Source organism: Kitasatospora sp. NPDC096077, from assembly GCF_040303245.1.
Classification (GTDB): domain Bacteria; phylum Actinomycetota; class Actinomycetes; order Streptomycetales; family Streptomycetaceae; genus Kitasatospora.
Genome location: NZ_JBEOSV010000063.1, coordinates 1 through 44,822, shown reverse-complemented (window position 1 = coordinate 44,822; position 44,822 = coordinate 1). Strand labels below are relative to the sequence as shown.

Below are 44,822 nucleotides of genomic sequence, written 5' to 3'. Positions count from 1 at the left end.
GTCCGACGACCCCACCACCATCGTCACCACCACCCGCGCCAAGCTCAACGCCCTGCTCACCGCCGCCAAGGCCGGCGAGTTCGACCACCTCACCGCCTAACCACCTGCGCCCAGCCCGCGGGGCAGTCAACGCTGCCCCGCGGGCCTCTCCGTGATCGCGCCCTAACCCTCACAAGCCGGGAGAGTGAACATGGATCAGCTCAACTGGCAGAAGTCGAGCTTCAGCGGCACCAAAACCAACTGCCTTGAAATCGCTTCTGACGGCGCCCGCGTCTACCTCCGCGAGTCCGACGACCCCACCACCATCGTCACCACCACCCGCGCCAAGCTCAACGCCCTGCTCACCGCCGCCAAGGCCGGCGAGTTCGACCACCTCACCGCCTGACCGCGGCACCGCAGCGGACCGCCCACCGGGGAACCCCGGTGGGCGGTCCGGGCGTCGGTTAGGGAAGCGGAACCGATCCCAGCGTCAGCATCGGGCCGATCGCGGGCGCGGCGACGTTCGAGTTCCCGAGTTCGATGTCGGTGTGGTTCCGGTAGATCCGACCGTCGACGGTGACGGGGGCGCCGGTCCGGCCTGCGGCGTTCAGGCGGAGCAGGACGGAGAGGGTACTCCAGTTGTTCTCCAGTTCGGCCCCGAACGGGCCGAGCGTGGTCTGCAGGCCGTTCGTGTCATAGTCCCCGCCATTGCCGATGGTGTTCGCGATCCGGCGCTGGATCCACGGGAACCGGGCTGCCTCCGAGGTCGCGGCGACCAGCTGGGTGAGCGCCTGGGCGACGCTGTTTCCCTGCGCGTTCCCCGACCGGGGGGACGATTGCATGTCGATGAGCGTGTTCACCTGCGAGCGGAGCGCGGTGAACGGGGTGTTCCGGCGCCAGCTGTCGCTGGAGAACGAGTTGTAGTTCTCGTTCCACGGAAGTTCGGGGAAGGTGATCGGGGTGGGGGTGTTCGGGTACCTGCTCAGCAGCGCGGTCGCCAGGGGCGCGGTGTTGGTGCCCCTGAAGACGAAGCGGCCGTAGGCGTTGATGAAGCCGTCCATGTACAGGTTGTCGGCCCGCAGGAGGATCGACAGTCGGTTCGCACCGTGATCCATCAGACGGACCTCGATGTAGCGGCCGTGCTCGGTGGTGGTGACGCTGTCGGACATTCCGTTGCCGATGGGTTGGCCCGAGACGTTCCGGACGGTGCTGATCATGTCGTTGTAGGCCAGACTTGCCGACCAACTGCACGTGTCCGAGGTCAGGTTGCTGATGTCCCAGTCAACCAACGTCCACAGGCCGGTGGGGAGGGCCTGGGCGGGCTGTGCGGAGAGGCCTTGCGACACGCCGACGGCGGCCACGAGGGCCACGGTGCCGGCGACGATTCGGCGGAGGAGTCGACGTACGGGTGAGAGGACTGCCATGTGTCAGTTGTTCCTGTTGAGCTACCAGTCGGCGGTGGTGGCGCAGCAGGATCCCGAGGCCGGGCGGGCGTGACCACCCGTCGAGCGGAATCCGCTGCCGGTGCGACTGTCGTTGACCGGCGGTCGACCGCTGAAGTCCGGCGCGGGCGACCTCCGTGAGCCGATTGGCTCATTCATGCCAACGGGGAGTCGGGAACGACAGGTTCACGGCAGCTGTTCCGGCATCACGGCGAGCGCAGGAAGTCGACGGGGTCGACTTCCTGCGCGTAGGCAGTGAGCGCCCGGTCCGCCCTAGCGAACCGGCGCCCGCATGCCGAGCCACTGCTCGGCGTCCCAGGCCTCGAAGCGCTCGACCTCCACGAACCCCAACTTCTCGGCCAGCCGCATCGATCCGAGATTGGCGCTCTGGGTGGTGAGCACCACCGGCTCCCCCGGCAGGGCGCCCGCCAACCAGTCGAGCGCCGCCGTGCACGCCTCGGTGGCGTACCCGCGCCCCCACGCCTGCGGCAGGAACAGGTAGCCGAGGTCGGCCTTCCCGTCGGCCGCCGGGCGCTGGTGGCCCGTCGCCCTCCTCAGCAGCACCTGTCCGATCATCGTCCCGTCGAGCTCGACGACGAAGTTCCCGGGCCACCCCTCGGGCTCCTCGGGCACCAGCCGCTCCAGCTCGTCCCGCGCCCGGGCGCCACCGAGGTAGGTGTGCACCTCCGGCGAGGCGTGCAGGTCGATGAACGTCGCCCGGTCCCGGGCCTCGGGCACACGGAGCACGAGCCGCTCGGTCCTGATCGGTTCGGGCGGCCAGACCACACCTTCAAGATCGTCCATGCGTCCACGCTAACAGGCGCACGCCGGACAGGAATTGAAGAATCCCCGGCCACCGATCGAACGGTGCCCGGGGATTCGTCGGAGCAGGTCAGTCCTCGGTGGAGCGGCGGCGGGAGGCGACCACCAGCGCCGCACCTGCGGCCAGGGCGGCGGCCGCGCCGCCGGCCTCCCAGCCGAGACCCTCGCTGCCGGTGGCGGCCAGCTGACCGGCATGACCGGCCGACACCACGGCGCCGGAGGTGTCACCGGCACCGGCACCAGCGGTCACTGCGACGGGCTTGACCCCCTGGCCCGGCTGCGGCTGCGGGTCCGCCTGCGTCTGCCCGGCCGGGTCCGGGGTGCGGTCCGTACCGCCCTTGCGGGCGGCCGCGGCCTCGTCCTCGGCGCGGGCCTTGAACTGTCCCTCCTTGAGGAACTTCTCCAGCTCAGCGGCCGTGCCGTGCCGCAGGACCGCCTTGGCGGCCTCCCTCAGCACCGGTCCGGCATTGTTGATCAGCTGGGAGACCCGCACCTGGTTGTCGACGAAGCGCTGCTCGGCCAACTCGACCTCCAGGAAGTGCCGCACCGCGGCGGCATCCCCGGCGAGCGCCTTCTCCCCGGCCTCCCGCACACCCGGCCCGGACTCCTTGTCCGCCAGGATCCGCGCCACCTCAGCCCGATCCCCATCCTCCGCCCGAGCCTTGAACTGTCCCTCCTTGAGGAACTTCTCCAGCTCAGCGGCCGTGCCGTGCCGCAGGACCGCCTTGGCGGCCTCCCTCAGCACCGGCCCGGCATTGTTGATGACCTGGGAAACCCGCACCCGGTTGTCGATGAACCGCTGCTCGGCCAACTCGACCTCCAGGAAGTGCCGCACCGCAGCAGCATCCCCGGCGAGCGCCTTCTCCCCGGCCTCCCGCACACCCGGCCCGGACTCCTTGTCAGCCAGAATCCGCGCCACCTCAGCCCGGTCCTCATCCTCCGCCCGAGCCTTGAACTGTCCCTCCTTGAGGAACTTCTCCAGCTCAGCGGCCGTGCCGTGCCGCAGAACCGCCTTGGCGGCCTCCCTCAGCACCGGCCCGGCATTGTTGATGACCTGGGAAACCCGCACCCGGTTGTCGACGAACCGCTGCTCGGCCAACTCCTTCTCCAGGAAGTGCCGCACTGCGGCGGCATCCCCGGCGAGCGCCTTCTCCCCGGCCTCCCGTACACCCGGCCCGGACTCCTTGTCAGCCAGAATCCGCGCCACCTCAGCCCGGTCGCGCTTCTCCTGCTCGCTCGTACCATGGTCCCCGGCCTCGTCGGGCTGGTCGGAGGCGGTGTCGGGGCTGGAGAGCCCGGTGGGCCGCGGGCCGCCGGCAGCCGCGGCTGCGGACGGGAAGAGGACGGCGGGGGCCAGCACGGCGGCCGCGATGACGGCGGAGGCCTTGGGCAGCTTCATCGAGCGAAACCTGATTCATGCGAAGAAAATGTGTGAGCGCCCACAGCCTAGATTGCTTTTTACGTTTGTCATACCAACTTTTTGCTGAATCCAGGCCCCAACACATTCCCCCCTCCCCGTTACATCACACTCAACCTCAGAAAACCGCCTTGATCAGCCGGTCCAGCGCCGCCGGAAAGGTCTGCGCCGGATCCGAGTCCGCGTCGCCCGTGGTCAGTCCTGCGGTCAGGATCCGCTCTCCCTCCGGGGTCGCGATCATCAGTGCGCCGTAGCCGCCCGGGGCGCCGCCGTTGTGGTGGACGATGGTGGCGTTCCCGCTCTCCGGGCCCAACTCCTGGACGAACAGGCCCAGTCCGTACCCGAGCGGTCCGTGCGGCGTCCGCATCTGCGCCAGCAGTGCGTCCGGCAGGAGCCGGCCGCCGAGCAGGGCGCCGAAGAACACCTGGAGGTCGCGGGTGGTCGAGATCATGTCCCCGGCGCCGCACAGCAGCGAGAGGTTCTGCCGCGACACGTCCACCACCGTCCACTCCCGGCCGTCCTGGTAGCGGTAGTAGCCGTGGGCGTGCGGGCCGGGCAGCTCGCTCAGGTCGCCCGGGACCAGGGTGTCCCGCAGGCCGAGCGGCTGCAGGACGCGCCGCCGCATCTCCTCGGCGTAGGACCGCCCGCTCAGCGCCTCGACCAGCAGCACGGCCAGCGTGTAGTTGGTGTTGGAGTAGCTCTGGTCCGCCCCCGGCTCGAACCGGGCCGGCCTGGCCAGCGCGAACTCGACCAGCTGGTCCGGCCGGTAGCTGTGGAACCGGTTCTCCACCCACGGCTTGCCGATCGAGGGCAGCCCGGGCACGAACTCCCCGTGCTCGTCGAGCTCGCCGGTGCAGTTGTAGACGCCGCTGGTGTGCTGGAGCAGCATCCGTACGGTGATCCGCCCGTCCAACCCGAACCGGGGCAGGTGCTCGGCAACTGTGGAGTCCAGCCCGATCACGCCGTCGGCCACCAGGTGCAGCACCAGGGCGGCGACGAAGGTCTTCGTCGTGCTGCCGATCCAGAACAGCCCTTCGGTGGACGGCGGTTCGCTTGCGCCGAGCTCGCGCATCCCGGCGCTGCCGGCCCACTCACCGGCCTCCCCGCGCACCCGCAGCTGTATACCGGCGAACCCGGCGGCGATGAACTCCTGTGCGGCCTGCTGGAGTTCGGGACCGCCTTGCTCGAATTCGGGACGGCCCTGCTCGATCACGCTCATCGTCGTTCCTTCTTCCGCGAATGCCGGCGTGGGGTGGCGTGCCGGTCAGAGGCTGCGGGCGGTGATGTCGCCGTGGGCGGTGGTGGCGTGGACGGTCAGGCCGGGGGTGCCGTCGGCGTTGCGCAGCGCGTTCTCGATCCGGCCGTAGCCGGTGCCGGCGTCGAGGGCGGCGGAGACCCCACGGGCCGCGCCGAGGTCGATGCTCCCGTACTCGGTGCGCAGGGTGACGGCGCCCTGGACGGCCTCGGCGATCCGCAGGTCGCCCTTCAGGGTGCGGATCTCGGCGGAGCCGCCGAGCCGGCCGACGGTGACGTCCCCGGCCTGGAGGTCGATCCGGGCGCCGACGGTCTCGTCGAGCTTGACGGTGCCCTGGTCGGCCTTGAGGGTGACGTCGCCGAGCCGGCCGACGCCCCGGAACTCGCCCAGTGCGACCGTGGCCTCCACCCGGGAGCCGGCGGGCAGTTGGACGGTGACCTCGACCGAGCCGGAGTTGCCGATCAGCCGGTTCTCCGCCTCCGGGGTCCGGACCCGCAGCACGCCGTCGGCGTACCCGACCTCGACCCGCTCGGCCGCCTTGACGTCGCGGCTCTTCCCGGCGGCTGCCGGCCGGACCTCGACGACGGTGTCCGCCCGGTCCGAGGCGATGAGCCGGATCAGGCCCGCGGGGATGTCCAGGACGACCGAGACCGGGGTGGGGGTGGCGAACTTCTGCATCGTGCGCTCCTTCGTTTCCGCGTCGCGGACCACTCGGCCCGCCGCTTTCCAGCAACAGAAACGCTACGTTGCGTTCGAAGTCTGGGCAACGCTGAAGTTGCAATAACTCCCAATCTCTGCAGCTCAGAGGCGCCAAATCATTGCAACGATTCTGCCGGGAATGCAACGCGGCCCGCCCCATTCATTGCAATGGAATGAGAGTGAACGCTACTCCCCCCGCAGATCCCGCAGGGTGTCCTCGGCCTTGGGGGTCAGCACGAGCGGCCCCTGCCCGGTCGTCCACACCGCCCGCACGTCCAGACTGCGCAGCCGCCAGCCCTCGGGGGTGCGCACCGCCTCGCCGGTGAAGGTGCCGCCGACGTCGAAGTGGCCGCCGGGCTGCCCGCCCCGAGCCTCCTGCGTCGAGGCGAGGTGCACGTGCGTCATGATCGCGTTCCAGCGCACCCCGGCCCGGTCGCCGTCGAGGTCGATCATGTAGTTGGCGCCGACGTGCTGGGTCCGCTCGAACTTCCCCATGGTGGCCTGCTCCGACGCGGCCAGCCCGTCGATGCCCTGGTGCTGCCCCACCGGCGAGGTGATCCGCACGTCGGGGGTGAAGTAGCGCCGGGCCCACGCGTCGTCGAACCGGCCGCCGCCGAAGGGCTCGGTGTCGAGGCTCATCAGGTACCCGTCGATGAGACCGGTGATGTCGGCCCGGTCGACGAGGATCCGGACCCGCTCCTCCAGAACGGCGAACTCCGCGGTGGTGATGCCCATGACTCTGCTCCCCGGGATCGTTGCACGTGATGCGCGCCTGCTGCGCGTGTGGTGCGCGGCCTGACCGGCCGCGCACCACGGACACTAGAACTTGAAGTCAACTTGAACTCAAGACCCGGGCCACCGACGCCCCGCAACAGCTCACCAGCGCCTCAGCAGCACCGAGACGGTGTCGTCCTGCGCGTTGGTGACCGCCAGGTCCAGCGCCCAGCCGCCGGTGAACCGCCCGGCCACCACCCGGTCCGGCGTGGAGTAGTGGCCGGACCCGGTGGGGTAGAACTCCGGCGCCCGGAAGCCGCCGTCCCCGCGCCCGCGCAGCAGCGCCACCGAGTTGTCACCGGTCGCCAGCGCCAGGTCGTCCCGACCGCGCCCGGTGAAGTCCCCCACCGTCACCGAGACCGGCCCGCTGCCCGCCGGGTAGGCGTGGACCGGGCCGAAGGTGCCGTCCCCGTTGCCCAGCAGCACCTTGGCGGACTGCTCCGCGTCGGCGAGCACCAGGTCCAACCGGCCGTCCCGGCGCAGGTCGCCGACCGCCACCGAGACCGGGACGCCGCCGACCCAGTAGTCCGTCGGGGTGCCCAGCGTGCCGTCCCCGTTGCCGGGGAAGACGGCCACCTCACTGACCCCGTCCAGGGCCACCGCGAGGTCCAGGTGGCCGCTGCCGCCGAAGTCGGCCAACACGATCGAGGCCGGGTTGGAGTTGGCGCCGGTCGGGAAGGTGCGGGCCGGCTGGAAGCTGCCGTCCCCGTTGCCCAGCAGCAGCGAGACGCTGCCGTCCCCGAAGTCGCCGAGGTTCGCCACCGCCAGATCCAGCGTGCCGGTGCCCCGGAAGTCGCCGAGGGCGACCGCGTCCGGATGCGAGCCGGTCGGGAAGGTGCGGGCGACTGGAAGGTGCCGTCCCCGTTGCCGAGCAGCACCGAGACCACGCTGTCGTCCTGGTCAGCGACCACCAGGTCCCGCACCCCGATCCCGCGCAGGTCGCCCACCGCGACCGAGGTCGGGCCCGCCCCGGCCGGGAAGGTCCGCTGCGGGGCGAAGCCGCCGGCGCCGTCGTTCAGCAGGACCGACACCGTCCCGTCCCCGGCGTTCGCCACCACCAGGTCCGTCCGGCCGCCGCCGGTGAAGTCACCGGTCGCCACCCCGCGCGGATTGTGTCCCACCGGGTAGTCGGTCTTCGGCGCGAACACCCCGGGCCGGGCCGCCGCCGCACCGCTCGGCAGAGCCGCAACCGTGCCCATCGCCAACAGTCCGGCCACCACCAGTGCTTGACTGATCATCAGTTTCCGCATGCCGCACCGCTCCCGTCCGGGCGCCGCTCGGCGCCCACTCGGCGCGATGGTCGCCCGACGGGCGGCGCGACGGGGGCAACGACACCCCGGAGTCGCCGGTTCAGCCGGGAGCGCGCCAGGGCTCAGCGCTTGCCGCTCCGGGGATCAGCCCTTGCCGCGCAGGAGATTAGCCCCGGCCGCGCCGGGGATCAGCCCCGGCCGCGCAGGAACCCGTCCGCGAGGTCGACGGCCTCCCGGACCGGCACCAACCGGCACTCCGCCCCCCCGATCCGCCCGACCCCGACCCCCGCGGCCGCGCCCAGCACCCGCTCGCCCAGCCCGGCGAAGTGCAGGTCGTCCAGGTCCGGGGCCCGGAAGCCGACCCAGCCCTCCGGCCCCACGCAGCGGTAGTCCCGCAGCCGCACGTCCGGCTGCCGCAGGTCCGCGAGGTGGAACGGCGTGAACCGGGCCATCTCCACGCCGAGCATCAGCGTCCGGGCGTCCAGCTCGTACAGCTTCCCGAGCGGCGAGTCCGGCCCCAGGTGGGAGGTGAGCGGGTGCCGGGCGGTGATCTCGCCCGCCAGCGGGCCGACCGCCGCCCAGGAGGTCTGCGGGTGCCCGCTGCGCAGGGCGCCCAGCCGGGTGCGGACGGCCTCCGAGAGTGCGCCCATGGTGGGCGAGGCCGGGGTGGTGGCCGGGTCGAACCTCGGCATCCTCGCCCGGTACTCCGCCACCTCCTCGGCCGACATCCCGGCCACCGCGGCCTGGTAGATCCGCGAGGTGGAGGAGTTCTCGGGCGTGGCCGTGTAAGCCGCCAACGTCCCTTCCGGGCCCAGGAGTTCGAGCAGCACGTCGACCACCCCGGCCGCCCCGCCCTCGACCGGCCCGAGCGCCCGCAGCGACGCCTGGACGTGCAACACCATGCCCGCCCGGACACCCAACCGACGGAACCGGTCCGCGAGTACGGCCGCAGAGACCATCTCGAACCCTCCTGTTCAGGCCGTGGCCAGGCGCTCCTGCCGCGCCCGCCCGGCGTCCCGCTCCGCCGCCGCCGGCAGTGGAACGGCCAGCCAGGGGGCGACGCTCTCCCCCATACCCTCCACGAACCGTGCGCCAAGCCCGGTCAGCGCCCCCGACTCCGCCAGCCGCTCGACCGCCTCCGCCGTGTACTGCCGCCAGAGCGCGAACTGCGCCCGCGCCCGGTCCGCCGCCTCCCCCGCCAGACCGTCGTACGCGGCCGTCCGGGTGCCCCAGTACTCGGTCACCGCCAGGTGCGCGTACGTGCCCTGGAGCAGGCCCTCCAGCGGGCGCGGATCGGGCCGCCAGGGCGCGAAGTACAGCCGGTCGTCGGCCCGGTCGTACAGGTCGAACAGGTCCAGCACCGCGCCGAGCTTCACGTGCTGGAACTCGTGCGCCAGCAGCAGCGCCAGCGTCGGCGCCGTCGCGGGCCGGGCGATGGCCACCGCCCCGTACGCCTGCCGCGCGGCCGAACTGACGTCCCGCCCGGTAGGCCCGGGCCGCAACGGCGTGACCGTCCCCAGCCCGGCCCGCAGGCCCTCCGCGTACCGCGGCAGATCCCGTCCGAGCAGCTCCCAGGCCTCCCGCAACGCGCCCGTCCAGGCCAGCAGTTCGGCCTCCGGCAGCCGCCCGGCCACCGGGTGGTCGTGGCTGTCCCGCAGCGGGTCGAGGTCCTCCAGCGCGACCGTCCACCCCCCGGCCAGCCGGACCCGCCGCAACGGCCGGTCCAGCGCCGTGCGCACCGACCCGTCGGAGGCCCGCACCTCGAACCCGTCCGCCCGGCCGGTCACCACCGCCTCGCCGTCCGGGACCTCGACCCACCCCAGCGTCGGCAGGTGCAGCCCGCCGCCCCGGGCCGGCACCTGGACGGCGTCCCCCCGCCCGGCCCGCACCGCCGCCGCGGCCGCCAGCGCCGCCAGCGGGCCCAGCCCCACCGACAGGTCCCCGGCCAGCCGCCGCGCCGCCCACGCCCGCGCGTACGGATGGCCCAGCACCGCGTCCACCTCCGCGGGGGCGGCCACGTCCAGCTCCGACAGCAACTCCCACGCCTCGGCCCGCCCCTGCCCTGAGGCATCCCAGGCGGCGGCCAACATGGCCCGGGTGAGCGCAAGTTGGGCGCGGGACAGCGCGGCGACGGTGTCCGCGCCGCCGTATCCCCGGGCCAGCTCGTCGAGTTGGGCCGACGAGAGCCGCGTCGGGGCGACCGCGGCGACCGGGGCGGACAGCGGTGACCCGCCACCCTGGGCCGGCACCGGGCCCGACCCGGAAGCCGAGGCCGAAGGCGAAGCGGCGGCCGAAGCCGCGCCGCGAGCCGCGCCGGGAGCCGAACCGCCGCTGCCCGCAATGCCGTTGATGAGCGTCATGAGGTCCCCGCAGTAGACGGAGGGATTGTCGAAGGCGTTGTCCGCCCGGTAGCGGTGGGCGTACAGCCCACCCCCGCAGGCCCGGACCACCGGGCAGGCCCGGCAGGTCGCGCTCAGCCCGGCGAGTCCGGACTGCCGGGCGGCGATGCCCGGGTGCCGGGCGAGGTCGTCGATGCTGTGCGCGAAAACGTTCATGCCGGTGACGGGCGCACCGTCGTACGCGGTCTTCAGGCTGTCCGCCTGCTCGAAGGTCCCGTCCGTCTCCAGCACCGCGAGGTCCGAGGGCTCCAGTCCGAGCGACTCGGTGAGGCTGGAGAGCCCGCGCACGGTCCGGTGCACGGACTCGAAGGTGCGCACCGCGAACGGCCGCCGGTCCGTTTCCCACAGCCTGTGGACGGTGAGCAGCCAGTCCGCGTACGGCGTCTGCGCGGCATCACCCGGCAGCCGCTTCGGCGGCTCCTCCCAGGTGGCGTGCGGCAGCAGGAAGTCCACGGCAGGGGGCCTGAGTTCGACCAGCGCACGGTAGACGGCCACCGGGTCGTTCTCGATGTCGATGGTGCACAGCAGCCCGGCGAACAGGTGCCGGTACTCGGGGCGGTTCAGCAGCCCGACGGCCCGCAGCACCTGGGGGTGGCTGCTGCGCCCGTCGGCGAAGCGCCGGTGGCGGTCGTTGGCGGCCTTGTCGCCGTCCAGCGAGATGCCGACCTTGACGCCGACCTCCGCGAACAGCTCGCAGAAGGCCTCGCTGAGCAGGACGCCGTTGGTGTGGATGCGCAGGTCGAGGGCGCAGCCGGGCGGGAGGGCGGCCCGGAGCGCTTCGGCTGCGCGGCGCAACCGGTCCGGGCCGGCGAGCAGGGGTTCTCCCCCGTGCAGGACGACCCGGACGGCGGACAGCCGGTGGGCGATCGCATGCTCGCCGATCCGCTCGGCGGCCTTGGCCAGGATCCCGTCCCCGATGACCTTGGGGCGGGAGCGCCAGCTGCTGTCCGCGTGCTCGTAGACGTAGCAGTGGTCGCAGGCGAGATCGCACCGACTGTGCATCTTGACGACGAATTGCGTCAGGGGCACCGGAATTCGCGTCATCATGGGTGTGGCAGGTTCAGCTCGGCCTGGGTTCCGTTTCGGTCGTCCGGAGCTGTCAGATCGAGGAGTTGAAGGCCGCGACCGGCACGAGGCCGGATTCCGCACCGGGGAGGGCGCGCTGCAGCCGGGCGGCGAGTTCCTCCGCACCCAGGGCGGCGAGCTCGGCGAGGGAGGGGCGTTCCGGCGTCTCCTGAGTGTCAGTGAGGTTGCCGGCCGGCCTGATGCTGGTTACCGGAGTCATATTCGTTTCCTTAGGCGCGGTTAGGACCTGCCGAGTGCGGGTAGGCCACCCGGTTGCGACCAATGTAGTGCCCGCGAGGACTCCGCGCGGCACCTTGCCCCCTCAAGTTGGTCTGCCCAGCCACTCGACGCTGTACCACGGCGCGCGAAAGCCTGAGAATTCACCCGTTCAGCGGTCGCGCACTGAGCCGTTGCGCGCGCCGAAACGCGTTGACCGGAGCGAGCGTTCGACCCGGCCGTCCCCTCCCGCACGGATGCGCGCCGGCCGCGCTCCGACCACGCGCCGGGCGCCCGGGCCCACCGCCCGAACGCCGCCCCGAACCGCGGGCCCGGGCCGTCCGGCCTCCTCGCCTCAACCGCCCAGTGCCCGCCCGGCCCGAACCAGCTCCTCGGTGAACTCCCGTCCGTCGTCGGTGAGTTCGCCGCACTCCAGCAGGGTCTTGGCGGCCGCCAGGGTGTGCGCCCGCCAGCGGGCGAACTCCCGTTCCGCACGCGCCCGTTCACCCACCCCGGCGGCCGCCTCGGCACACCAGAAGGACGCCACGCCCAGGTGCGCGTACGTCCCCTGGAGCAGCGCCCCGGCCGGGCGCGGATCGGGGCGCCAGGGGGCGTGGTAGACCGCCGGGCCGTTGGGCCGGTGCAGCGGCACCAGGTCCAGCAGGGCGCCGAGTTGAACGTGCAGGAACTCGTGCACCAGGGCCAGCGCAAGCAGCACCGGATCGGCGGGCAGCGAGGTCGCCACCGCCCCGTAGGCCCGTCGGGCGGCGGCGCTGACCGCCTCCCCGCCGGGGGCCGGGCGCAGCGGCACCAGCACGGCGACGCAGGCCGCCACCGCCTCCGCGTGCTGCCGGTGACGGCGCACCAGGATCTCCCAAGCTTCCGCCAACCTCCGTTCCCACGCGCACAGTTCACCATCGGAAAGCGGTCCGACCGGGGGACGTCCGTAGTCCACCCGGCGCGGGCCGAGGTGGTCGACCAGCGGCGTCCAGCGCAGCCCGCCGCACTCCAGCTCCAGGACGGGCGAGGGCTCCGCCCGCAGGAACGCGCCCAGCCCGTCCGGCGGCACCTCCTCACCGAGCGACAGCGCCCGCAGCCGGTCCGCCGCCCAGGCGTCCAACTCCGGTCGCAGCAGCACCTCTTCCCAGCGTGACCGGTCGGTCCGTTGGAGCGCGCACACCTGGCCGTACGCCGCCCGGTAGTCCTCGTCCCGCGGCGCCGCCCGGCGCAACGCCAGCAGCAGCAGCGCCCGCTTGCTCAGCTGCCCCGCGCGCAGCAGTCGCACGGCCTCCGGACCGCCGCGCGCACCCGCGATCGCCCGGAAGGTCGCCCGGTCCAACGCGTGCCGCGGCAGCCCGTCGGCGGCCCGCCCGGCCGCCGCGGACCCGCGCGCGCCCGGTACCCCGGCCGCCACCGCCTCGCCCGTACCCGTCACCGATCCGTCCTCTCCTGGATTCTCCTGGATTCCCGTGGCTGGCCGTGGCTGGCCGTGGCTGGCCGTGGCTGGCCGTGGCTGGCCGTGGCTGGCCGAACACCCGATCGCCGACCCGCCGACCGCCTCGCCCGTACCCGTCACCGATCCGTCCGGTCCGCCCGCAGTGTCTCCCCACCCGGCGCCCGCTCAGCCGGTCCGGACCCGTGGATGCCCCGAACGGGTGAGTCCCGACCCGCACGCCCCCCACGGCCCCCTGCCTACCGCCGCCGTCCGGCCCCGGCCAGCTCCGCCACCCCGGCCCGCAGCCGCGCCGCGATGTGCCGGATCAGCCGGTCGATGTCCGCGCAGTACACCGACGGGTGGCCGAACCCCCCGCCGGGCCCGTCCCCCGCCCAGCGGTGGGCGTACAGCCCGCCCCCGCAGACCCGCACCAGCGGACAGGCCGCGCACACCGGCCCGAGCCCGGCCAGGCCGCGCTGGCGCGCCCGGAACGCCGGGTGCGCGGCCGCCTCCGCGAAGCCGTGCCGCCACACGTCCAGCCCCGTCCCGGCGGCCCCCTGGTAGGCCACCTTGAGGCTGTCGGCCTGCTCGATCGTGCCGTCCGCCTCGACCACCACCAGGTCCACCGGCGCCAGCCCGACCGCCTCGCTGGCCGCCCGCCCGCCGAGCAGCAGCACGGACAGCTCCTCGAACAGCCGCACCCCGGTCTCCCGGTACGGCGCGTCGTACCAGCGGTCGAAGGCGGCGATCAGCCACTCCCCGTACGGCGCCGCCTCCCGGTGGGACGGCGGTCCGACCGGCAGTGCGCGCCGCACCCCGGCCGGCTGCTCCCGCCAGGTGGCGTGCGGCAGCAGCAGGTCGAGCCGGGGCGGGGCGAAGTCCAGCAGCGCCTCATAAGTGGCGACCGGGTCGGCCGCCAGGTCGACCACGCACAGCAGTCCCGCGAACAGCTCCCGGTGCGGATCCGAGCCGAGCAGCCGCACCGCCGCCGCGGTCCGCTCCCAGCTGCCCGCGCCGGTGGGCAGCCGCCGGTGCCGGTCGTGGTCGGCCGGGGTGCCGTCCAGCGAGACCGCCACCCCGACCCGGTGCCGGTGCAGCACGTCGAGCAGCGCGGGTTCGTCCAGCAGCCGCAGCCCGTTGGTCTGCAGGCTGAACCGCACCCGCGGCGCGGACCCCGCCAACTCGGCCAGCAGGAAGTCCAGATGGTCCGCTCCGACGAGCAGCGGCTCCCCGCCGTGCAGCACCACCGAGACCTCGTCGAGCCCCTGCGCGGCCACGTGCTCGGCGATCCGCCGGGCGGTGCGACGGACGGTCGCCGGTTCCATCCGCCGCGGCCGGTCGCGCCAACTCTGGTCGGCGCCCTCGTACATGTAGCAGTAGTCGCAGGCCAGGTTGCAGCGGCTGTGGATCTTCAGCAGGAACTGCCGGAACGGCACCATGCGCGAGAACCTAACACCGCCGGACCCGATCGCCGACCGCCCGTCACACGTGCGGAGGCTCCACGTCCGAGTCCAACCGGGTGCCCGCCTTCACCGCCACCGTGGTCGGGTGCTCCTCCCCCAGGGTGATCCGGGCCCGCCGGATGCAGTCGGCCCGCAGCGCGGCGCCCCGTTCGGTCTCGCCGAGCGCCGACAGCGACAGCGACAGGTTGGAGTTGATGCCGATCGAGTCGTAGTGGTCCGGGCCGAGCGCCTCGGTCATCAGCGGCGCCGCCTCCTGTTCCAGGGCGAGCGCGGACCGGAGCTCACCGGCCAGCGCCAGGTCGTTCGCGTGGTTCATCATCGCGATCGGGATGTAGAGGTGGTGCGCGCCGAGGACCGTCCGGAACTGCGCCAGCGTGCGCGCGGACAGCTCCCGCGCCTCGGCGAGCCGGCCGGCCAGCCGCAGGTAGACCGAGAGGTTGTTGGCACCGGCGAGGGTGACCGGGTGGTTCTCGCCGAGGTACTCGCGGTAGCGGGCGAGCGCCCGCTCGGCCAGCGGGATGGCCCGGTCGGTGTCGCCGAGCGCGGTGTAGTCGCTGGCCAGGTTGGTGGCGGCGGCCAGGGTGTCCGGGTGCTCGGGGCCGTTGATGTCCAGGTAGCGCTGGTAGATGTCCTCGTCGATCTCCAGCGCCTCGTGGTAGCGCCCGGCCCGGCGCAGCGCCACGGCGAGGTTCTTGCGCGCGCGAAGGGTGTCGGTGTGGTTGTCGCCGATGGTCTGCTGGTAGATCCGGACGGTCTCCTCCAGCAGGTCCAGCGCCTCCCGCAGCCGGCCGGTCTCGCGCAGGTCGCGGGCGTAGTTGGAGGCGGAGGACAGCGCGTACAGGCTGTGCGCGCCGAGGGCCTCGCGCTGCTGGAGGTAGTTGCTGCGGTGGCGTTCCAGCGCGGCGTAGCGGTCGCCGGCCAGGTAGTCGGAGACGGCCAGGTTGTTGGTGATCATCAGGGTGCGCGGGTGGTCCGGCCCGAGGGTGCGCCGGGCCGCGTCCAGGGTCCTGCGGTCGAGCGCCCGGGCCTCGTCGTAGCGGCCGAGGAAACGCAGGTCGGCGCCGAGGCTGTTGGCGACGGCGAGGGTGTGCGAATGCTCCGGGCCCAGGGTGGCGGTGAACCGGTCCAGGATGTCCCGGTCCATCTCGTACGCCTCCTGGAGGGCGCCCTGGGAGCGGCGGATGTTGCTCAGCTGGGTGCGCAGCATCAGCGTCTGGGCGTCGTTGTCGACGTCGAAGTCGGGTCCGCCGAAGCCGTCCTCGCGCCAGTGCTCCAGGGTCCGCTCGGCCAGTTCCCGGCCGGACTCGTGCAGGCTGCGCTTCCACTGGTAGCGCACCGAGTCGATGATCCACTGCCGGACGTCCTCGTCGGCGCTGTCGACCGCGCCGGACGGCCAGAGGTGGGGCAGGAGTTCGGCGTACTCGGACCAGTTGGCCGGGATGTCGGGGTCGCCGGGGTTGGCGGTGGCCAGCGCCGCGTGCACGACGCCGCGCAGTTCGTCCTGCCGCTCCTCCTCGACCTGGTCCCGGAGCACGGCCTGGACCAGCCGGTGCACGGTGATGGTCTCGCTGCCCTGGTCGGTGCGGGCCAGCCCGAACCGGTTGATGGCGCGCAGGAACTCGCCGATCGCCAGCTTGTCGCGCGGCGCGCGCGGGGGCAGCCGCAGGGCCCGGGTGACGGCCCGGCTGTAGAGCAGCTTCATCGGGATGGCGTCCGGGCCGAAGAAGGCGCAGATCTCCAGGATCTGGGCGGCCGGGGCGTTCATCCGGCGCAGTTCCTCGACCGAGATGCGCCAGGTGGCGGCGGCGGAGTGCGGGTACTCGGCGGGGCGCAGCCGGGTGCGCTCCAGCATCTCGGTGAGCTCCCCGTCGAGCAGTTCGAGGTAGGTGGCGATCGGCATCGACGTCTCCTGCAGCCAGACGGCGGCCTGGCCGACGGCGAGCGGGAGGTCGCCGAGCCGGTAGGCGACCTGGTCGGCGTCCTCCGCGGAGAGGCCGCCGTTGAAGCGGCGCAGCAGTCGCACGGACTCCTCCCGCAGGAAGACGTCGACCTCGACCAGGCCGGCGTGCCGGGCCCAGCCCTGGTTGCGGGAGGTGATCAGCACGTGCCCGCCGGAGGAGCCGCCGGGCTGCCAGGGGGCGAGCTCCTCGGGGGTGCCGGCGTTGTCGAAGACCAGCAGCCAGCGGCGGTACGGGTGGCCGCGGCGCAGCGCGTCCAGCACGGCCGCGGCGGTGTGGGCGACGTCGTCGCTGGTCGGCACGCCGAGCCGGGGGGCGAGTTCGGCGAGCTTCTGCGGGATGTTGGCGGGCTCCTCGGCGGGCACCCACCAGATCACGTCGTAGGCGGACTTGAAGCGGTGCGCGTACTCGGCGGCGATCTGGGACTTGCCGGCTCCGCCGAAGCCGTACAGGACCTGGCTGAGCACGGCGGTGGGGCCGCCGGTGAAGCGGTTGCGGAGCAGTTCCAGCAGCTTGCCGCGGCCGATGAAGGCGGCGTTGCGCGAGGGCGCGTCCTGGACCTGCGGGGCGGTGCCGGGGAACCGCGCCGGGGCGATGAACTCGCCGCTGTCGGTGTCGAACTGGCGGTTGCTGCCGGGCGGCGGGCCGAGTTCGCCGTAGAGCTGGGCCTCGGCTCCGGTGGCGGAGGCGCGGATCAGGTCGGGCACCGCCTGGCCGATGAACGGCCGGGGCACCGGCTCGTCCGAGTCCTGCAGCCGCAGGGCGACCAACGCCGAGGAGCCGGAGGGGAGTTCGCGGCCCTGGAGGAGCTGCCAGACCTCGCCGGCCCGGGGCAGCGCGGTGTACTCGGGCGAGAGCAGCGCGAGCACCCGGCCCTGGCCTTCGAGCGGTCCGGCCACCTCCGGCGGCCGCTGGCCGCCGTGCGGCTCGGCGGCGTTGTGCAGCGAGGACTGGTAGCCGAAGCGGGTGAGGGTGGCGGCCGCCCACTCGGCCCACATCCGGTCCTCGGGCGCGTAGCTGACGAAGACCTGGCGGGGCACCGCCCGGGCCGAGCGCAGGTAGGCGCCGTACAGCCGGCGGCGGGCCTCGGAGCCGAGCGGGCGCAGCGAGCGGACCCGCCCGTCGGTGATCCACTCGGCCAGCCGCTCGAAGGCGTTGAGCAGGCTGCGGGCCTCCTGCGGGCGGTCGGCGACGGTGGCGGGCACCTCCTCGTAGGCGTAGAAGGGCTTGTACGGCACCTCGACGTCGGCCCAGTAGGCGGCCCGGCGGTCGCCGGGCAGCCAGCGGCCGAGGTAGGGGGCGAAGGCGTCGCGGGCGAAGTCCCGTCCGGCCTCCAGGCGTTCCTGTTCGGCGTCCTCGACCCGCATCGGCACCGGCAGGACCCGGATGGCCCGTTCCTCGGCCTCGGCGATGGCCTTGGCGGCGTCGACGCCGCCGCGGATGTTCTGGGCGCTGAAGGTGAAGCAGTCGACCACGGTGTCCGGCATCAGCACGGTGCAGATGCCGGAGGTGTCGCTGACGCCGGTACGGCTGTCGATGAGCACGTAGTCGTAGCTGCGGGCCCAGCGTTCGCGCAGCTCGCGCAGGAACTCGCCGCCGCGGATGTCCCGGCCGTGGTAGAAGCTGCGCCAGTTGAAGCTGGTGACGGCGGCCGCGTAGGCGGCGTTCTGCCGCCCGGCGGGCAGGAAGTCGAGCCGTCCGCCGGCCGGCAGGTCGAGGGCGAGGCCGCAGATGTAGCCGTCCAGCCGCCCGGGTTCGTCCAGCCAGGCGGCCGGGGGCCGTCCGGTGGGCCCGGCGGCGGAGGGCAGTGCCTGTTTGACGTAGGAGCGCAGCATGTCGATCAGGCCGTCGGTGGAGTGCAGTTCGGGGTCGACCAGCAGCGGGTGGTAGTAGCGGTGCAGGCCCGGCGCCTCCAGGTCCCAGTCGACCACCAGGACGCGCAGGCCCCGACTGGCCAGGATCCAGCCGACGTTGGCGAGCGCCATGGTGCGGCCGGTGCCGCCCTTGAACGAGTAGAACGTGACGACCGAACCCGGTCCGCCGCGCCCCGGCTCCGTCACGGGCTCAGTGCTCATCGTCCGTCTCCCCTCAGCGGGACAGAGCCGTCGTGGCTGCCCGGGCGCTGGCCGGGCAGGTCCTTCGCCGTCGGTTCCGGATCGCGGTGCGCGGACGGGCTCCGCGGCGGACCGGAGGGGCTGGGCGGGCCGGCCGGGATGGCCAGACCGGGCATGTCCCGGCCGCCTCCCGGGCCGAAGCCGAAGGCGTCGCCGCCATCGTCCCCCCAATCCAAGTTGTCGTCCATGAGCTTGTTCTGAGCAACCGTCACCATGATGGCGAGATCACTGTCGAAGCTCTCCTGGCTCACTTTCACCCGGAACAAGTGCTCCGGGTCGCGCCGACGCAACCAGTTGCGGCGGAACACGCCCCGCACGCCGACCCACGGCGCTTCGCGCTCCCCGTCCGGGTCGCCGCCGCCGATCGGCACCATCACACCGGTGACCGGGTGGTTCTGGTCGTCGTACTCGCGCAGCGCGTCCCGGTAGCGCTCATGCCCGGCCGCCCACGGGTCCACCAGCAGGACGCTGACCTGGCTGTCCTCCCGGGCCTGGTCGAGCTTCTCGCCGAGCCCGGCGCCGATCTCCTCCAGCGTGGTGGTGTGCCCGGCGTTGGTGATCACCCGCTGGGCGCGGGAGGCCAGCGAGGGCTGGGCCGGCGGGTAGAACGGCGCCCAGTGCCAGGGCTTGGCGCCGTACCAGCCGCCCGCGTACGAGCCGCCCTCGGCGGCCGCCTCGGCGGCCCGGCCGGCCGCGATGAACAGCCGCACCATGCCGGGCTCGGCGGCGGGTGCCGGCGCGGCCGGCCCGGGGAAGTAGCCGCGGACGGCGTCGAGGTCGAACTCGGGCAGTTCGGCGAGCCGGCGCACCGCCGCGTCCCGGATCCGTCCGGCGACCACCCGGACGACCTGCCGGTAGGCGTCCTGCTGGGCGGTGCGCAGCAGGGCGCGCAGGCCGTGCCGGGCGTAGGCGTCGCCCATGTCCGGCTGGGCCCACTGGATCCTGGTGACCTCGGGGACGAGCTCCGCGGGCGCGACCGGCTCCCAGAGCACCGGGATCAGCGCGGCGACCTGTTCCGCGGTCTCCTCGTGGTGGCGCCGGACCCGGCCGCGGAAGGCCGTCCACTCCTTGCCGCAGTACACGCTGGCGAAGTAGGCCGGCGAGTAGAGCGCGACCATGGTCCGGCTGCGGCCGAGCATCTGGGCCAGCTTGTCGGCCCATTCGTCGCCCAGGCGCAGCCGTTCGGTGTCCCGGAAGGCGAGTTCGTCCGCGTGGACGGCCGGCCCGAGGATGCGCCCGAGCTCGTCCCGCAGGTCGTTGAAGAACTGGTCGACGAAGGCGTCCTCCGCCTCGAAGTCCCGACGCGCGTAGCTGAAGAAGAAGTACGGCCGCTGCTGATCCCGCTCACTCACCTGTTTCCCCCGACCCTGACGATGCCGCGACGGCGCTGTTCTCATACCCAGCATGTCGTGAACTGCACCAGGGGGGCGGCGAGTTGGGTAATCCGGCCGGGCCGGATGGTTTAGCCGACGGTCAGCGGGGTCAGCGGAGTTCGAGTGCCGACTGGAAGGCCGCGAGCGGCTCGGCTCCGGGCGTCAGGGCGTCCGCCACGACCCGGCGCAGCAGGTCGCCGAGCACGGTGTCCGGCAGGGCGTCGAGTTCGTCGAGCGGCAGGGCGGTGACGTCGACCAGGTCAGAGCCGAGTCCAGCAGCGGTTTCCGCACCGGTGACGCTCATCAGTCCCTCACTCGATCGTGCCGGCACAGCCGGAAGCCGCCCGGAGAAACATCGACCCAGGCGCGGCGCGCACATTCTACACAAAACGTGACGGTCCGTCAGGTGTGCCGTGGCGTCGCGCCCCGCCCGCCCGTCACGGGCAGAGCCGCTCCACCCGCCACCCCGTCGGGCTCGCCGGGTCGGCGAGGTAGCGGAGCCGGTCGTGCAGCCGGTTCTCGCGCCCCTGCCAGAACTCGACGCGCTCCGGGATCACCCGGTAGCCGCCCCAGAACGGCGGGACGGGCACACCCTCGCCCTCCGGGTAGCGGCGCTCCAGATCGGCGTAGCGCTGTTCGAGGACGGCCCGGCTGTCGACCGGGCTGGACTGCTCGCTGGCCCAGGCGCCGAGTTGGGAGCCGTGCGGGCGGGTGCGGAAGTAGGCGGCGGTCTCGTCCCGGCCGACCTTCTCGACCCGGCCCTCGACGATCACCTGGCGGGCCAGCGCGACCCACGGGAAGAGCAGCCCGGCGTACGGGTTGACGGCGAGCTCGGAGCCCTTGCGGGAGCCGTAGTTGGTGAAGAAGACGAAGCCGCGGAGGTCGTACCCCTTGAGCAGGACTGTGCGCGAGCTGGGCCGGCCCCGGTCGTCGGCGGTGGAGAGCACCATGGCGTTGGGCTCCACCACCCCGGCGTCGTCCGCCTCGTGGAACCAGCGGGCGAACTGGCCGATCGGCTCGGGCGCGAGCCGCTCCTCGGCCAGGCCCTCGTGACGGTACTGCTTGCGCATCACGGCGAGGTCCGGACCGGGTCGGGCCGCGTCGGCCGGGGACCGGGTGGCGGGGCTCAGGGGCGTCGAGTGGGCGCGTTCCGGGGTCTGCACGCCAACATCATCCCGTACGACAAGCAACCGGCACCGCTACCTCCGGACAAACCCCGGCCGGAGATATGGTGACTCGCCACCGCTTGGCCGCCCGCCGTACGGGGAATTGTCCGGAACCGGGCGTTTGGTTCCGGGAGTGCCCGGGGCACGACCGACCCCCGGCGGGAAGTCAACCGGCCCCACCGGAAACATCACCGCGGTGGTGTATGGCGCAATGCACCCCGTGCCTGTCACTCTGGCACCGAGTGCCAACCACGATTCGGTCACTGGAGCGCCGCCCCACCACGGCGGAGCACCGATCGCAGAACTGAAGGAGCCGTCGCATGTCCGATTTCGTACCCGGGCTTGAGGGAGTCGTCGCGTTCGAGAGCGAGATCGCCGAGCCCGACCGGGAAGGCGGCGCCCTGCGGTACCGCGGTGTCGACATCGACGACCTGGTCGGCAACGTCTCCTTCGGCCACGTGTGGGGCCTGCTCGTGGACGGCAAGTTCAACCCCGGCCTGCCGGCCGCCGAGCCCTTCCCGATCCCGGTGCACTCCGGCGACATCCGGGTCGACGTCCAGTCCGCGCTCGCCATGCTCGCCCCGGTCTGGGGCCTCAAGCCGCTGCTCGACATCTCCGCCGAGCAGGCCCGCGACGACCTGGCCCGGGCCGCCGTCATGGCGCTGTCCTACGTCGCCCAGTCCGCCCGCGGCCAGGGCCTGCCGATGGTCCCGCAGAGCGAGATCGACAAGGCCGAGACGGTCGTCGAGCGGTTCATGATCCGCTGGCGCGGCGAGCCGGACCCGAAGCACGTCAAGGCCGTCGACGCCTACTGGACCTCGGCCGCCGAGCACGGCATGAACGCCTCCACCTTCACCGCCCGGGTCATCGCCTCCACCGGCGCCGACGTCGCGGCCGCGCTCTCCGGCGCGGTCGGCGCGATGTCCGGCCCGCTGCACGGCGGCGCCCCCTCGCGCGTGCTCGGCATGATCGAGGAGATCGAGCGCACCGGCGACGCCACCGCCTGGGTCAAGAACGCGCTGGACAAGGGCGAGCGCCTGATGGGCTTCGGCCACCGCGTCTACCGCGCCGAGGACCCGCGCGCCCGGGTGCTGCGCCGCACCGCCAAGGAGCTCGGCGCCCCGCGCTTCGAGGTCGCCGAGGCGCTGGAGAAGGCCGCGCTGGAGGAGCTGCACAACCGCCGCCCCGACCGGGTGCTCGCCACCAACGTCGAGTTCTGGGCCGCGATCATGCTGGACTTCGCCGAGGTCCCCGCGCACATGTTCACCTCGATGTTCACCTGCGCGCGCACGGCGGGCTGGTCGGCGCACATCCTGGAGCAGAAGCGCACCGGTCGCCTCGTGCGCCCCTCCGCGCGCTACACGGGCCCCGGCCCGCGCCGCCCCGAGGAGATCGAGGGCTGGGACGCCATCGCGCACTGAGCGCACCGAGGCCGACGGCCGGAGCCCCCGACACCGCCTCTGACCAGCGGGTCCGGCTCCGGCCGGGCCCGCCGGCCCGCACCGATGAGCAGTCGAGATCACAATCTCAGCGGGCGGACGACCGTACCCCGGACGGCCCCCCAGCCAGTAGGCTGCGCGCGTGGCTCAGATCCAGATCCCCGCTGACATCAAGCCCGCAGACGGCCGTTTCGGCTGCGGACCGTCCAAGGTGCGCCCCGAGGCCCTGAGTGCCCTCGCCGCCACCCAGACCTCCCTGCTCGGCACCTCGCACCGCCAGGCCCCGGTCAAGAACCTGGTCAAGCGCGTGCGCGAGGGCGTGAGCAGCCTGTTCTCGCTGCCGGAGGGCTACGAAGTCGTCCTCGGCAACGGCGGCTCCACCGCCTTCTGGGACATCGCCGCCTTCGGCCTGGTGCGGGAGAAGTCCCAGCACCTGGACTTCGGCGAGTTCTCCTCGAAGTTCGCCTCCTCGGTCAAGGCCGCCCCGTGGCTGGCCGAGCCGACGGTGATCAAGGCCGCCCCGGGCACCCACCCGCTGCCGGTCGCCGAGGCCGGCGTGGACGTCTACGGCCTCACCCACAACGAGACCTCGACCGGCGTCGCGATGCCGATCGCCCGCCCGGCCGGCGCGGACCAGGGCTCGCTGGTGCTGGTGGACGCCACCTCGGGCGCCGGCGGTCTGCCGGTCGACATCACCGAGACCGACGTCTACTACTTCGCCCCGCAGAAGTCCTTCGCCTCCGAGGGCGGCCTGTGGCTGGCCACCTTCTCCCCGGCCGCCCTGGAGCGCGCCGCCGAGATCGCCGCCTCCGGCCGCTACATCCCGCCGTTCTTCTCTCTGCCGACGGCCATCGACAACTCGTCGAAGGACCAGACGTACAACACCCCGTCGCTCGCCACCCTGTTCCTGCTGGCCGACCAGCTGGAGTGGATCAACGGCAACGGCGGGCTGGACTGGGCCGTCGCCCGTACGGCCGACTCCTCGTCCCGGCTGTACACCTGGGCCGAGAAGTCCTCCTTCGCCAACCCGTTCGTGGCGAACCCGGCCGAGCGCTCCCAGGTGGTCGGCACCATCGACTTCGACGAGTCGGTGGACGCCGCCGCGGTCGCCAAGGCACTGCGTGCCAACGGCATCGTGGACACCGAGCCGTACCGCAAGCTGGGCCGCAACCAGCTGCGCGTCGCGATGTTCCCGGCGATCGACCCGGCGGACGTCGAGGCGCTCACCCACTGCATCGACTACGTGGTCGAGCAGCTCTGACGGGTCCCGAGCACGGCTGAGGGCCACCGCCTGCGGGCGGTGGCCCTCTCGCCGTTCCGGGGGGCTGGGGGCCGCGGGCCGGCGGGCCCGGGCCGGGGCTACTTGCCGACCAGGGAGCTGATCAGCACGACGACCAGCAGCAGCACCAGGGTGCCGGAGACGATGCGCATTCGAGTCTTGGGATCCACGGTCATCGAGCGTACCCCCGGCTCACCCCGACACGAATCCCAGGCCCTCGGCTCCAGGCCCACGGCTCCAGGCCCACGGCTCCAGGCTCTCGGATCCAGGCCCTCAGCCCCGGTCGGCCAGCGCCCAGGAGCGCAGCGACTCGTAGTGGGCGAAGCCCCCGCTCAGGTCGCTGCGCACCAGGTGCAGCCCGGCGGCCGTCCACTCCGGCCCCCGGTACGGCGCCAGCGCCGCCGCCAGCCCGTCCAGCTCGGCCGCCGCGACCCGCTGGGCGGCCCGCCGGTGCCCGCGCGAGGAGCCGGCCCGGGCCAGCGTGAGGTGCGGGTGGAAGGCGAAGGCGTCGCCCTTCCCGGCGGACCCCCCGATCGACTCCCCGGTGAACCCGGCGGTGGCCTCGGCCACCGCCTCCGCGAGCCGGCGGATCGCCCGGGTCTGCCCCTCGACCCCGGCCCAGAGCACCCGGTCCCCGAACCGGCCGGAGCCCGCGATCCGCAACCGGTGCACCGGGTGGACGGCCGCGACGGCGGCCAGGGCGGCCTCCAGTTCCGGCAGCCGTTCGGCCGGCACCTCGCCGAGGAAGGCCAGGGTCAGGTGCCAGCCCTCGACGGCGGTCCAGCGCAGCCGGTCCGCCCCGGGCAGCCCGCGCACCGGGGCGACGGCGTCGGAGAGCCCCTGGAGCGCCTCGACCGGCGGCAGCACCGCGACGAACAGTCTCATGATCAGATCTTCCCTCGCCGGACGGCACGGTGTAGAACGGTTTTCCATGAAGATCCGCAACGGGGGCCCTTCGGACGCTTCCGACATCCTGTCCCTGCTCGACGGCGCCATCTCCTGGCTGGCCGGCCAGGAGCGCACCGGGCAGTGGGGCGACGAGCCGTTCAGCACCAACCAGGCCCGGGTCGACCAGGTCACCTCGTACACCGAGGACCCCTTCCTGGTCCGCCTGGCCGTGGACGAGGAAGGCCGTACGATCGGCTGCTGCGTCCTGGCCGAGAACCGCGGCAGGTTCGTCCCGCCGTCGAAGGAACCCGAGCTCTACGTCCGCCTCCTGGTCACCGACCGCACCCGCAAGGGTTCCGGCATCGGCGCCGCGCTGATCGCCGACGCGATCGAGGAGACCCGCCACCGCGGCCTCGACCTGCTGCGGGTGGACTGCTACGCCGGCAACGACCGCAAGCTGGTCGGCCAGTACCGGGCGCTCGGCTTCACCGAGACCGAGACCTTCGAGGCCGAGCAGCCCTCCGGCATGTGGCCCGGCCAGGTGCTGGAGATCCGCCTCTGACAGCACGCCGCAACGCCCCGGGGAAGGCCTCCGGGGCGTTCTGACGTTCCGTCAGCAGGCGGCGGCCAGCTCGGACTTGCGCGGCACGGCGACGCGCGGCACGACGGCCACCACCCGCCCGCCGCGGCCCGGGTGCAGGTCGAAGCGCACCCGCAGGTCCGCGCTGCGGGCCAGCACCAGGCCGACCGCGGCGGCCGCCAGCGCGGACACCAGCCCGCAGGCCAGCAGGCCCAGCCGGGGCCCGTACGAGGCGGTCACCCAGCCCACGATCGGGGCGCCGATCGGCGTGCCGCCGGTGAAGACCAGCACCAGCAGGCCCATCACCCGACCGCGCATCTCGGGGTCGGTGGACAGCTGCAGCATCGAGTTGACCGAGGTGTTGAAGCTCAGCCCGAACACCCCGATCAGCATCAGCAGCAGCGCGAAGGTCCAGTAGTCGGGCGCGAAGGCCGCGACCACCTCCAGCGTGCCGAAGGCCAGTGCCGCGCCGACCAGTCGGCGCAGCCGGGGCGCGCCCCGGCGGGCGGCGAGCAGCGCGCCGGCCAGCGAGCCGACCGCCATCGCGGTGTTCAGCAGGCCGTACTGCCCGGCGCCCACCTTGAAGGTGTCGTACGCGAAACCCGACAGCAGGGTCGGGAAGTTGAACCCGAAGGTGCCGATGAAACCGGCCAGCACCATCGGCCAGAGCAGCTCGGGCCGCTCCTTCACGTACCGCAGGCCCTCGCGCAGCTGGCCCTTCTCCCGGGCGATCGGCTCGGTCGGGCGCAGTTCGGACTCGCGCATCGCGAGCAGTCCGCCGATCACGGCGGCGAAGGACAGCGCGTTGACGGCGAACGCCCAGCCGCTGCCGACCGCGGCGATCAGCAGGCCCGCGACGGCGGGGCCGACCAGCCGGGCGGTCTGGAAGTTGGCGGCGTTCAGGCTGACCGCGTTGGCGAGGTCCTTCGGGCCGACCATCTCGGAGACGAAGGCCTGCCGGGTCGGGTTGTCCACCACGGTGACCAGGCCGAGCAGCAGGGCGAAGGCGTACACGTAGTACGGCGTCACCACGTCGCCGATGGTCAGCACGGCCAGTCCGGCCGCGAGCAGGCCCATCGCGCCCTGGGTGTAGACCAGCAGCCGGCGCTTGGGCATCCGGTCGGCGAGCACGCCGCCGAACAGGCCGAGCAGCAGCATCGGCAGGAACTGCATGGCGGTGGTGATGCCGACCGCGAGCGGGCTGCCGGTGAGGCTGAGCACCAGCCAGTCCTGGGCGATCCGCTGCATCCAGGTACCGGTGTTGGACACCACCTGGCCGGCGAAGTAGTAGCGGTAGTTGCGAACGCGCAGGGAGGAGAACATCCCCCGGGGCCTGGTGAATTCGGCTCCGGTCGGCGATGCGGCCGAACCGGTGGGGGACGCGGCCGAAGGGGTTCGGCGCTGAGCGGCGGGGTCCGCCGCGGTGCGTTCGTCGGGGTCGTCGTCGCCGTTGCCCGGCAGTCCGCTGGGGGCGGGGGCCTGGGCGTCGGCGGCCGCGGTGTCCGCGGCGGGGTCGGTGGTCTGGTCGTCGGTACGGGCGGCGGCGCTGGCTGCGGCCGGCGGTGTCACGGTGGTCTCCCCTCGCGGCGCGACGGCCCTGGCGGTGGCCGTCGCGCTCCTGGTTTCGGTAATCGGTCCTGCGGTGATGCGGTGCTCCTTCTTCTTCCGGCGGCTCGCCGGAGTGGGTGTGCCTAGAGGTGTGCGAGCTTGTAGAGCACGGGTGCGGCCTCCCGGAGGGCGGCCCACTCGTCGTCGTCGAGCCCTTGGGCGAGCTCGGCGAGCCAGGCGTTTCGGCGCCGACGACTCTCCGCGAGGATCGTCTCGGCCTGCTCGGTGCTGCTGACGACCACCTGGCGGCGGTCCTCGGGGTGCGGCTCCCGCCGCACCAGCCCCTTCTCCTCCAGCATCGCGACGATCCTGGTCATCGAGGGGGGCTGCACGTGCTCCTTCCGGGCGAGCTCACCCGGTGTCGCCTTTCCGCACCGGGCGAGGGTGCCCAGCACTCCCATCTCGGTGGGACTCAACGACTCCTCCACCCGCTGGTGTTTGAGTCGTCGGGAGAGGCGCATGGTGGACGACCGCAGCTGTGAGATCGCTGCGAGGTCCTGCTCGGACATCTCGGGCATCTCTTTAGCTTACGTCATTACCCTCGCTAAAGAAAAACGGGTTCCCGCCGTGCCGGAGGATCGGCCCGGTGCCATATTGGTGAGGGGTGATCGTTCCCACCTCCCGGAACCGCTCCCACCTCCCGGAAGGGCCGACCAGACATGTCCGACCTCGCTTCCGAAGCTCCCGCGCCGGCCGCACCGTCCGTGCCGTCCGCACCGGCCGCGCCGTCCGCGCCGTCGCCGCAGACCGCCGGGTCCGCGCCGGACCCGCAGGACGACTCCGGCTTCGCCCGGCTCGCCATGGTCACCATCGACTGCGCCGACCCGGTGGCACTGGCCGCCTTCTACGGCGAGCTGCTGGGCTGGGAGACCCGGCACGTGGACGAGCGCTTCGCGATCCTGGACAACCCGGAGGGCGGCAGCCCGCTGGGCTTCGGACGGGTCAGCGGCTACCGGCCGGAGCCGTGGACCGAGCCGGACGGCAGCAAGCACTTCCACCTCGACTTCTACGTGGACGACCTGGAGGAGTCCACCGCGAAGGCGCTGGCGCTCGGCGCGACCGAGCCCGGCTACCAGCACGGCCGCACACTCCGGGTGCTGATCGACCCGGCCGGCCACCCCTTCGGGCTCGCCCCGCTGGAGCAGGCCATCGGCCAGTGAGACCCCCGGGGGTCCTGCGCAGGCGGTGTCAGGGCTTGGTGCCAAGATCTTGCAGGCGACGTAAAGGTCCACGCTGACCTGGGAGTTCACGAAAAACACGAACCTTGTGCGACTGCCCGGCAGTCGTTACTGTCCCCGTTGTCAGGGGCACCACACGCCAGGTCTCCTCTCGATGGCACCCGTTCCGTGCCCCTCCCCCACCTTCTCCCCGGCGACCCGGCCTGCCGCGTCCGCCCGAGCCCTGGCGCCCTCAACCCCTCGTCCAGGGAGCTCAATTGGGTGAGATCCATCATGCCGACCACGGCTGGGTGACACCGGCGGTCTCGTACTTCGTCGCCTGCCTCGGCGCCTTCGTCGCCCTCCGCAGCGCCCGCTGGGCACTCGTCTCCCGGGGCCGCAGCCGAGCCGTCTGGCTGCTGTTCGCCTCCACCTCGCTCGGCGCCGGCATCTGGTCCATGCACTTCATCGCGATGCTCGGCTTCTCCGTCACCGGCGTCGAGATCAGCTATCAGCCGCTGCTGACCGTGCTCAGCCTGCTGGTCGCCGTCGCCGTGGTCGGCGTCGGACTGTTCACCGTCGGGTACTGGCGCAGTCGGCCCGTGCTGGCGCTGCTGGTCGGCGGACTGACCACCGGCCTCGGCGTCGCCGCGATGCACTACCTGGGCATGGCCGCGATGGTGCTGCCCGGCCACCTCGACTACGACCGCACCACGGTGGGGCTGTCGGTCGCCATCGCGGTGTTCGCGGCCACCGCCGCGCTCTGGGCCGCACTGAACATCCGGGGCACCCTCGCCGTCCTGGCGGCCGCGCCGGTGATGGGCGTGGCGGTCTGCGCGATGCACTACACCGGCATGGCCGCGCTGTCGGTCCGGCTGGACTTCTCGCACTCCACCCAGGGCGGCGTGATGGCGCTGCAGTTCATCTTCCCGCTCGGGGTCGGACTGGGCTGCTACGTGTTCTTCGGCTCGCTGGCCTTCGCCGTCTCGCCCAGCAAGCCCAGCAGCCAACCGTTGCTGGTCGGCCCGGCGGCCCCGCTGGCACCCCGGCCGCCGCGCGTCCCCCCGCAGCGGCGGCGCCCGACGATCGGCGCGGCCACCCGGCGCTGAGTCCGGGCCGCGGAGAAAGACCGACGTGCGGGCGGGGGCCCCCCCCCCCCCCGGGCGCCCCCCCCCCCCCCCGGCCGCCCCCCGGGCGGCCGGGGCGCCCGGGGGGGGGGGGGGGCGGCGGCCGCGGGCGCAGCCCGCGCGCCGCGGCGCCCCGCGCGGGGCGCGCCCCGCCGCCGCGGCGCCCGGGCCGCGGTCCCACCGCCCCCCGGGGCCGGGTCCCCCACCCCGGCCGGACGTCCGCACGCACTCCCTGAAAGCCTCAGGGCCGGCCGAGCAGCCCGGTCAGGTGGGCCGGCGTCGCCACCGGGCAGACCTTGCGCACGAAGTCCCGCCGCAGCCCGTGGTACGGCTCGCCGGCCCGGTAGAAGTTGGCGTGCATCCGGCGCAGTTCCTCCGCCCGGTACGCGGCCAGCGGCTTGGCCTCCTCGTCCACGGCCCGGCGGCGCTTCTTGTCCACCAGCCGCCCGGTGAGCTCCGGCGAGGCGGCCAGCCCGGCGGCCTCCCGGACCACCCAGCGGCGGAACTCCGCCGCGTCCCCGCCGAACGCGCGGTCCACCAGACCGATCCGGCGGGCGTGTTCGGCCCCGACCGGCAGCGCCTCGGTGGTGAGCCGCTCGGCCTGCTCGGCGCCGACCCGGGCCGGCAGGGTGTACGTCCAGTACTCGGAGCCGTACAGGCCCATCAGCCGGTAGTGCGGGTTGAGCACCGCCGAGTCCCGGCACCACACCTCGTCGGCGGCCAGCGCCAGCATCAGGCCGCCGGCCGCCGCGTTCCCGGCCAGCGCGGCGACGGTCAGCTTGTCGCCGGTGGTCAGGACCGCCTCGACCAGGTCGTCCATCGCATTGATGTTCTCCCAGGACTCCAGCGCCGGGAAGGCCGCGCCCTCGATGACGTTGAGGTGGATCCCGTTGGAGTAGAAGTCCCGGGGCGCGCCCAGCACCAGCACCGAGGTGGGCCGTTGGACCGCCGCCCGGTAGGCGGCCAGCAGCCGACGGCACTGCTCGGTGCCCATCGCCCCGCCGGCGTAGCCGAATTCGAGGTAGCCGACCTCGCCCTCCTCGCGGTAGCGCAGCTCCGACCAGGTGTTCCGACCGGCCGCCGCCGCGGGCGTCACCGGCACCTCGCGCACCCGGTGCAGCTCGTCGGCGAGCGCCGTCGCGGCCGGCAGCTTGAAGGTGACCGGCCCGCCGGGGGTCCGGCGCGGGCGCAGCTGGGGTATCCAGACCGCGCCGTCCACGGTGGCCCGGCAGATCGCGCCGTCCCGGGTGGCCAGCACGGCGCCGGGCTCCGGGCCGCGCAGCTCGTCCTCGGGGTGACCGCCGTGCAGGAAGAAGTCGCGGCCGAACAGCTCGTCCAGCACGCCGGGTTGGGAGTCGGCGGCGCGCAACTTCCGCAGCACGGTGGCGGTGTCGTCCCGCTGCCAGTCGATCCGGCGGGCCTCCTGGCGGAGGAAGGGCCGCAGTTCGCCGTACACGTCCGGGCGGGCGTGGTCCAGCGGCTCGGGGACGAACAGCCCGCCCTCGTACCGCTGGACGGCCAGCAGGACGGCCTCGACGGCGGCGTCCGCGACCTCGCCCCGGTACAGCTCGCTCTTGCCGCACTCGGGGACGGCGAACTCGACCGACGCCCAGATGTCGCCCGCGTCCATCTCCTCGACGGCCTGCAGCACGGTGACGCCCCAGCGCCGGGCGCCCCCGGTGATCGCCCAGTCGAGCGAGGAGGGGCCGCGGTCGCCCTTCGGGCCGGGGTGGACGATCAGCACCGTCCGGGTGGACCAGATGTCCGCCGGGACGGCCTTGGTGAGCATCGGGCAGATGATCAGCTCCGGGTCGACCCGGGCCACCGCCTCCCTCATCTGCTCGTCGCCGAGGGCGAGTTGGACGGCGACCTGGTGGCCGCGCTCGCGCAGCTCGGTGTGGACGCGCTGGGTCAGGCTGTTGAACGCGGTGGCGATCAGGAGAATGCGCACAGGTGGGCCTCCGGGCAGGGACTGCGGGTCGCGCGGTGGCGATGAAACCAGGGCATGGACACGTAATGGTCACGTTCTGTCGCTCGGCGCTCTACTCTCACGCACCCCGCACACCTGTGCCCCCCGCGTGGTCCCGCTTCGCCGGATCTCCCCAGCCCCTCCCCGGAGTTGGCCTGGCGCCGGACACCCGGTGCCGGGCCTCCCGGCGGGGCGGACCTACCGCGGGAACGCCCGGCGGGCCCGCCAGGTGGTGTGCTCCCGGGAGACCGCGTCCTCCGCCTCGGCGGCCAGCCGGGCCCACCGCTCCTCGGCGTCCGGTGCCTTGGCGTCGAGGTCGGAGAGCTGGTTGCCGACGTTCTCCAGCTCGCGCGCGGCCATCTGGTACGCGGCGGCCAGCGGGCGCAGCTGCTTGAGCTGGGTCCAGGCGATGATCGAGGCGGCCGCGGCCGAGCTGGCCCCGAAGACGTGCACCTCCAGGGCGCCGGTGGCCTGGGCGATCGCCGCCGCCGCGCCGATGATGATCAGCGTCGCGATGCCCAGCCCCCAGGAGACCGACTGGGAGTCGCAGGACTCGGCCCGGGAGCGGTACCAGGTGCGCTGGCCCTCGACCCGGGTGCGCAGGTAGAGGGTGCGCCGGGCGGTCAGGCTGTCGGCCCGGGCGCGGCGCATCTCCTCGGTGATCTCCGGGACGCTCCCGGCCGGCACGATCTCCGGGTCCTCGAAGGCCCGCAGCACGTCCTCGACCTGGAGCAGGTAGCCGCGGTCGGCGTCCGCCGAGACGGCCTCGCCGCCGAACGGCCGGGCCCGGACGCTGTACTTCCAGGCCAGCGTCTTGACCGACTCGGCCGCCGCCCGCGCCTCGTACCACCGCCCCTGCGGATTGCTGCGGCGCAGCCGGGACCAGAAGTAGCCGGCGATCAGGAAGGCGGCCACCGAGAAGAGTGGCTTGATGTCGGCGTCGCCCTCGTGGGCCGGCCCCGGCAGTGCTCCGATCAGTGCGGCGACCACCAGCATGGCGATCAGTCCGCGGTGCCAGCGGAGCGTCTCGCGCTGTCCGTCCAGCGAGGCCTTGTCCGCCCGCCAGAACAGCTCCGGCAGCAGTCGCGCCTCGACTCCCCCGGGCGGATCCTGTTGCACCATCGGTCGAGTCCCCTCCCCTTATCCGTCCAGGCAGTATTCCCGCCGCCAACTGCCCTACACCGCCGCCTTTTTGACAGCCGCCGACCGCCGGTGATTGCCCGGCCCGACCGCTAACCGATATAACCGGTTACATGCCGCTGCACTGGAAGCTCGTCATCGACTGCGCCGATCCGCACCGCCAGGCCGCCTTCTGGGGCGCCGCCCTCGACTACACCGTCGAGGACCACAGCACCCTGATCGCCCGCCTGCTGGCGGCCGGCGCGATCACCCCGGACGCCCTCACCGAGACCGACGGCCACCCCGCCTGGCGCACCCTCGCCGCGGTCCGCCACCCCGAGGACCCGTACGACCCGGCCTCGGACACCGGGCTCGGCCGCCGCCTGCTGTTCCAGGCCGTCCCCGAGGCCGAGCAGCCCAAGCCCGGCAAGAACCGCCTCCACCTGGACGTCCACCCCGGCCCGGGCGGGCGCGCGGCCACCGTCGCCCGCCTCGAAGCCCTCGGCGCCACCGTCCGCCACGAGGTCGCCGAACCCGGCGGCTCCTGGACCGTCATGGCCGACCCCGAAGGCAACGAGTTCTGCGTCCACTGACCCCGGAACGCCGCACGACCCCGGAACGCCGACGGCCCTGCCCTCCGATTCCGGAGGGCAGGGCCGTCGAGCGCCGTGCGGCGGTCAGAGCAGACCGAAGGCCGGCATCAGGTAGTAGAAGGCGAACACCGCCGCCACCACGTACATCGGCACCGGCACCGAGCGCCCGCGCCCGGCCGCCAGCCGCAGCACGCAGAAGGCGACGAAGCCGAAGCCGATGCCGTTGGTGATGGAGTACGTGAACGGCATCATCACGATCGTCAGGAAGGCCGGGATCGCGATGGTGTAGTCCGACCAGTCGATCTCCTTGATGGAGCCCGCCAGGATCAGGAAGCCGACCGTGACCAGGGCCGGGGTAGCGGCCTGGGCGGGGACCATGGTGGCGAGCGGGGTGAGGAAGAGCGCCACCACGAAGAGCAGGCCGGTGACGATCGAGGCGAAGCCGGTGCGGGCGCCCTCGCCGACGCCGGCGGTGGACTCGACGAAGCAGGTGTTGGCGGAGGCGGAGGTGGCGCCGCCGGCCGCGGTGGCGATGCCGTCGACCATCAGGATCCTGTTGATGCCCGGCAGGTCGCCCTTCTCGTCCAGCAGGTGGGCCTCGTCGGCCACGCCGAGGATGGTGCCCATCGCGTCGAAGAAGCAGGACATCAGCACGGTGAAGACGAACAGCGCGCCGGTCAGCACGCCGACCTTCTCGAAGCCGCCGAACAGGCTGACCTTGCCGACCAGCCCGAAGTCCGGGACGGCCACCGGGTTGCCGGGCCAGGCCGGGACGGTGAGGCCCCACTTGAGCGCCGGGACGTCGGCGAACTTGTCGATCACGACGGCGAGCACGGTGGAGGCCGCGATGCTGATCAGGATCGCGCCGGGCACCTTGCGGATCACCAGGATCAGGGTGAGCAGCAGGCCGAACACGAAGACCAGCACCGGGAAGCCGAGCAGGTGCCCGTTGCCGCCGAGCTGCAGCGGGACGGTGGTGTGGGCGGCGTCCGGCATCCGGCTGACGAAGCCGGAGTCGACCAGGCCGACCAGGCTGATGAACAGGCCGATGCCGATCGCGATGGCCTTGCGCAGGCCGAGCGGCACGGCGTTCATCACCCGCTCGCGCAGGCCGGTGGCGACCAGCAGCATGATCGCGAAACCGGCCAGCACCACCATGCCCATGGCGTCCGGCCAGGTCATCTTGGGCGCGAGCTGCAGCGCCACGATGGTGTTGACGCCGAGGCCGGCCGCCAGACCGATCGGGACGTTGCCGATCACGCCCATCAGCAGGGTGGTGAGACCCGCGGTGAGGGCGGTGGCGGTGACCAGCTGGGCGCTGTCCAGGTGGGCCCCGGTCATGTCCGTGGCGCTGGCCAGGATGATCGGGTTCAGCACCAGGATGTACGCCATGGTGAAGAAGGTGGCGACACCGCCGCGGATCTCGCGCGACAGGGTGGAGCCGCGCTCGCTGATCTTGAAGTAGCGGTCCAGTGCGCCGGAGGGGGGCGTCGGGGCGCTGGAGGCGGGTTCGGGCGACTCGGTGGTCGACTGGACCACAGGCATGCGGGCGTCCTCTGTGGGGGAGCTGAGGAGGGGGGTGGCACCCGGGACGACGGTGGCCGGGCGCAGGGATTTAAGTATGGTTTCCCGATCGCACACGCGCTATCTTCGCGCGTAGAGCACGCACCGCCCACGGGCGCCCCACCTGCTCCCCGCCGGACCCCCACGCACCGTACGCTAGGCCCCATGCCCAAGACGCCGCTGCACCCCTCGCCCCCTCCGCTGGAGGCCAATGACGTCGCCATCGTCGGCGGCGGCACGGTGCTGTGGTTCGTCGCCTTCCTGGCACTGCTCCCCTTCCAGGGCAGCCTCTCCGACCACGGCCACGGCAGCTGGCCGTGGATCTGCCTCTCCGGCGGCCTGCTCGGCCTGATCGGCCTCTGGTACTGCCGCGCCCGACGGGACGCGATCGCCCGCAGCCGCGCCGCCGAGGCCGCGCGGGACGCCGCCGGGGGGAACGGCCAGAACCCGGCCACCCGGTCGGACTGAATAGTCCTTTAGTAGCACGCACCGGACATAAGGCACCCGTAGAGTCGGTGCCATGACGCAGCCTGCCCAGCCCGCGGAAGAGCAGCCGAGCGACGGAGACCGCCCGGAGGGAGCGCACCCGCTCGGGCTGCTGCCCGGACGGCGCGGCGGCCTGACCGCCGCCGAGGTGGCCGAGCGGGTGGCGAGCGGACGGGTCAACGACGTCCCGGTCCGGTCCAGCCGGTCCACCCGGGAGATCGTCCGGGCCAACGTCTTCACCCGCTTCAACGCCATCATCGGCATCATGTTCGCGATCATCCTGGTCGTCGGCCCCCTCCAGGACGGCCTGTTCGGCCTGGTCATCGTGGCCAACACGGCGATCGGCATCATCCAGGAGCTGCGCGCCAAGAAGACCCTGGACAGCCTGGCCCTGATCGGCGAGGCCCGGCCGCAGGTCCGCCGGGACGGCGCCGTCCAGCAGATCGCCGTCTCCGAGATCGTCCTGGACGACACCGTGCTGCTCGGCATCGGCGACAAGGTGATCGTGGACGGCGAGGTCACCGAGGCGGACGGCCTGGAGATCGACGAGTCGCTGCTCACCGGTGAGCCCGACCCCGTCCTCAAGCAGCCCGGCGACCAGGTGATGTCCGGCAGCTTCGTGGTGGCCGGCGCGGGCGCGTTCACCGCCACCAGGGTCGGCCGGGAGGCCTACGCGGCCCAGCTGGCCGAGGAGGCCAGCAAGTTCACCCTGGTGAAGTCGGAGCTGCGCAGCGGCATCGACAGCATCCTGCGGTTCATCACCTATCTGCTGATCCCCACCGCGATCGGTCTGATCATCAGCCAGCTGGCGGTCGAGGGCCGGGACTGGCGCGAGGCCGTCCGGCGGATGGTGGCCGGCATCGTGCCGATGGTCCCCGAGGGCCTGGTGCTGCTGACCTCGGTGGCCTTCGCCATCGGGGTGATCCGGCTGGGCCGCCAGCAGTGCCTGGTCCAGGAGCTGCCCGCGATCGAGGGCCTGGCCCGGGTGGACACCGTCTGCCTGGACAAGACCGGCACCCTCACCGAGGGCGGCATGGACGTGATCGACCTGCGGGTGCTCTCGAACGGCGAGCCCGCCCAGGTCGACAAGGAGACCGTCCAGCAGGCGCTCGCCGTGATGGCCGGGGCCGACGCCCGCCCCAACCCGTCCATGCAGGCGGTGATCGACGCCTACGGGCGCGGTGACGGCCGGCGCGGCGACGGCCCGCCCGGTGACGGCCAGAACGGCGACGGCCCGCGCGGCGACGGCCCGCGCGGCGGCAGCGGCTGGCGGGTGATCGAGGCGATGCCCTTCTCCTCCGCCCGCAAGTGGAGCGGCGTCCAGCTGCTGGAACCCCAGGGCGGCGAGGCCAGCTGGCTGCTCGGCGCCCCCGACGTGCTGCTGCCCGCCGGGCACCCGGCGCTCGCCGAGGTGGACGAACTGGGCGCCCGGGGCCTGCGGGTGCTGCTGCTCGGCCGCACGCCCGTCCCGCTGGACTCCCCCGACCCGGCCGCCGGCCTCACCCCGCTCGCCCTGGTGGTGCTCCAGCAGCGGCTGCGCGCGGACGCCGCCGACACCCTGCGCTACTTCGAGGGGCAGGACGTCCGGGCCAAGGTGATCTCCGGCGACGCGGCCGTCTCGGTCGGCGCGGTGGCCGGCCACCTCGGGCTGCCCGGCGCGGACCACCCGCTGGACGCCCGCACCCTGCCGCAGGACCCGGAGCAGCTCGCCGACACCGCCGAGCGGACCAGCGTCTTCGGCCGGGTCACCCCGCAGCAGAAGCGCCAGCTGGTCGGGGCGCTGCAGTCCCGCGGCCACACCGTGGCGATGACCGGCGACGGCGTCAACGACGTGCTCGCACTCAAGGACGCCGACATCGGCGTGGCGATGGGCACCGGCTCGGACGCCACCAAGGCGGTGGCCCAGATCGTGCTGCTGAACGACTCCTTCGCCACCCTGCCCTCGGTGGTCGCCGAGGGCCGCCGGGTGATCGGCAACATCGAGCGGGTGGCCGGGCTGTTCCTGGTGAAGACGGTCTACTCGGTGCTGCTGGCACTGCTGGTGATCTTCACCCACTCGCCGTACCCGTTCCTGCCCCGGCACTCCACCGTGCTCTCCACCCTCACCATCGGCGTGCCGGCCTTCTTCCTCGCGCTGGCCCCCAACAACGAGCGGGCCCGCACCGGCTTCGTGAAGCGCGTGCTGCGGCTGGCCGTCCCCGGCGGCGTCATCGCCGGCACCGGCACCTTCGTCGCCTACTCGCTCGCCCGGGCCGACCACGCCACCGACCTCAAGGCCGACACCAGCGTGGCCACCCTGACGCTGTTCCTGATCGCGATCTGGGTGCTCGCCATCGTCGCCCGCCCGTACAACTGGTGGCGGCTGCTGCTGATCGGCACCATGGGCGCCGCGTTCGCCCTCGTGCTGGTGGTCCCGCCGCTGTCCGACTTCTTCCAGCTCCGCCTGGTGGGCCTGCGCGACCCCTGGATCGGCGTCGCCGTCGCAGTGCTCTGCGGCATCGTGCTGGAGGTCGTCTGGGGCTGGATGAAGCGCCGCGGCATGGAGTGACGCCGACTTAGGATGGCCCCCGAAAGGGGGTGCCGGATGGCACGCAGGGGTGGAGAGCTGGAGGCGTTCACCGCCTTCCTGGGCGGACTGCTGGCGGCCGGGCTGACGGCGCTGACGATGGCGGGCGTCGGCCTGGCGGTCAGGCCGACGCCCACCCTGAAGACGGCGGCGCTGGTGACGCTCGGCGCGGTCTGGCTGACCGTCACCACCACCGTCTACCTGCGGCTCAAGCCGCGCGACTGAGCCCGGCTCAGCCCTCGAAGTCCCGGGCCGCGGACAGCTCGTAGGCCCGGTCCGGCTCGGTGAGCGCGGCCAGCACCTCGAAGCGCCGGTGCCACTGCCCGACCGACCAGGCGAGCCCGGCCGCCAGGCCCTCCGGGGTGGCCGCGTGCAGCAGTCCGGGCACCGGCGGGACGTCGAACTCGTCCTCCTCGTCGGCGGCTTCGGCCAGCTCCGGGTCGTACGGCGGCTCCGGGGCGTCCGCCTCGCGGTCCCACCGCCAGTCGACCGCGGCCTCGCCGCCGTCCGGGCCGACCACCAGCAGCTCCTCGTGCTCCTCGTAGGCGACCGGGCAGCCGGGCAGCAGCTCCCGCACCACCGCCGGGACCCGGTGCAGCACGCCCTCGGAGAGCACCCGCCCACCGGCCACCTCGCTGGCCAGCGACACGTGCAGCCGCTCCGCGAGGTCCGCGGCGAGCGCCGGGGCAACCGGCAACAGCGGGTACGGGTGCAGCAGTTGGACCAGGTCCGGGGCGTCGGCGACGACCGCCTCGGTGGCGTCCACCACCACCGTGTGGTCCGGGCGGCGGCCGGTCTCCGGGTCCAGCGGCGGCAACGCCCGTACCACGTCCAGCGGTTCGATCCGCTCCCGGTCGATCCGGGCCAACGCGGTGTGGATGCCGTGCAGTTGACGGTGCCCGACCTCGGCGGCCGGATCGGTCAGCCGGTCCAGCACCTCGTCCGGGCCGTGCACCTCGGCGAGCAGCGCGGTCAGCGTGGTGCGCACCCCGAGCGCGTGCAGGAACTGCTCGTCCAGGGTGGTGCGGGCCTCGTCGTACAGGCCGCGCAGCAGCGGGTCGGCCCCGGCGGCGCGCAGCCCGGCGGGCTCCCGGCCGGCCAGCACCGGGTGGTCGCGCAGCCACCAGGCGGTGTACGGCGGCAGGTCGGCGTAGGTGCCGTCCGGCAGCAGGGTGCGCACCGGGCCGACCACGGCGTCCCGGTACGGCGGGCGGGCCAGCGCGGCCAGCGCCTCCGGCCAGGCGTCGTCGTCCACCAGGTCGAGGTCCCGGACGGCCAGCAGCTCGGCGGCCACCGGCGGCACCCCGACCGCCTCGTCGGCGTTCAGCGCCTCCAGGACGTCCTCGGCCCACTCGGCGAGGCCGTCCGGCGCCTCGTCCAGCAGCCCGGTGGGGTGGCCGCCGGCCGCCCGGTCGGCCGGCACGGTCGGGTCCAGCCGCTCCAGGTCGTCCGGGTCCAGCACCACGTCCTCGGCCCGCACCAGCACGAAGTCGGCCAGCACGCCGACCGCCGCGAGCACCTCTGGGCCCCAGCGCTCCAGCAGCTCGTCGTCCACCCAGCCGGCGTCCTCCTCGCGCGCCAGCGCGGCGAACGGGCTGCCGGGCAGCACCAGTTCACCGGCCCGGGCGGGCTCGCCCTCGTCGTCCAGCAGCGCCAGCCGGGCCAGCCAGGGGTGCTCGCCCACGGCCGGGGCGGCCGCCTTCACCAGGGCCAGCACGGCGTCGGCCAGCTCCAGCGCGGCGTCCAGGTCCTCGTCGGCCAGCTCGTACGAACGGGCCACCGCGGCCCGCACCTCGGGGGTGTCCAGCACGCCCGCCGGGGTGGCGGTGCCGGCGCCCAGCTTGGCCAGCAGCGGGTGGGCGGCCTCCGGGTGGGCCAGCCGCAGGTCGAGCGCGGCCAGCGCCCCGGCCAGCGACTCGGGGTAGCCGGGGAAGGCCGCCCAGTCGGCGTCCTCGGAGGGCAGCAGGACCCGCCGCGGCCCGGTGACCGTCCGCCCGTCGGCGAGCGGCACCGGCAGCGCGCCGAGCGCCTCCGGGTCGGCCGCGCCGAGCGCCGCGTACAGGTTGCGCCACCAGGCCGGGTCCCGGTCCAGCCCGCCGAGCTGGTCCACCACCTCGGCCAGCGGCACCCGGCGCACGTTCAGCACCCGCAGCTCGGTGCGCCGCTCCAGCCCGGCCGGCAGCAGCCCGGGGAAGATCGGCGCGAGCGCCTCCACCACCGAGCCGTCCGCGCCCTCCAGCAGCGTCGCGTCCCGCGGCCGCAGCGCGGGCGTGCCCTCCTCGACCCCGCCGGGGTGCGGCAGGAACGGCGTACCGGGCAGCCGGGACAACACCGCCGCGCGCAGCGCGTTGTCCAGCGCGCCCTGCCCGAGCGGGCCGGGGACCAGCCCGAGCGAGCCGAGGTCCGCGCCGCGGGCGCGCAGCAGCTCGGTGTAGCTGTCGGCGGCCCGCTCGGTGAGGAAGTCGGCCAGCGCACCGGGGGCGAGGTGCCGGCGGGTGGAGTCCAGCGGGTAGGAGGCGATCAGCAGCGCGGGCAGGCCGATCGGCTCGTCGCTGGGGGTGGGCGCGTGCAGCACCGGCGCGATGGCCGGCCGCTGCGGGGTGCCGTCCGCCGCCACCGGGACGGCCCAGGTCACCGTCCAGTACGGGCGGGCGCGCTCCTCGGTGGGCCGGTCGGCGAGCAGCTCGGCGTCCAGCCGGCCGGAGGCGCCGGTGGTCTGCCAGACGGTGCGCCGCAGCCGGCCGTCGCCGTCGTCGGTGACGGTGACCTCGGTGACGCCGTCCGGGCGCGGTTCGGCGGCGCCGCGGGTGAGCATCCGGGTGCCCTCCGGGGTCTCCACCACGACCTCGGCCAGCCCGGGCAGGGTGAGCAGCAGGGCGTCGTCGATGCCGGCCAGCAGTCGCCGGGTCAGATCCTCCGCGGCGGCGTCCCGCAGCGGCAGCACCACCACGGTGTCGTAGCCCTCGGGCGCCGGGCCCTCGGCGGCGAACGGCAGCCGCAGCAGCGGCACGTGGCCGTCCCGGCGACGCAGCTCGTCGGTCAGCGCGGGCTGCGCCTCGGCGAGCGAGCGGGCCTCGCCCAGCGACCAGCGCACCCCGCCCGCGGCGCCGAGCACGGCGGGCTCGTCGGTGACCGCGAGGACGGCGGCGAAGCCGACGCCGAACCGGCCCACCGCGGGCTGCTCACCGCGCTTGGAGGAGGCCCGCAGGGTGGACAGCGACTCGACGGCCGCCGCGTCCAGCGGGGCACCGGTGTTGGCCGCGGCCAGCACGCCGTCCGCCAGGGTCAGCCGCAGCCGCCCGGGGCCGTGCCCGGCCCGCATCGCCGCGTCGGCCGCGTTCTGCGCCAACTCGACCACCAGGCGGTCGCGGTAGCCGCCGAGCGCCAACTCCTCCTCGGCGTTGGCGTCCTCCCGGAACCGGGCCGGCGAGGCGGCCCAGGCGTCCAGCACCCGCCGGCGCAACGCGGCGCTCCCGAACGGGTCCGCGAGGTGCTCGTCCGTGCCGCTGCCGATGATCCGAGGTTCCACGGGACCTGCCGCCTTCCGCCGCCCTGTACGTCGTAGGGCATTCTTCCCTGCCCCACCGACTGCTCCCGACCACCGCCCGGCCCGGCGCCGCCTCCGCACCGGATCCGACGACCGGACGCCCGGCGGCGAGGGCCCGTCAGGGCAGGCCCGCCGACCTCGGACGACGCGGGGTGAGGGCCCGTCGGTGCACACCCCGACCGCGGCGGCGGGCGGGTCCCGTCGGCCGGCGCCCCACCGGGCCGGCCGACGGTCCGTCCCGGCTCCGACGCTCCGTGGGCGATCGCCCGTCAGCGATCGTCCTGCCGGTCCGGTGCTCCCGCCCCTCGGGCGTTCGCCGGGCGGAGGTGGGGTGCCGTCGGCCGGCACCCCACTGCCTGGACCGACGGCACCCCGGCTGCCGCCCACGGGCTGGGGGTCCGCACGGACGACAGGAAGGCCGGGGCCCCGCAGCTGAGCGGAACCCCCCTACCCGGTTGAACGCCGCGGCCCGCCCCACCGGTTCAGTGGGACGGGCCGCGGAAGCGGGGCGGGCTCAGGAGTGGCCGAGCTCCTCGGCCGGGGCGTCCGGCTCGACCGAGCCGGAGGCGCGGTCCGGGTGCAGCTGCAGCGGCTCCACCACCAGCTCGTCCAGGATCAGCTCGGACGGCGCCGGCGGGGCCGGGATGACGGCCGCCTCGGAGTGCCCGCCGCAGCCGTACGCGAAGGAGACGATCTGGCCGTCGGCCGGGCCGAACTCGTTGCCGCACACGCCGAAGGCCTGTCCGAGCGAGCCGCCGATCGGGATCAGGAAGCCGCAGCTGCCGCACGCGGCCGGAGCGGCCTGCGCCATCGGGGTCTGCGGGCCGTGCGCCTTCTCCCAGCGGTCGGCGGCCAGGTGCAGCCCGAGCCGGGACAGCACCCGGCTGCGGCCCAGGCCGAGCTCCTCGGCCACCGCGTTGATCTGCGCGCGGGCCGGGGCGGGCTGGACGTGCGGGTCGCTGACCACCACGTCCTCCTCGGCCACCAGGGCGACCGCGGAGTTCGGCGCGGGCTCGTCGTCGCCGGTCCAGCCCGGCTCCAGCCGCAGGTCGTCGGCCCCGGTGGGCAGCAGGTCGCCGGGGCCCATGTCGCCCGGGCGCAGCCGCTCGCTCCACGGCACCCACTCGGGCGCCAGCACCGCGTCGGGGCCGGGCAGCAGCACGACCTCGTCCAGGGTGACGTTCTTCGCGCGCGGCGCGCGGGCGACGGTGACCGCCCAGTGCCAGCCGCGGTAGGCCGCGTCCAGGCACTCGAAGCTGTGGGTGACGACGCGGTCGGCGTCCGCCTGCACGCCCAGGTGCGGCCCAACGGCCTCCGGCCCGACCGCCTCCTCGGCAGCCTGACGGGCGAGTTCGACGGCCTCGGCACAGAGCCGGTCGGGGGTACGGCTTCGCATCGCAGCACTCACGGCGTCGATTCTCTCCCAGTTCTTCTGTCGCCCACGGCGTGTTGCCTTCTCCGTCGCGGCTCGGTAGTCCCTCGTCCATTCTGCGCGACCCGGGGCCGCCTCGGGTACCGACCGCGCCGCTCGTCCGGCCTGCCGGCGACCCGGCGCCCCGGTGGGCGGGCCCTGGGGCAGGCTACCCGCCGGTCGGCGCCCCGGCACAGTCCGGGGCGGAGCCGAACCTTCCGGGGCCGCGCCGAGTGGCGCCGATTCCCGCGTCACTCCGGCGAATCTGGGGCAGGATGGGGCTTGTGGCGGACCACGACCCGTCGCAGCACGCACCGCGTGCCTCGCAGGCCGGAGGCCCCGACGAGGCGGACGCGGCGCCGCGACAGCAGCCTCCCGTCCCCGCTGCGGGCGAACCGCAGCCGGTGGGCGGCGACGGGGCGTCCGCCCCCGTGGACCTGCTCAAGGCCCCGGCCGAGGAATCCGCCGACCCCGCGGGCCGCACGGATCTCCCGGAGCCGGAACCGGAGGCGGAACCGGAAACGGAACCGGACGACGAGGACGCCCCCGAACCCCGCCGCAACCTCCTGGTCCGCGCCGCCTCCGCCGCCGGCCTGCGCACCGGAAAGCTGGTGCACGGCACCGGCCGCCGGATCCGCCGCGCCACCTCGGCCGAGGGCGCCGGCGAGTCGGGCCTGGCGAAGCTGATCGAACTGCACGCGCTGAACTCCTTCGGCGACATGCTGATCACCATCGCGCTGGCCTCGACCATCTTCTTCTCCGTCCCCACCGGCGAGGCCCGCGGCCGGGTCGCCCTCTACCTGCTGATCACGATGGCCCCGTTCGCCCTGCTGGCCCCGGTGATCGGCCCGCTGCTGGACCGGCTGCCGCACGGCCGCCGGGCGGCCATGGCGATGTCGATGCTGGCCCGGGCCGTCCTGGCCTGGACGATGGCCGGGGTGATCTCCGGCGGCGGCATCGCGCTCTACCCGGAGGCGCTGGGCGTGCTGGTGGCGTCCAAGGCGTACGGCGTGGTGCGCAGCGTCGTGGTCCCCCGGCTGCTGCCGAGCCGGCTGTCGCTGGTGAAGGCGAACTCCCGGGTCACCCTGGCCGGGCTGCTGGCCACCGGGGTGGCGGCCGGGGTCGGCGGGCTGCTGCACCTGATCGGGCCCGGCTGGCCGCTGCGCGGCGCCTTCCTGGTGTTCGTGATCGGCACCCTGATGGCCTTCCACCTGCCGCACACGGTCGACTCGGCGAAGGGCGAGCAGCGGGCCGTGCTGCACGCCGAGGTGCCCGGCGAGGTGCCCGGCGAGGTGCCCGGCGACGGCGGGGGCTCGCACCTGATCCACCACCGGCCGCCGAAGGTGAAGGCCTCGCTGCGCACCGTCGGCCCCTCGGTGGTGCTGGCGCTGCGGGCGATGGCGGGGATGCGCTGGCTGGTCGGCTTCCTGGTGTTCTTCCTGGCCTTCCTGCTGCGCACCGACCCGATCGGCGGCCTGCGGCCGACCCTGGCGCTGGGCCTGGTGGCACTGGCGGCCGGGACGGGCAACGCGCTGGGCTCGGTGCTCGGCTCCTGGCTGCGCACCCGCGGCCCGGAGGCGACGGTCACCGCGATGCTGCTGCTGGCGACCTGTGTGACGGGGGCGGCCGCGCTCTGGTACGGCGTGGTGACGGTGGTCCTGGTCGCCGGGGTGTCCGGGATGGCGGCCTCGCTGGGCAAGCTGGCGCTGGACGCGCTGATCCAGCGGGACGTTCCGGAGGCGGTCCGGACCTCGGCGTTCGCCCGCTCGGAGACCCTGATGCAGATGTCCTGGGTGGCCGGCGGCGGGGTCGGCATCCTGCTCCCGCTGAACGGGGTGCTGGGTCTGTCGATCGCCGCCGGGGTGGTCGGCCTGGTGCTGCTGTGGACGGCCCGATCGCTGCTGCGGCTGGGTCTGCGGCGGCACCCGGCCGCGCCCCGGGTGGCCTGAACCGGCCGCCCGCAACACGCGGTGGCCGACCCCCGCGTAGCGTGATCGGCCGGGCCCGGTAGATTCTGATCCATGAGCCTCAATACCCGTGTCATCGCCGCCCTCGGCGCCGTCGTCGTGGTCGGCGCGGCCACGGTCGGCACCTCCGTCGCGATCGCCGCCGGACAGACCGAGCACAGCTCCCACCGGGCCACCCTCCAGGTCGGCACCACGTCGGTCGCCGCGGACCCGCTGTGCTGGAACGACGGCAGCCCGCTGACCGACGACCAGCAGGACCAGTGCCGGACCAAGGCCAACGACGCGCTGGCGAACGGCAGCCTGCCGCAGTCCGACGTGCGGGCGAGCGACCGGATCGGCGTCGGCGTCAGCCCGAACGTCGCCAAGACCGGCTGGTGGGCCTCCACCAACGGCGGCTCCTCCAGCCAGGGCGGGCAGACCAGCCTGTTCTCGTACGCCCAGGGCCCGACCTTCTCCGGCTCCCAGCCGGCCGGCAAGCTGCTGAACTCCAGCGGCAAGACCGTGATCACCGTGGTCGAGATCGACAAGAAGTCGGAGAGCCCGATCGCCGTCTGGTACTTCCAGACGAACACCAAGGACAGCTGACGCTCCCGCGATGAGCGCGCACGTCGACGACGAGCAGCCGGGCCCGTTCGGGGGGCCGGGGGGCCTGGGACGGGCGGGGGCCCCCCCGCCCCAGGCGGGGCGGGGGGGGCG

At 73.7% G+C, this 44,822-nt stretch carries 35 protein-coding genes and 2 pseudogenes; 12 read left to right on the top strand and 25 right to left on the bottom strand.

Annotated features, from left to right (window positions below):
• The first annotated feature begins 190 nt into the window (after positions 1-190).
• Positions 191-385, top strand: coding sequence for a DUF397 domain-containing protein (locus ABTZ03_RS34860; protein ID WP_350517177.1), 195 nt, complete (start codon positions 191-193; stop codon positions 383-385).
• 58 nt (positions 386-443) lie between these two features.
• Here ABTZ03_RS34860 and ABTZ03_RS34855 read toward each other — a convergent pair whose 3' ends face one another.
• The 17 genes and pseudogenes from ABTZ03_RS34855 to pdxH all read right to left on the bottom strand — a co-directional run bounded on the left by ABTZ03_RS34855 (position 444) and on the right by pdxH (position 20,731).
• Positions 444-1,403, bottom strand: a complete 960-nt coding sequence (locus ABTZ03_RS34855; protein WP_350517176.1) for a ribosome-inactivating family protein — start codon at positions 1,401-1,403, stop codon at positions 444-446.
• A 291-nt stretch (positions 1,404-1,694) separates the two neighbouring features.
• Positions 1,695-2,225, bottom strand: a complete 531-nt coding sequence (locus ABTZ03_RS34850) for a GNAT family N-acetyltransferase (protein ID WP_350517175.1) — start codon at positions 2,223-2,225, stop codon at positions 1,695-1,697.
• An 88-nt stretch (positions 2,226-2,313) separates the two neighbouring features.
• Positions 2,314-3,642: an ALF repeat-containing protein gene (locus tag ABTZ03_RS34845; RefSeq protein WP_350517174.1), complete on the bottom strand. Its 1,329-nt coding sequence runs from the start codon at positions 3,640-3,642 to the stop codon at positions 2,314-2,316.
• Positions 3,643-3,778: 136 nt separating this feature from the next.
• Entirely contained in the window at positions 3,779-4,879 is a 1,101-nt protein-coding gene (locus ABTZ03_RS34840) for a serine hydrolase domain-containing protein (RefSeq protein ID WP_350517173.1), read from the bottom strand.
• Between the two features lie 45 nt (positions 4,880-4,924).
• Positions 4,925-5,593: a DUF4097 family beta strand repeat-containing protein gene (locus ABTZ03_RS34835; protein ID WP_350517172.1), complete on the bottom strand. Its 669-nt coding sequence runs from the start codon at positions 5,591-5,593 to the stop codon at positions 4,925-4,927.
• A gap of 207 nt (positions 5,594-5,800) precedes the next feature.
• Positions 5,801-6,349, bottom strand: coding sequence for a nuclear transport factor 2 family protein (locus ABTZ03_RS34830; protein ID WP_350517171.1), 549 nt, complete (start codon positions 6,347-6,349; stop codon positions 5,801-5,803).
• A 141-nt stretch (positions 6,350-6,490) separates the two neighbouring features.
• Positions 6,491-7,171, bottom strand: a pseudogene (locus ABTZ03_RS34825) (FG-GAP repeat domain-containing protein); the annotation flags it as partial.
• A gap of 182 nt (positions 7,172-7,353) precedes the next feature.
• Positions 7,354-7,587: pseudogene (locus tag ABTZ03_RS34820) on the bottom strand (hypothetical protein); the annotation flags it as partial.
• Positions 7,588-7,826: 239 nt separating this feature from the next.
• Positions 7,827-8,597, bottom strand: coding sequence for an AAC(3) family N-acetyltransferase (locus ABTZ03_RS34815; protein ID WP_350517170.1), 771 nt, complete (start codon positions 8,595-8,597; stop codon positions 7,827-7,829).
• A gap of 15 nt (positions 8,598-8,612) precedes the next feature.
• Complete coding sequence (locus tag ABTZ03_RS34810) at positions 8,613-11,081, bottom strand: FxsB family cyclophane-forming radical SAM/SPASM peptide maturase (protein WP_350517187.1); 2,469 nt, start codon at positions 11,079-11,081, stop codon at positions 8,613-8,615.
• Positions 11,082-11,136: 55 nt separating this feature from the next.
• The gene (locus tag ABTZ03_RS34805; protein ID WP_350517169.1) at positions 11,137-11,322 is read right to left on the bottom strand and encodes an FxSxx-COOH-like cyclophane-containing RiPP peptide; all 186 of its coding nucleotides are present in this window, start codon (positions 11,320-11,322) and stop codon (positions 11,137-11,139) included.
• Positions 11,323-11,673: 351 nt separating this feature from the next.
• Positions 11,674-12,753: an aKG-HExxH-type peptide beta-hydroxylase gene (locus ABTZ03_RS34800; RefSeq protein WP_350517168.1), complete on the bottom strand. Its 1,080-nt coding sequence runs from the start codon at positions 12,751-12,753 to the stop codon at positions 11,674-11,676.
• Positions 12,754-13,010: 257 nt separating this feature from the next.
• Positions 13,011-14,192, bottom strand: coding sequence for an FxsB family cyclophane-forming radical SAM/SPASM peptide maturase (locus tag ABTZ03_RS34795; protein ID WP_350517167.1), 1,182 nt, complete (start codon positions 14,190-14,192; stop codon positions 13,011-13,013).
• A gap of 43 nt (positions 14,193-14,235) precedes the next feature.
• Positions 14,236-18,249, bottom strand: a complete 4,014-nt coding sequence (gene fxsT, locus ABTZ03_RS34790) for an FxSxx-COOH system tetratricopeptide repeat protein (protein WP_350517166.1) — start codon at positions 18,247-18,249, stop codon at positions 14,236-14,238.
• Positions 18,246-19,640 (bottom strand): TIR-like protein FxsC, encoded by a 1,395-nt coding sequence (locus ABTZ03_RS34785; protein ID WP_350517165.1) that lies wholly within the window; start codon positions 19,638-19,640, stop codon positions 18,246-18,248. The genes fxsT and ABTZ03_RS34785 overlap by 4 nt, the downstream gene beginning before the upstream one ends.
• A 130-nt stretch (positions 19,641-19,770) precedes the next feature.
• Positions 19,771-19,965: an FxSxx-COOH cyclophane-containing RiPP peptide gene (gene fxsA, locus ABTZ03_RS34780; RefSeq protein WP_350517164.1), complete on the bottom strand. Its 195-nt coding sequence runs from the start codon at positions 19,963-19,965 to the stop codon at positions 19,771-19,773.
• Between the two features lie 133 nt (positions 19,966-20,098).
• The gene (gene pdxH, locus ABTZ03_RS34775) at positions 20,099-20,731 is read right to left on the bottom strand and encodes a pyridoxamine 5'-phosphate oxidase (RefSeq protein ID WP_350517186.1); all 633 of its coding nucleotides are present in this window, start codon (positions 20,729-20,731) and stop codon (positions 20,099-20,101) included.
• Positions 20,732-21,147: 416 nt separating this feature from the next.
• On the opposite strand from pdxH, the gene ABTZ03_RS34770 reads away from it, so the two are divergent.
• Entirely contained in the window at positions 21,148-22,248 is a 1,101-nt protein-coding gene (locus tag ABTZ03_RS34770; protein WP_350517163.1) for a citrate synthase 2, read from the top strand.
• Between the two features lie 160 nt (positions 22,249-22,408).
• Positions 22,409-23,527 (top strand): phosphoserine transaminase, encoded by a 1,119-nt coding sequence (serC, locus tag ABTZ03_RS34765; RefSeq protein ID WP_350517162.1) that lies wholly within the window; start codon positions 22,409-22,411, stop codon positions 23,525-23,527.
• 291 nt (positions 23,528-23,818) lie between these two features.
• On the opposite strand, the gene thpR is transcribed toward serC, so the two are convergent.
• Positions 23,819-24,430 (bottom strand): RNA 2',3'-cyclic phosphodiesterase, encoded by a 612-nt coding sequence (thpR, locus tag ABTZ03_RS34760; protein ID WP_350517161.1) that lies wholly within the window; start codon positions 24,428-24,430, stop codon positions 23,819-23,821.
• Between the two features lie 46 nt (positions 24,431-24,476).
• On the opposite strand from thpR, the gene ABTZ03_RS34755 reads away from it, so the two are divergent.
• Positions 24,477-24,995, top strand: coding sequence for a GNAT family N-acetyltransferase (locus tag ABTZ03_RS34755; RefSeq protein WP_350517160.1), 519 nt, complete (start codon positions 24,477-24,479; stop codon positions 24,993-24,995).
• Between the two features lie 51 nt (positions 24,996-25,046).
• On the opposite strand, the gene ABTZ03_RS34750 is transcribed toward ABTZ03_RS34755, so the two are convergent.
• On the bottom strand, positions 25,047-26,582 hold the full coding sequence (locus ABTZ03_RS34750) for an MFS transporter (RefSeq protein WP_350517159.1): 1,536 nt from the start codon (positions 26,580-26,582) through the stop codon (positions 25,047-25,049).
• Positions 26,583-26,704: 122 nt separating this feature from the next.
• Positions 26,705-27,139, bottom strand: coding sequence for a MarR family winged helix-turn-helix transcriptional regulator (locus ABTZ03_RS34745; protein ID WP_350517158.1), 435 nt, complete (start codon positions 27,137-27,139; stop codon positions 26,705-26,707).
• 141 nt (positions 27,140-27,280) lie between these two features.
• On the opposite strand from ABTZ03_RS34745, the gene ABTZ03_RS34740 reads away from it, so the two are divergent.
• Positions 27,281-27,781, top strand: a complete 501-nt coding sequence (locus ABTZ03_RS34740) for a VOC family protein (protein ID WP_350517157.1) — start codon at positions 27,281-27,283, stop codon at positions 27,779-27,781.
• 275 nt (positions 27,782-28,056) lie between these two features.
• Positions 28,057-28,887, top strand: a complete 831-nt coding sequence (locus tag ABTZ03_RS34735) for an MHYT domain-containing protein (protein WP_350517156.1) — start codon at positions 28,057-28,059, stop codon at positions 28,885-28,887.
• Positions 28,888-29,146: 259 nt separating this feature from the next.
• Here ABTZ03_RS34735 and ABTZ03_RS34730 read toward each other — a convergent pair whose 3' ends face one another.
• The gene (locus tag ABTZ03_RS34730; RefSeq protein ID WP_350517155.1) at positions 29,147-30,856 is read right to left on the bottom strand and encodes a hydrogenase maturation protein; all 1,710 of its coding nucleotides are present in this window, start codon (positions 30,854-30,856) and stop codon (positions 29,147-29,149) included.
• A gap of 216 nt (positions 30,857-31,072) precedes the next feature.
• Positions 31,073-31,996 (bottom strand): DUF4231 domain-containing protein, encoded by a 924-nt coding sequence (locus tag ABTZ03_RS34725; protein WP_350517154.1) that lies wholly within the window; start codon positions 31,994-31,996, stop codon positions 31,073-31,075.
• A 131-nt stretch (positions 31,997-32,127) separates the two neighbouring features.
• Here ABTZ03_RS34725 and ABTZ03_RS34720 point away from each other — a divergent pair, with 131 nt between their 5' ends.
• On the top strand, positions 32,128-32,586 hold the full coding sequence (locus tag ABTZ03_RS34720; protein WP_350517153.1) for a VOC family protein: 459 nt from the start codon (positions 32,128-32,130) through the stop codon (positions 32,584-32,586).
• A gap of 84 nt (positions 32,587-32,670) precedes the next feature.
• On the opposite strand, the gene ABTZ03_RS34715 is transcribed toward ABTZ03_RS34720, so the two are convergent.
• Positions 32,671-34,131, bottom strand: a complete 1,461-nt coding sequence (locus ABTZ03_RS34715; RefSeq protein WP_350517152.1) for an NCS2 family permease — start codon at positions 34,129-34,131, stop codon at positions 32,671-32,673.
• A gap of 183 nt (positions 34,132-34,314) precedes the next feature.
• Between ABTZ03_RS34715 and ABTZ03_RS34710 the strand changes: the two genes are divergently transcribed.
• From ABTZ03_RS34710 to ABTZ03_RS34700, 3 genes are read left to right on the top strand one after another with little or no spacing between them, the layout of a single operon-like run.
• The gene (locus tag ABTZ03_RS34710) at positions 34,315-34,617 is read left to right on the top strand and encodes a DUF2530 domain-containing protein (protein WP_350517151.1); all 303 of its coding nucleotides are present in this window, start codon (positions 34,315-34,317) and stop codon (positions 34,615-34,617) included.
• Between the two features lie 52 nt (positions 34,618-34,669).
• A complete protein-coding gene (locus tag ABTZ03_RS34705) occupies positions 34,670-37,183 on the top strand; it encodes an HAD-IC family P-type ATPase (protein WP_350517150.1) in 2,514 nt (837 codons plus the stop codon).
• Positions 37,184-37,219: 36 nt separating this feature from the next.
• A complete protein-coding gene (locus tag ABTZ03_RS34700) occupies positions 37,220-37,426 on the top strand; it encodes a hypothetical protein (protein WP_350517149.1) in 207 nt (68 codons plus the stop codon).
• Positions 37,427-37,433: 7 nt separating this feature from the next.
• On the opposite strand, the gene ABTZ03_RS34695 is transcribed toward ABTZ03_RS34700, so the two are convergent.
• Together ABTZ03_RS34695 and ABTZ03_RS34690 are read right to left on the bottom strand one after the other, a co-directional pair.
• Positions 37,434-40,730 carry a sacsin N-terminal ATP-binding-like domain-containing protein gene (locus tag ABTZ03_RS34695; protein WP_350517148.1) on the bottom strand — a complete coding sequence of 1,099 codons (3,297 nt, stop codon included), beginning with the start codon at positions 40,728-40,730 and terminating at the stop codon, positions 37,434-37,436.
• Positions 40,731-41,262: 532 nt separating this feature from the next.
• The gene (locus ABTZ03_RS34690) at positions 41,263-42,144 is read right to left on the bottom strand and encodes a DUF3027 domain-containing protein (protein ID WP_350517147.1); all 882 of its coding nucleotides are present in this window, start codon (positions 42,142-42,144) and stop codon (positions 41,263-41,265) included.
• A 581-nt stretch (positions 42,145-42,725) separates the two neighbouring features.
• Between ABTZ03_RS34690 and ABTZ03_RS34685 the strand changes: the two genes are divergently transcribed.
• Together ABTZ03_RS34685 and ABTZ03_RS34680 are read left to right on the top strand one after the other, a co-directional pair.
• Positions 42,726-44,108, top strand: coding sequence for an MFS transporter (locus ABTZ03_RS34685; RefSeq protein ID WP_502894681.1), 1,383 nt, complete (start codon positions 42,726-42,728; stop codon positions 44,106-44,108).
• 72 nt (positions 44,109-44,180) lie between these two features.
• Positions 44,181-44,711, top strand: coding sequence for a hypothetical protein (locus ABTZ03_RS34680; protein ID WP_350517146.1), 531 nt, complete (start codon positions 44,181-44,183; stop codon positions 44,709-44,711).
• Positions 44,712-44,822: the final 111 nt, after the last annotated feature.

Coding starts and splice junctions, on each gene's coding strand:
- ABTZ03_RS34755 (WP_350517160.1), top strand. CDS start 24,477: ATGAAGATCCGCAACGGGGGCCCTTCGGACGCTTCCGACATCCTGTCC.
- ABTZ03_RS34725 (WP_350517154.1), bottom strand. CDS start 31,996: ATGGTGCAACAGGATCCGCCCGGGGGAGTCGAGGCGCGACTGCTGCCG.
- ABTZ03_RS34805 (WP_350517169.1), bottom strand. CDS start 11,322: ATGACTCCGGTAACCAGCATCAGGCCGGCCGGCAACCTCACTGACACT.
- ABTZ03_RS34840 (WP_350517173.1), bottom strand. CDS start 4,879: ATGAGCGTGATCGAGCAGGGCCGTCCCGAATTCGAGCAAGGCGGTCCC.
- ABTZ03_RS34845 (WP_350517174.1), bottom strand. CDS start 3,642: ATGAAGCTGCCCAAGGCCTCCGCCGTCATCGCGGCCGCCGTGCTGGCC.
- fxsT (WP_350517166.1), bottom strand. CDS start 18,249: ATGAGCACTGAGCCCGTGACGGAGCCGGGGCGCGGCGGACCGGGTTCG.
- ABTZ03_RS34720 (WP_350517153.1), top strand. CDS start 32,128: ATGCCGCTGCACTGGAAGCTCGTCATCGACTGCGCCGATCCGCACCGC.
- thpR (WP_350517161.1), bottom strand. CDS start 24,430: ATGAGACTGTTCGTCGCGGTGCTGCCGCCGGTCGAGGCGCTCCAGGGG.
- pdxH (WP_350517186.1), bottom strand. CDS start 20,731: ATGCGCAAGCAGTACCGTCACGAGGGCCTGGCCGAGGAGCGGCTCGCG.
- ABTZ03_RS34795 (WP_350517167.1), bottom strand. CDS start 14,192: ATGGTGCCGTTCCGGCAGTTCCTGCTGAAGATCCACAGCCGCTGCAAC.
- ABTZ03_RS34860 (WP_350517177.1), top strand. CDS start 191: ATGGATCAGCTCAACTGGCAGAAGTCGAGCTTCAGCGGCACCAAAACC.
- ABTZ03_RS34740 (WP_350517157.1), top strand. CDS start 27,281: ATGTCCGACCTCGCTTCCGAAGCTCCCGCGCCGGCCGCACCGTCCGTG.
- ABTZ03_RS34700 (WP_350517149.1), top strand. CDS start 37,220: ATGGCACGCAGGGGTGGAGAGCTGGAGGCGTTCACCGCCTTCCTGGGC.
- fxsA (WP_350517164.1), bottom strand. CDS start 19,965: ATGAGCGTCACCGGTGCGGAAACCGCTGCTGGACTCGGCTCTGACCTG.
- ABTZ03_RS34830 (WP_350517171.1), bottom strand. CDS start 6,349: ATGGGCATCACCACCGCGGAGTTCGCCGTTCTGGAGGAGCGGGTCCGG.
- ABTZ03_RS34855 (WP_350517176.1), bottom strand. CDS start 1,403: ATGGCAGTCCTCTCACCCGTACGTCGACTCCTCCGCCGAATCGTCGCC.
- ABTZ03_RS34745 (WP_350517158.1), bottom strand. CDS start 27,139: ATGCCCGAGATGTCCGAGCAGGACCTCGCAGCGATCTCACAGCTGCGG.
- ABTZ03_RS34710 (WP_350517151.1), top strand. CDS start 34,315: ATGCCCAAGACGCCGCTGCACCCCTCGCCCCCTCCGCTGGAGGCCAAT.
- ABTZ03_RS34770 (WP_350517163.1), top strand. CDS start 21,148: ATGTCCGATTTCGTACCCGGGCTTGAGGGAGTCGTCGCGTTCGAGAGC.
- ABTZ03_RS34815 (WP_350517170.1), bottom strand. CDS start 8,597: ATGGTCTCTGCGGCCGTACTCGCGGACCGGTTCCGTCGGTTGGGTGTC.
- ABTZ03_RS34680 (WP_350517146.1), top strand. CDS start 44,181: ATGAGCCTCAATACCCGTGTCATCGCCGCCCTCGGCGCCGTCGTCGTG.
- ABTZ03_RS34810 (WP_350517187.1), bottom strand. CDS start 11,081: ATGACGCGAATTCCGGTGCCCCTGACGCAATTCGTCGTCAAGATGCAC.
- ABTZ03_RS34835 (WP_350517172.1), bottom strand. CDS start 5,593: ATGCAGAAGTTCGCCACCCCCACCCCGGTCTCGGTCGTCCTGGACATC.
- ABTZ03_RS34705 (WP_350517150.1), top strand. CDS start 34,670: ATGACGCAGCCTGCCCAGCCCGCGGAAGAGCAGCCGAGCGACGGAGAC.
- ABTZ03_RS34850 (WP_350517175.1), bottom strand. CDS start 2,225: ATGGACGATCTTGAAGGTGTGGTCTGGCCGCCCGAACCGATCAGGACC.
- ABTZ03_RS34715 (WP_350517152.1), bottom strand. CDS start 34,131: ATGCCTGTGGTCCAGTCGACCACCGAGTCGCCCGAACCCGCCTCCAGC.
- ABTZ03_RS34690 (WP_350517147.1), bottom strand. CDS start 42,144: ATGCGAAGCCGTACCCCCGACCGGCTCTGTGCCGAGGCCGTCGAACTC.